Origin of the sequence: Umezawaea tangerina, assembly GCF_003002815.1 — a bacterium.
Lineage (GTDB): Bacteria > Actinomycetota > Actinomycetes > Mycobacteriales > Pseudonocardiaceae > Umezawaea > Umezawaea tangerina.
The window spans coordinates 1-56711 of record NZ_PVTF01000012.1 but is presented as its reverse complement, the minus strand read 5'-3'; the positions used below and the strand labels follow the sequence as shown (position 1 = coordinate 56711).

53 protein-coding genes and 2 tRNA genes (1 of these 55 running past the window's edge) are annotated in these 56711 nt (G+C 72.1%); 31 read left to right on the top strand and 24 right to left on the bottom strand.

Annotation, left to right across the window (positions count from 1 at the left end; all coding sequences use genetic code 11):
• Positions 1-982: the start of an alpha-L-rhamnosidase-related protein gene (locus tag CLV43_RS34265; RefSeq protein ID WP_106192611.1), read on the bottom strand. 1796 nt of this gene lie to the left of the window's left edge; the window shows 982 of its 2778 coding nt (coding positions 1-982); its start codon is at positions 980-982; its stop codon lies off the left edge, out of view.
• 251 nt (positions 983-1233) lie between these two features.
• Between CLV43_RS34265 and CLV43_RS34260 the strand changes: the two genes are divergently transcribed.
• Positions 1234-2247: a permease gene (locus tag CLV43_RS34260; RefSeq protein ID WP_106192609.1), complete on the top strand. Its 1014-nt coding sequence runs from the start codon at positions 1234-1236 to the stop codon at positions 2245-2247.
• Entirely contained in the window at positions 2244-2987 is a 744-nt protein-coding gene (locus CLV43_RS34255) for a TIGR03943 family putative permease subunit (protein ID WP_106192607.1), read from the top strand. Before CLV43_RS34260 ends, CLV43_RS34255 begins: the two co-directional genes overlap by 4 nt.
• A gap of 31 nt (positions 2988-3018) precedes the next feature.
• Here CLV43_RS34255 and CLV43_RS34250 read toward each other — a convergent pair whose 3' ends face one another.
• Genes CLV43_RS34250 through CLV43_RS34240 form a run of 3 tightly spaced genes read right to left on the bottom strand, consistent with a single transcriptional unit; the run spans position 3019 to position 4193 of the window.
• Entirely contained in the window at positions 3019-3438 is a 420-nt protein-coding gene (locus CLV43_RS34250; RefSeq protein WP_106192606.1) for a Fur family transcriptional regulator, read from the bottom strand.
• Positions 3435-3863: an ArsR/SmtB family transcription factor gene (locus tag CLV43_RS34245; RefSeq protein ID WP_106192604.1), complete on the bottom strand. Its 429-nt coding sequence runs from the start codon at positions 3861-3863 to the stop codon at positions 3435-3437. The genes CLV43_RS34250 and CLV43_RS34245 overlap by 4 nt, the downstream gene beginning before the upstream one ends.
• A 57-nt stretch (positions 3864-3920) precedes the next feature.
• On the bottom strand, positions 3921-4193 hold the full coding sequence (locus CLV43_RS34240) for a hypothetical protein (protein ID WP_245887175.1): 273 nt from the start codon (positions 4191-4193) through the stop codon (positions 3921-3923).
• Between the two features lie 17 nt (positions 4194-4210).
• Here CLV43_RS34240 and CLV43_RS34235 point away from each other — a divergent pair, with 17 nt between their 5' ends.
• On the top strand, positions 4211-4594 hold the full coding sequence (locus tag CLV43_RS34235; protein WP_106192603.1) for an antibiotic biosynthesis monooxygenase family protein: 384 nt from the start codon (positions 4211-4213) through the stop codon (positions 4592-4594).
• Here CLV43_RS34235 and CLV43_RS34230 read toward each other — a convergent pair.
• Positions 4591-5178 carry a TetR/AcrR family transcriptional regulator gene (locus CLV43_RS34230; protein WP_106192601.1) on the bottom strand — a complete coding sequence of 196 codons (588 nt, stop codon included), beginning with the start codon at positions 5176-5178 and terminating at the stop codon, positions 4591-4593. The two genes, CLV43_RS34235 and CLV43_RS34230, sit on opposite strands and share 4 nt — an antisense overlap.
• 63 nt (positions 5179-5241) lie before the next feature.
• On the opposite strand from CLV43_RS34230, the gene CLV43_RS34225 reads away from it, so the two are divergent.
• Positions 5242-6453: an FAD-dependent monooxygenase gene (locus CLV43_RS34225; protein ID WP_106192599.1), complete on the top strand. Its 1212-nt coding sequence runs from the start codon at positions 5242-5244 to the stop codon at positions 6451-6453.
• A gap of 356 nt (positions 6454-6809) precedes the next feature.
• Here the strand turns inward: CLV43_RS34225 and CLV43_RS50175 are convergent, their stop codons facing one another.
• Positions 6810-7643 carry a tetratricopeptide repeat protein gene (locus CLV43_RS50175; RefSeq protein ID WP_106192598.1) on the bottom strand — a complete coding sequence of 278 codons (834 nt, stop codon included), beginning with the start codon at positions 7641-7643 and terminating at the stop codon, positions 6810-6812.
• Between the two features lie 99 nt (positions 7644-7742).
• Between CLV43_RS50175 and CLV43_RS34215 the strand changes: the two genes are divergently transcribed.
• Positions 7743-9128, top strand: a complete 1386-nt coding sequence (locus tag CLV43_RS34215; RefSeq protein WP_106192596.1) for a glycine--tRNA ligase — start codon at positions 7743-7745, stop codon at positions 9126-9128.
• 313 nt (positions 9129-9441) lie between these two features.
• Positions 9442-10896 (top strand): DUF1996 domain-containing protein, encoded by a 1455-nt coding sequence (locus CLV43_RS34210; protein WP_106192594.1) that lies wholly within the window; start codon positions 9442-9444, stop codon positions 10894-10896.
• Positions 10897-10981: 85 nt separating this feature from the next.
• On the opposite strand, the gene CLV43_RS34205 is transcribed toward CLV43_RS34210, so the two are convergent.
• Both CLV43_RS34205 and CLV43_RS34200 read right to left on the bottom strand, forming a co-directional pair.
• Positions 10982-11893 (bottom strand): serine hydrolase, encoded by a 912-nt coding sequence (locus CLV43_RS34205; protein WP_106192593.1) that lies wholly within the window; start codon positions 11891-11893, stop codon positions 10982-10984.
• A gap of 66 nt (positions 11894-11959) precedes the next feature.
• Positions 11960-12691: a Type 1 glutamine amidotransferase-like domain-containing protein gene (locus CLV43_RS34200; RefSeq protein ID WP_106192591.1), complete on the bottom strand. Its 732-nt coding sequence runs from the start codon at positions 12689-12691 to the stop codon at positions 11960-11962.
• A gap of 90 nt (positions 12692-12781) precedes the next feature.
• On the opposite strand from CLV43_RS34200, the gene CLV43_RS34195 reads away from it, so the two are divergent.
• The 9 genes from CLV43_RS34195 (at position 12782) to CLV43_RS34155 (ending at position 20280) form a co-directional block, all read left to right on the top strand.
• A complete protein-coding gene (locus CLV43_RS34195; RefSeq protein ID WP_106192589.1) occupies positions 12782-13696 on the top strand; it encodes an ABC transporter ATP-binding protein in 915 nt (304 codons plus the stop codon).
• Entirely contained in the window at positions 13693-14433 is a 741-nt protein-coding gene (locus CLV43_RS34190; protein WP_106192588.1) for an ABC transporter permease, read from the top strand. The genes CLV43_RS34195 and CLV43_RS34190 overlap by 4 nt, the downstream gene beginning before the upstream one ends.
• Before the next feature lie 17 nt (positions 14434-14450).
• Entirely contained in the window at positions 14451-15545 is a 1095-nt protein-coding gene (locus tag CLV43_RS34185; protein WP_146175009.1) for a sensor histidine kinase, read from the top strand.
• The gene (locus CLV43_RS34180; RefSeq protein WP_106192584.1) at positions 15542-16147 is read left to right on the top strand and encodes a response regulator transcription factor; all 606 of its coding nucleotides are present in this window, start codon (positions 15542-15544) and stop codon (positions 16145-16147) included. The genes CLV43_RS34185 and CLV43_RS34180 overlap by 4 nt, the downstream gene beginning before the upstream one ends.
• A 45-nt stretch (positions 16148-16192) precedes the next feature.
• Positions 16193-16810: a YdcF family protein gene (locus tag CLV43_RS34175; protein WP_106192583.1), complete on the top strand. Its 618-nt coding sequence runs from the start codon at positions 16193-16195 to the stop codon at positions 16808-16810.
• A gap of 13 nt (positions 16811-16823) precedes the next feature.
• Complete coding sequence (locus CLV43_RS34170; RefSeq protein ID WP_106192581.1) at positions 16824-18062, top strand: deoxyguanosinetriphosphate triphosphohydrolase; 1239 nt, start codon at positions 16824-16826, stop codon at positions 18060-18062.
• A 17-nt stretch (positions 18063-18079) separates the two neighbouring features.
• A complete protein-coding gene (locus tag CLV43_RS34165; RefSeq protein ID WP_106192580.1) occupies positions 18080-19162 on the top strand; it encodes a serpin family protein in 1083 nt (360 codons plus the stop codon).
• A gap of 82 nt (positions 19163-19244) precedes the next feature.
• A complete protein-coding gene (locus tag CLV43_RS34160) occupies positions 19245-20126 on the top strand; it encodes a helix-turn-helix domain-containing protein (RefSeq protein WP_106192578.1) in 882 nt (293 codons plus the stop codon).
• The gene (locus tag CLV43_RS34155; RefSeq protein WP_106192577.1) at positions 20107-20280 is read left to right on the top strand and encodes a DUF397 domain-containing protein; all 174 of its coding nucleotides are present in this window, start codon (positions 20107-20109) and stop codon (positions 20278-20280) included. Before CLV43_RS34160 ends, CLV43_RS34155 begins: the two co-directional genes overlap by 20 nt.
• On the opposite strand, the gene CLV43_RS34150 is transcribed toward CLV43_RS34155, so the two are convergent.
• Together CLV43_RS34150 and CLV43_RS34145 are read right to left on the bottom strand one after the other, a co-directional pair.
• On the bottom strand, positions 20270-20470 hold the full coding sequence (locus CLV43_RS34150) for a hypothetical protein (protein ID WP_106192575.1): 201 nt from the start codon (positions 20468-20470) through the stop codon (positions 20270-20272). The two genes, CLV43_RS34155 and CLV43_RS34150, sit on opposite strands and share 11 nt — an antisense overlap.
• Positions 20471-20506: 36 nt before the next feature.
• On the bottom strand, positions 20507-21478 hold the full coding sequence (locus CLV43_RS34145; RefSeq protein WP_106193009.1) for a sigma-70 family RNA polymerase sigma factor: 972 nt from the start codon (positions 21476-21478) through the stop codon (positions 20507-20509).
• Between the two features lie 51 nt (positions 21479-21529).
• Here CLV43_RS34145 and dnaG point away from each other — a divergent pair, with 51 nt between their 5' ends.
• Genes dnaG through CLV43_RS34130 form a run of 3 tightly spaced genes read left to right on the top strand, consistent with a single transcriptional unit; the run spans position 21530 to position 24749 of the window.
• Entirely contained in the window at positions 21530-23437 is a 1908-nt protein-coding gene (gene dnaG, locus CLV43_RS34140; protein WP_106192573.1) for a DNA primase, read from the top strand.
• A 1-nt stretch (position 23438) separates the two neighbouring features.
• The gene (locus CLV43_RS34135) at positions 23439-23948 is read left to right on the top strand and encodes a hypothetical protein (RefSeq protein WP_106192572.1); all 510 of its coding nucleotides are present in this window, start codon (positions 23439-23441) and stop codon (positions 23946-23948) included.
• 48 nt (positions 23949-23996) lie between these two features.
• Positions 23997-24749 (top strand): trans-aconitate 2-methyltransferase, encoded by a 753-nt coding sequence (locus CLV43_RS34130; RefSeq protein WP_106192570.1) that lies wholly within the window; start codon positions 23997-23999, stop codon positions 24747-24749.
• A gap of 58 nt (positions 24750-24807) precedes the next feature.
• On the opposite strand, the gene CLV43_RS34125 is transcribed toward CLV43_RS34130, so the two are convergent.
• Positions 24808-25047, bottom strand: coding sequence for a hypothetical protein (locus CLV43_RS34125; RefSeq protein ID WP_106192568.1), 240 nt, complete (start codon positions 25045-25047; stop codon positions 24808-24810).
• Between the two features lie 137 nt (positions 25048-25184).
• Between CLV43_RS34125 and CLV43_RS34120 the strand changes: the two genes are divergently transcribed.
• Both CLV43_RS34120 and CLV43_RS34115 read left to right on the top strand, forming a co-directional pair.
• A tRNA-Asn gene (locus CLV43_RS34120) sits at positions 25185-25256 on the top strand.
• 217 nt (positions 25257-25473) lie between these two features.
• Positions 25474-25548 (top strand) — tRNA-Ile (locus CLV43_RS34115).
• 195 nt (positions 25549-25743) lie between these two features.
• Here the strand turns inward: CLV43_RS34115 and CLV43_RS34110 are convergent.
• Positions 25744-26718, bottom strand: a complete 975-nt coding sequence (locus CLV43_RS34110) for an alpha/beta hydrolase fold domain-containing protein (RefSeq protein ID WP_106192566.1) — start codon at positions 26716-26718, stop codon at positions 25744-25746.
• A 23-nt stretch (positions 26719-26741) separates the two neighbouring features.
• Positions 26742-27503 carry a meso-2,3-butanediol dehydrogenase gene (gene budC / locus CLV43_RS34105; RefSeq protein ID WP_106192564.1) on the bottom strand — a complete coding sequence of 254 codons (762 nt, stop codon included), beginning with the start codon at positions 27501-27503 and terminating at the stop codon, positions 26742-26744.
• Positions 27504-27619: 116 nt separating this feature from the next.
• Between budC and CLV43_RS34100 the strand changes: the two genes are divergently transcribed.
• Entirely contained in the window at positions 27620-28186 is a 567-nt protein-coding gene (locus CLV43_RS34100) for a TetR/AcrR family transcriptional regulator (RefSeq protein ID WP_170156142.1), read from the top strand.
• Between the two features lie 106 nt (positions 28187-28292).
• On the opposite strand, the gene CLV43_RS34095 is transcribed toward CLV43_RS34100, so the two are convergent.
• Complete coding sequence (locus CLV43_RS34095) at positions 28293-29147, bottom strand: SDR family oxidoreductase (RefSeq protein WP_106192563.1); 855 nt, start codon at positions 29145-29147, stop codon at positions 28293-28295.
• A 126-nt stretch (positions 29148-29273) separates the two neighbouring features.
• Between CLV43_RS34095 and CLV43_RS34090 the strand changes: the two genes are divergently transcribed.
• Positions 29274-29675: a winged helix-turn-helix transcriptional regulator gene (locus CLV43_RS34090; protein ID WP_106192561.1), complete on the top strand. Its 402-nt coding sequence runs from the start codon at positions 29274-29276 to the stop codon at positions 29673-29675.
• A gap of 4 nt (positions 29676-29679) precedes the next feature.
• Here CLV43_RS34090 and CLV43_RS34085 read toward each other — a convergent pair whose 3' ends face one another.
• Complete coding sequence (locus tag CLV43_RS34085; RefSeq protein WP_106192560.1) at positions 29680-30381, bottom strand: nucleotidyl cyclase domain-containing protein; 702 nt, start codon at positions 30379-30381, stop codon at positions 29680-29682.
• A gap of 67 nt (positions 30382-30448) precedes the next feature.
• Positions 30449-31114 (bottom strand): Crp/Fnr family transcriptional regulator, encoded by a 666-nt coding sequence (locus CLV43_RS34080; RefSeq protein ID WP_170156141.1) that lies wholly within the window; start codon positions 31112-31114, stop codon positions 30449-30451.
• Positions 31115-31510: 396 nt separating this feature from the next.
• Here CLV43_RS34080 and CLV43_RS34075 point away from each other — a divergent pair, with 396 nt between their 5' ends.
• Positions 31511-32581, top strand: a complete 1071-nt coding sequence (locus CLV43_RS34075) for a glycoside hydrolase family 19 protein (RefSeq protein ID WP_106192556.1) — start codon at positions 31511-31513, stop codon at positions 32579-32581.
• A gap of 54 nt (positions 32582-32635) precedes the next feature.
• Here CLV43_RS34075 and CLV43_RS34070 read toward each other — a convergent pair whose 3' ends face one another.
• Positions 32636-33202, bottom strand: a complete 567-nt coding sequence (locus CLV43_RS34070) for a TetR/AcrR family transcriptional regulator (RefSeq protein WP_106192555.1) — start codon at positions 33200-33202, stop codon at positions 32636-32638.
• A gap of 97 nt (positions 33203-33299) precedes the next feature.
• On the opposite strand from CLV43_RS34070, the gene CLV43_RS34065 reads away from it, so the two are divergent.
• Positions 33300-34493 (top strand): FAD-dependent monooxygenase, encoded by a 1194-nt coding sequence (locus tag CLV43_RS34065; protein ID WP_211304692.1) that lies wholly within the window; start codon positions 33300-33302, stop codon positions 34491-34493.
• On the top strand, positions 34480-34941 hold the full coding sequence (locus CLV43_RS34060; protein ID WP_106192551.1) for an HIT family protein: 462 nt from the start codon (positions 34480-34482) through the stop codon (positions 34939-34941). The genes CLV43_RS34065 and CLV43_RS34060 overlap by 14 nt, the downstream gene beginning before the upstream one ends.
• On the opposite strand, the gene CLV43_RS34055 is transcribed toward CLV43_RS34060, so the two are convergent.
• Entirely contained in the window at positions 34923-35663 is a 741-nt protein-coding gene (locus CLV43_RS34055; protein WP_106192550.1) for an STAS domain-containing protein, read from the bottom strand. The genes CLV43_RS34060 and CLV43_RS34055 overlap by 19 nt on opposite strands.
• A 124-nt stretch (positions 35664-35787) precedes the next feature.
• Here CLV43_RS34055 and CLV43_RS34050 point away from each other — a divergent pair, with 124 nt between their 5' ends.
• Positions 35788-38064, top strand: a complete 2277-nt coding sequence (locus CLV43_RS34050) for an ATP-binding protein (RefSeq protein ID WP_106192548.1) — start codon at positions 35788-35790, stop codon at positions 38062-38064.
• Between the two features lie 12 nt (positions 38065-38076).
• On the opposite strand, the gene CLV43_RS34045 is transcribed toward CLV43_RS34050, so the two are convergent.
• A complete protein-coding gene (locus CLV43_RS34045; protein WP_106192547.1) occupies positions 38077-38979 on the bottom strand; it encodes an SDR family oxidoreductase in 903 nt (300 codons plus the stop codon).
• Positions 38980-39099: 120 nt separating this feature from the next.
• Here CLV43_RS34045 and CLV43_RS34040 point away from each other — a divergent pair, with 120 nt between their 5' ends.
• Positions 39100-39987 (top strand): LysR family transcriptional regulator, encoded by an 888-nt coding sequence (locus tag CLV43_RS34040; protein ID WP_106192545.1) that lies wholly within the window; start codon positions 39100-39102, stop codon positions 39985-39987.
• Here CLV43_RS34040 and CLV43_RS34035 read toward each other — a convergent pair.
• Entirely contained in the window at positions 39980-40699 is a 720-nt protein-coding gene (locus CLV43_RS34035) for a bleomycin resistance protein (protein ID WP_245887174.1), read from the bottom strand. The genes CLV43_RS34040 and CLV43_RS34035 overlap by 8 nt on opposite strands.
• Before the next feature lie 23 nt (positions 40700-40722).
• Positions 40723-41400: a DUF2306 domain-containing protein gene (locus CLV43_RS34030; RefSeq protein ID WP_245887173.1), complete on the bottom strand. Its 678-nt coding sequence runs from the start codon at positions 41398-41400 to the stop codon at positions 40723-40725.
• A 174-nt stretch (positions 41401-41574) separates the two neighbouring features.
• Here CLV43_RS34030 and CLV43_RS50170 point away from each other — a divergent pair, with 174 nt between their 5' ends.
• Entirely contained in the window at positions 41575-44220 is a 2646-nt protein-coding gene (locus CLV43_RS50170) for an ATP-binding protein (RefSeq protein ID WP_106192542.1), read from the top strand.
• Positions 44221-44391: 171 nt separating this feature from the next.
• Entirely contained in the window at positions 44392-44589 is a 198-nt protein-coding gene (locus tag CLV43_RS47295; protein ID WP_146175007.1) for a hypothetical protein, read from the top strand.
• A gap of 45 nt (positions 44590-44634) precedes the next feature.
• On the opposite strand, the gene CLV43_RS34020 is transcribed toward CLV43_RS47295, so the two are convergent.
• Positions 44635-45237 carry a response regulator transcription factor gene (locus CLV43_RS34020; RefSeq protein WP_106192540.1) on the bottom strand — a complete coding sequence of 201 codons (603 nt, stop codon included), beginning with the start codon at positions 45235-45237 and terminating at the stop codon, positions 44635-44637.
• A complete protein-coding gene (locus tag CLV43_RS48705) occupies positions 45234-46361 on the bottom strand; it encodes a sensor histidine kinase (RefSeq protein WP_245887172.1) in 1128 nt (375 codons plus the stop codon). Before CLV43_RS48705 ends, CLV43_RS34020 begins: the two co-directional genes overlap by 4 nt.
• Positions 46362-46469: 108 nt before the next feature.
• On the opposite strand from CLV43_RS48705, the gene CLV43_RS34010 reads away from it, so the two are divergent.
• Positions 46470-47387, top strand: coding sequence for an ABC transporter ATP-binding protein (locus CLV43_RS34010; protein ID WP_106193002.1), 918 nt, complete (start codon positions 46470-46472; stop codon positions 47385-47387).
• A complete protein-coding gene (locus CLV43_RS34005; protein WP_106192538.1) occupies positions 47384-48082 on the top strand; it encodes an ABC transporter permease in 699 nt (232 codons plus the stop codon). Before CLV43_RS34010 ends, CLV43_RS34005 begins: the two co-directional genes overlap by 4 nt.
• 161 nt (positions 48083-48243) lie before the next feature.
• Here CLV43_RS34005 and CLV43_RS34000 read toward each other — a convergent pair whose 3' ends face one another.
• Positions 48244-56709, bottom strand: coding sequence for a type I polyketide synthase (locus CLV43_RS34000; RefSeq protein ID WP_106192536.1), 8466 nt, complete (start codon positions 56707-56709; stop codon positions 48244-48246).
• Between the last annotated feature and the right edge of the window lie 2 nt (positions 56710-56711).

The window sequence follows — 56711 nt, the reverse complement described above, 5'->3', positions numbered from 1 at the left end:
CGGTGCCGACCAGCGTCCACAGGTGGTAGGTGTCCGAGGAGTAGAAGTTGACCTGCGGTCCCGCGAACGGCAGCTCACCGGCCGCGGTCTGGTGCTGGTAGAGCGTGGTCAGCGCGTTGCGCGTCGGCGTGAGGTCGCCGAGGGAGGCGAACTCCGTCGGCACGGAGACGCCGAGGTCGCCGGGCCACACCGTGCGGTCGCGCTTGGCGCCGTCGACCAGGACCGCGTCGCCGACGCCCACCACGCCGCCGTTGTCCCAGCCCGAGCCGGGCGGGCCCCAGACGCGGCCGGTGTCGGGCGCGATGACGTTGGTCTGCACCGTGTACGCCCCGGCGTACCAGATCCGGTTGAGCAGCGGGTCGCTGGAGTGGAAGTGGTTCTCGTAGGCGCGCAGGTCGGTCATCGTCGGGGTGAAGGTGATCTCGACGGACACCCGGTCGATCGCGATCGAGCCCGCGGAGTCCACGAACAGGGTCAGGTAGCGGAAACCGCCGCGCTGCTCGGCTCGCGGCACCGTCCAGGTCGACCCCGGCACGACGTCGGCGGTCAGCGCGCCGTCAGGGCCGGGGCCGCCGTTGCTCGCGTCGCTGGTGGTGCCGATGTAGAGCGACGACTCGGTGAACGCGAGCCCCAGCCGCTCGCCCGACGTGCCCGAGCCGGGGAAGCGCACACCGGTGATCCCGCCGACCTCCTTGCCGAAGTCGAGGGTCACCGAGGAGCCGTGGCCGCTCAGGGTGGTCGTGCGGCCGCGCAGGACGTTGCCGGACTCCGCCACGGTGCCGGTGGTCCGCGTGACCTCGACCGGGGTGACGGTGCGGCTCGCGGGAGCGAGGTTGTCCCCACCGCCGTGCCCCCGGTCCGCAGGATCGGCGACCGAGGCGGGCGAGGTGCACAGCGCGGCCGCGACGGCGACCGCGAGGCAGGCCCCGAGACCGCGGAGGAGGGGTCTGACGGCACCGTTGCCGTCGCGCGTTCGGCTCACGTCAGGGCTCCTCTGCAGGGGATTGAAACGTTACAACCGCGTGCACTGTGACCTGTGACCCACGTCTCTGTCAACGGTTCGCCCGGACGTCCCGGCGGTGGCGCGCGGTCCGCCGGTGCCACGGGCGGGTGGTCGTGCGGTCCGACTTTCGCGGTGAATGTGCCGTTCACCGCCCCGCTTTCCGGTTTTCGCCGGGAACCCGACCTCGGGCGGGTGGAGCGGCGGCCGGATCGCCTGGCATCATCCCGGAAGTGACAATCACTTCCGAGATCAGGAGCTCGCGGCCGTCCGGCCGAGGGCCCCTGCGCGGGAAGGTCACCTCGCTGGAGGTGCTCTGCCTGCTGCTGGTGCTGGCGCTGGTCCTGCAGGACTGGCTGGTCGGTGTGCTCAACGTGCCGCAGCTGCGCACGGCGTCCACCGTCTTCGTCGCGGTGTGCGTGCAGGCCATGCCGTTCCTGGTGTTCGGCGTGCTGATCAGCGGTGCCATCGCGGCGTTCGTGCCCGCCGGCGCGCTGCGCAGGCTGCTGCCGAACCGGACCGCGCTCGCCGTGCCCGTCGCGGGACTGGCCGGGGTCGCGCTGCCCGGCTGCGAGTGCGCGTCCGTGCCGGTCGCCCGCCGCCTCATGCAGCAGGGCGTGCCCCCGGCGGTGGCGCTGTCGTTCCTGCTCGCCGCCCCCGCCGTGAACCCGATCGTCCTCGTCGCCACGGCCGTCGCGTTCCGCGACGCCCCGATGATGGTGCCCGCCCGCTTCGTCGGCTCCTTGCTCACCGCCGTGGTCATGGGCTGGTTGTGGACGCGCTTCGGCAAGGCCGAGTGGATCGCCGAACGCGCGCTGCGCAAGCTCGAGGAGAAGGAGGGCACCTCGCGCTGGCTGGTCTTCGCCGAGACCGCCCGCCACGACCTCGTGGAGGCGGGCGGTTTCCTGGTGCTGGGCGGGGTCTTCGCCGCCGCGTTCAACGTCCTGGTGCCGACCGCGTGGCTGGAGGCGCTCGGCACGCAGGTGGTGTTCGGTGTCATCGTCATGGCCCTGCTGGCCGTGATCCTCGCCCTCTGCAGCGAGGCGGACGCCTTCGTCGCCGTCTCCATGAGCGCGCTGCCCTTGTTGCCCCGCTTGGTCTTCCTGGTCGTCGGCCCCGCCGTCGACGTCAAGCTCTTCGCCCTCCAGGCGGGCACCTTCGGCCGCCGCTTCGCCTCCCGCTTCGCCCCCGCCACGTTCTTCGTGGCCATCGCGAGCGCACTGGCCGCCGGGGCGGTGTTCCTGTGAGGCGCGAGACGCAGAACATCCTGCTGATCCTGCTCGGCGGCGCACTGCTCAAGCTGAGCTTCACCGACATGTACCTGCGCTACGTCAAGGCGGGGTTGCAGCCGCTGCTGATCGCCGCGGGCGCCGTCATGATCCTGTTGGCGGTCATCGCGATCGCGCGGGACCTCAAGGGCGCCAAGGACACCGAGGACACCGCGCACGCCGGTGGCCACGCCGCCGACAGCCACGACGCCCACGGCCACAAGGCATCCCGCAGCCCGTGGATGCTGCTGCTGCCGGTGCTCGCGGTGTTCCTGATCAGCCCGCCCGCGCTGGGCGCGGACACGGTCAACCGCTCGGACCGCAACGCGGCCCAGGAGACCAAGAAGGGCAACGGTTTCGCCGCCCTGCCCGCGGGCGACGTGCTTCCGATGAGCCTCACCGAGTTCGTCACCCGCACCGCGTGGGACGACTCCGGCTCGCTCGACGACCGCACGGTGAAGCTGACCGGGTTCGTGGTGCGCAAGAACGACGCGACCTACGTGGCCCGCCTGGCCATCTCCTGCTGCGCGGCCGACGCGTCCCCGATCAAGGTCCGGATGACCGGCTCCGGCTTCGAGGCCATGCCGACCGACCAGTGGGTCGAGGTCACCGGCAAGGTCGTCCCCGGTTCGGCCACGAAGGACACGGCGTACGTGCCGACCTTCACCGTCTCCGACATCGCCCCGATCGCGACGCCCACCGACACCTACGAGAGCTGAGGGACGGGCGCCCGCACCGGGCGCCCGATCCTCATCCCTTCGTGCAGGACGCGCAGGTTCCGAAGATCTCCACGGTGTGGCTGACCTCGGAGAACCCGTTCTCGGCCGCGATCCGGTCCGCCCACTTCTCCACGGCGGGCCCCTCCACCTCCACGGTGCGCCCGCAGGTGCGGCACACCAGGTGGTGATGGTGGTGCGCCGAGCAGCGGCGGTAGATCGCCTCGCCGGAGTCCGTCCGCAGCACGTCGACCTCGCCCGCGTCCGCGAGCGACTGCAGGGTGCGGTACACCGTCGTCAAGCCGATGCCCTCGCCACGCTTGCGCAGCTCCTCGTGCAGCTCCTGCGCCGAGCGGAACTCGTCGAGCTGGTCAAGCAGCTTGGACACCGCCGTGCGCTGCCTGGTCGAGCGCAGCCCTGGAACAGCGGTGTTCGGGCGCTCGCTTGTCGTCACAGATCCTCCGTCCGGTCGGTCTCGTCGACGCCTGCGACCACCGGACGGGTCGCGGCACCACCCTCTTCGACGTGGATGACCGCGTCGACCACGATGTGCGCGAGGTGTTCGTCCACCAGGCGGTACACGACCTCGCGCCCGTGCCGCTCACCCCGCACCACGCCCGCGGCCTTGAGGACGCGCAGGTGCTGGCTGATCAGCGGCTGCGCCACCCCCAGCGCCTCGACCAGCTCGTGCACGCACCGCTCCGCCTCCTGCAGCTGCAGGACGATCGCGATCCGCACCGGCGCCGCCAGCGCGCGCAGCAGCTCTCCCGCCGCCGCCAGCGTCCGCCCCGACCTCGGTGGCGCCGGTTCCGGGACGTGCCGTCCGGGGGTGTGCGTGTGCTCGCCGCGCACGGGGACCGTCGTCGCGTCCTGGGTCAAGCGCACGCACCTTCTCCGGCCCTAGGTGGAATGGATTATCAGCACCAATCCTAGGCGCTATCCGGGCAGGACCGAGATGGCGACGGCCACCAGGACCAGCACGACCAGCACCCGCAGCACCCGCGCGGCCGGTGGCAGCGTCCGCCAGGTCGCCGCCAGCAGGGCGAGCACGCCCAGCAGCAGCACCCCCAGCAGGCTCGCGCCGAGCACGCCGCGCAGCAGCACCCCACCCGCGAACAAGCCTGCCACCAGCAGGAACGCCAACAGGGGAGGCACCTTCGCCAGCGGTCCGCTGCCGGGGATCAGGGTGCGCTTGGGGTCGTAGGGCACCGTGGCATCCTTGCACTGTGCTGCTCGTGTGCCGGTTCACCGTGCCCCAACCCGACGTCGCCGACTTCACCGCACGCGCGGGCCGGGCCCTGGAGCTGCTGATCGCCCACCCCGGCTGCCGCCGGGGCCTGCTCAGCCGGTCGACCGACGAACCCGACCGCTGGGTCCTCACCGTCGAGTTCGACTCCGTCGTCGCCTACCGCCGCGCCCTCTCCCCGTTCGACGTCCGCGAACACGTCATCCCCCTCCTCTCCGAGGCCCTGGTCGACGAACCGGCCGCCTACGAACCCGTGCTGATCGCCTCCGACAGCTCAGTCACCCGCCAAACCAGCCTCCTCGCCCAGGACGCGGGCACCGTCCGCCTGGGCGAAGCCTCCGGCCCCACCGCAACGCCCCGCTAGGGCTTGAGGACGAGCGGTAGGAAGACCTCGTCCACGATCGACGCGATCGTCTCGTCCGACGCGGGCGCCAGCGTCATCAGCACCTCGTCGCGCAGCAGGTCGCCGGGCAGGTTCCGCACCCGCTCGGGCACGTCCGCCGACGGGATCTCGCCACGCCCGACCGCGCGCCGGAGGATCTCCTCCAGGTGGCCCGCGTCCTCCCCGGTGACCGACTGCCGCAGGTCCGCCGGCGTCGTCCCGGTCTCCAGGTAGTACGTCCCCAGGTGCACGCTCAGCATCGCCGTGACCCGTGACCGGTCCTCGTTGGCCCTGGTCATCAACGCGATCACGTCCCCGCGCAGCGACCCGGTGTCCGGGGGGAGCGCGGTGTGCTCCGCCGAGCCGTGCCGGATCGCCGCCAGCGCCAGGTCGCCGCGGGTGGGCCACCGCCGGTACAGCACGTGCCTGCTCGTCCTCGCCCGCTCCGCCACCGCCTCGATCGTGAACGCCCCGTAGCCGCTGTCCACCAGCAGTCCCCACGCCGCGTCGAGGATCGCGGTCTCCAGTTCGCTGCCACGTCGACGTCTTCCCGCTTCAAGGCTCACTTGCGTACCTTATCGCGCCTGGCTACCTTCGATAGGGAACATGTGTGTACCTAAGGAGTCGTCATGTCCCGCACCCGCAGCGTCCTGATCTCCGGCGCGAGCGTCGCCGGTCCCACGCTCGCCTTCTGGTTGCACCGGTACGGCTTCCGCGTGACGGTCGTGGAGACCGCCGCCGGGGTCCGCGGCGGCGGCTACCCGATCGACCTGCGCGGCGTCGCCGTCGACGTCGTCCGCCGCACGGGTCTGCTCGACCGGCTGACCGCCACCCGGACGCGCACCCGCCGCATCACCTTCGTCGACGCCGACGGCGAACCGGTCGGCTCCCTGTCACCCGCGGCCCTCACCGGCGGCGCCGCCGAGGACATCGAGCTTCCCCGCGGCTCCCTGACCTCAGCCCTCCACGACATCACCCGCGACGACGTCGAGTACCTGTTCGACGACTCCGTCACCGCCCTGGACGACCGCGTCGACGGCGTCGACGTCACGTTCCGCGGCGGCACCCACCGCACCTTCGACCTCGTCATCGGTGCCGACGGCCTGCACTCCACCGTCCGCGCCCTCGCCTTCGGCCCGGAGGAGCGGTACCTGCACCACCTCGGCTACCGCTTCACCGGTTTCACCGCCCCCAACCGCACCGACCTCGACCACGAGGCCGTCATCTGGAACGTCCCCGGCCGCATGACCACCCGCTACGCCGTCGGCCACTCCGACCACGTCCACGCCTTCTTCGCCTTCACCAGCCCGCCACCCACGGCAGGCGAACCGCACGACCGCGACGCCACCCTCCGCCTCACCGAACGGACCTTCGCCACCGACGGCTGGCAGACACCCCAGCTCCTCGCCGACCTGCGCACCGCCACCGACGTCTTCTCCGACACCGTCAGCCAGATCCGCATGCCCACCTGGAGCACCGGCCGTGTCGCCCTCACCGGCGACGCCGCCCACGCCACCTCATTCCTCGCCGGCCAAGGCACCAGCCTCGCCGTGGTGGGCGCCTACGTCCTAGCGGGCGAACTGGCCACCCACGACAACCACACCGACGCTTTCACGTCCTACCGGCGGACCCTCGTCGACTTCGTCGAACGCAACCAGTCACTGGCACTGGGCCCCAACACCCTCATCCCCAAAACCCGCACCGCCCTCTGGCTGCGCAACCAGACGACCCGCCTACTCCCACTACTCACCAAGACGAACCTCTTCGGCCACAACGTCACCCGCGCCGCAACCTCCCTGTCCCTACCGGACTACACCCCCAAGACGGCAGAACACAGGTAGCGCCAACACAACGGACAACAGCAACAGCCCAACAACGCTGGAAGCAGCCAACAAGCGCCAACAAGCGCCAACAAGCGCCTAACGACGCTGGAAGCGAGCGGTGCTCGTCCGCTAGTGCGGTCGGCTTGACTTGGGGTTTTTGGGCTTAAAATCGGTCGGCGGGCAGGCTCTACCACCTGCCCTTTTTCGCCCGACGAAGCCCAAAAAAGGGGCCCCAAGTCAAGCCGACCGCACCCGGAGACAGCTGTAGCGACACCCCCGGAAACCACCGCAGCGACACCCCCGAAGTCCATGCCACCGACACCGAGCGCCCACACCCGCGAGAACACCGAGCCACACCGCAAGACCAAACCCCCTCACCCCAACCCCGCCAACTCCCTCAACCTCCCCACCCTCCCCGGCGCCTGGTTCGCGTCCAACAACCCCAACGCCACCCTCGCCTGCTCCGCCGCCTCCACCCTCCACCCCAGCGCCGCGTAGTCCTCAGCCAGCTCCTCGTGGAACCACCCGTCCGCCACCCCCGCTCCCCGTGCCCATTCCACCGCCCTCCCCATCAGCTCCGCCGCCTCGGCCGCCCTCCCCAGTTCCCGCATCACCTTCGCCACCGCGTACCGCGCGATCTCCACCTCGTAGGGCTGACCCGGTACCTGCTCCCGTGCTTCCAGCGCCTGTTCGAAGGCCCTCAGCGCCTCTTCCGGCCGTCCTGCCTCGTGCAGCGCCCACCCCAGGTTGTTCATCAGCGCGCCGATCCACCCCCGCACCTCCGGGTCGTCGGACCGGCGGGCGAGTTCGACTCCGCGCTGGGTCCACTCCTCGGAGCTGTCGACCAGTGCCGCCATGTGCGCCGCGTCCACCGCGAGGTAGTCGTCGCCGCGGTGCCCGGCCAGCACGAACGCGGCGGTGAACAGCGGCAGCGCTTCCTGTTCCGCCCCGGACGACCGCAGCAGTCGCCCGCGTTCGAGGAACACCCGCACCCGCCCGGCGGAGTCCGGCTCGGCCAGCGCCTCGGCGTCGGCCAGCATCTGGTGCCCCACGGCGAAGTCGCCGCGCAGCCCTTCGACCCGCGCGAGCTGGGTCAGCACCTCCGCCCGGTGGGCGTCGGTGATCGGTTCCGCCAGCCTGGCGCGGAACCGCTCCTCGGTCGCCGTCAGATCGGCGAAGTCCCACATGCCGCGCAACTCGTCCGCCATCCCCGCAGGGTAGGCACAGATGAGCCACGGTCGCCCATTAGAGGCGCGGGCACCCGCGTTACGCTTGGTTCTTTCTCTTTCCGACCCCCTGGAGTGGCAGTGCCAGCCGATCGCGTCGAAACCGTTGTCAGCCTGTGCAAGCGCCGTGGCTTCGTGTACCCGTGCGGTGAGATCTACGGCGGTACCAGGTCGGCTTGGGACTACGGGCCGCTCGGCGTCGAGCTCAAGGACAACATCAAGCGGCAGTGGTGGAAGTTCATGGTGCAGGGCCGCGACGACGTCGTCGGCCTCGACTCCTCGGTCATCCTGCCGCGCGAGGTGTGGTCGGCCTCCGGCCACATCGAGGCGTTCGTCGACCCGCTGGTGGAGTGCAACTCCTGCCACAAGCGCTTCCGCGCCGACACCCTGGTGGAGGAGTACGCCGAGCGCACGTCGAAGGAGGTCGCGGAGGGCGACCTGTCCGACGTGCCGTGCCCGAACTGCGGCACCCGCGGCGAGTACACCGAGCCGAAGATGTTCAACGGCCTGCTCAAGACCCACCTCGGTCCGGTCGAGACCGACGAGGGCCTGCACTACCTGCGCCCGGAGACCGCGCAGGGCATCTTCACGAACTTCCTGAACGTGCAGACGACCTCGCGCCGCAAGCCGCCGTTCGGCATCGGCCAGATCGGCAAGTCGTTCCGCAACGAGATCACGCCCGGCAACTTCATCTTCCGCACGCGGGAGTTCGAGCAGATGGAGATGGAGTTCTTCGTCGAGCCGGGCACCGACGAGGAATGGCATCAGTACTGGATCGACGAGCGGTCGCGCTGGTACACGGACCTGGGGCTGTCCAAGGAGAACCTGCGCCAGTACGAACACCCGAAGGAGAAGCTGTCCCACTACTCGAAGCGGACGGTGGACATCGAGTACCGGTTCCGGTTCGGCGGGCAGGAGTGGGGTGAGCTGGAGGGCATCGCCAACCGCGGCGACTTCGACCTCACCACGCACTCCAACCACTCCGGCGTGGACCTCTCCTACTTCGACCAGGCCACGAACTCGCGCTACCGGCCGTTCGTCATCGAACCGGCGGCGGGCGTGGGCCGTCCGATGATGGCGTTCCTGCTGGAGGCCTACCACGAGGACGAGGCCCCCAACGCCAAGGGCGGTGTCGACCGCCGGGTGGTGCTCAAGCTGGACCGCCGGTTGGCCCCGGTGAAGGTCGCCGTGCTCCCGCTCTCGCGCAACGCCGACCTCTCGCCGAAGGCGCGGGACCTGGCGGCCTCGTTGCGCCGCAACTGGAACGTGGACTTCGACGACGCCGGGGCGATCGGCCGCCGGTACCGGCGGCAGGACGAGATCGGCACCCCGTTCTGCGTGACGGTCGACTTCGACACCCTCACCGACCTCGCCGTGACCGTCCGGGAGCGCGACACCATGTCGCAGGAGCGGGTGGCCATGGACCAGCTGGAGGGCTACCTGGCGGCCCGCCTGGTCGGCTGCTAGACCGTTCTCCCCGAGCAGGGCCGTCTCCTTTGGAGGCGGCCCTGTTTCGCGTTCAAGGCCGAACACCCGGTCACAGGCAGTCTCCGAACGGCCGTGAACCGGCCTCGGATTCACCCGTTCGCGCACCTCAGGTGTCGTGAATGCGAACTTTGCGCACCCGTGCGTGCACTGCGGGTGGGATCAACCGCCTATGTAACGGATTGATAACGAGGCAAACACGGTTGAGGAGCGCCACGTCGACCGTGCGTATGCCCCAGTGAGGCGACCTCCAAACGCCGTCCTCGAACACCCCGACGACAGAGGTGAGCATCGAATGACCCGGACCGGTGGACGACACCAGATCTCCAGCAGAACGAAGATCGCCTCGATCGGCGCTGCCGTGGCGATCGCGGCCGGAGCCGTGGTCGTGGTGACGACCACCGGTAACGACCAGGCTTCCGCTGACGGTGTCGACATCTCGCAGTTCGTCGACATCACCACGGTGCAGCCGAACGTCAAGCAGGTGAAGAAGCAGCAGAACGCGTCGAAGGGCACCTTCACCGTCAACTGCGGCCTCAACGAGAACGGCCACTTCAACGGCGACAACTTCATCGCCGCCCCCGGTGTCGAGAACGGTGCCGAGCACCTCCACGACTACGTCGGCAACCTGTCGACGAACGCGAACTCGACCAACGAGAGCCTCCAGGCCGCCGGGACCACCTGCAAGAACGGTGACAAGTCGACCTACTTCTGGCCCGTCATCCGCATCGACACCGCGGACGAGGAGGAGGAGAACAAGGTCGACGCCGCCGCGAAGCAGGCGCAGGACCAGCAGAAGGCCGCCGACGCGGACGCGAAGTCCAAGAAGAAGCCGCAGCTCGTGTGCCCGGACGTCGTGAGCAAGCTCGACGAGGTGCCCGAGGAGGCCCAGGCCGACGTCGACCAGGCCCTCGAGGAGGTCGACAAGGTCACCGACGAGGCCGAGCAGAAGCTCGAGGCCGAGGGCACCGCCCAGGTCGACGCCGCGATCATCAACCCGTTGCTGGAGAAGCGGAAGGCCATCCTCGACCGGATGACCCTCGCGCTGGGCCGTCCCGGCCGCCAGCCGATCGACTTCGGCGCCCTCTCGCGCTGCTCGGTGAAGAACCCCGGCCAGCCCTCGCCCATCGGTGACGGCTCCGAGAACGGCGACACCCCGCCGGTCGAGGCCCCCGGTGGCGAGCCCGACGACAACAACGAGCTGCCCGGCAACGACGGCGAGGTGCAGCGCCCGCTGAGCGCCGAGCTCACCTTCCGCGGCAGCCCGGTCGGCAAGGTCACCGCGATGCCGAAGTTCCTCCGCATCCTCTACGGCGACGCGAAGGTCTCCATCAACGGCACCAAGAACACCCGCGACTCGTGGACCTGCTCCGGCTTCGAGGACAAGGTCCAGATCGCCAAGTACGTGATCTGCCCCGAGGGCTCGAAGGTCAAGCGCATCCACGACTTCCCGAGCTGCTGGGACGGCAAGAACACCGACTCCGCGAACCACCGCACGCACATCGTGTTCCCGGACCCGGCGACCGGCAAGTGCGCCGACGGCTTCAAGGCCGTGCCGCAGCTGCGCACCACCCTCACCTACGACATCCCGAGGGACATCCAGCTCAAGGGCCAGTACAAGGTGGACTCGTTCCCGTTCGAGAGCCACAACCCGCTCAGCGACCACGACGACTTCGCGAACGTCATGTCCCAGCGGATCATGAGCCGCCTCGTGAACTGCGTCAACAAGGGCAAGACCTGCAAGGAGTGACACGGCTTCCGCGTACCCGTACGCGGTAGGAAGAAGGCCACCTCGGCGGCGGGGTGGCCTTTTTCTATGCGCTGGAAGGGTTTTCCTACGTGTTCGGCAGCGGTGTGAGGGTGGCGCCGACGATCTGCGCGACCTTGTCCTTGGCGGTGTCGGTGGACACTCCACTCTGGACGGTGAGCACGGCGACGGCGTAGCGGTTGTCCACGACGCCCGCGCTGTGCAGGTACACGTCGCTCGGCAGGTAGTACATCCAGCCCTGCTTGGCGTAGGCGGCACGGCTGCCGCGCGCGTTCTGGTCGAGCAGCCCGAAGAACTGGTCGAACCCGTCGGCGGCCTCCTCCTGCGCGCCCGACAGCGCGTCCACGACCAGGTCGCGGTCCGCCTCGGGCATCTTCAGCAGGACGTACTGGTAGAGGTGGACCATGTCGTCGGCGGTGACCACGACCTCGCCCCACTGCGACGGGTCGTCGGGCGCGTGCGTCCCGGTCAGCCCGAGCCGCGCCGCGACCCGGTCGATGGCGGCCATGCCGTCGAACCGCGTCCACATCACGTCCATGGCGCCGTCGTCGCTGTAGCTCAGCGCCCGGTCGACCAGGTCGAGGTCGTCGTCGGACAGCTCCAGGTCGCCCTCGGCGCGGCGGTCGAGCATGTCGACCACGAGCAGCAGCTTGCTCAGCGACGCCGAGTAGAACTGCTTGTCGCCGCCGCTGCCGACGAGGTCGCCGGTGCGCAGGTCGAGCACGGCGACGCCGAGGTCCACCGAGTCGCCCGCGACCTGCTCCGCCGAGGCCAGTCCCGCGCCGAGGTCGGGCTGGGGCGCGGGCGGGGCGGTCGTCGTGGTGGTCGGCGGGGCCGAGGACGTGGACGGGTCGGCGGACGGCGCCGCGGCGGCGAGCGGCGGCGCCGCGTGGACCCTGGCGTCGGCGGCCGCGGACTGCACGGCCGTCGGCGTCCCGGTGTCGTAGGCGACGAACGCCGAGGACGCGATCGCCACCATCGTTGCGATCACTCCGTAGAGCGCGACCCGTCGTTTGCGTTCACCCACAGTTATTAACTGAACGCTCTACAGCCTCCTGATGTCGAGCTTTTCCTCCTGTGCGGTTCCTGAAGACTCGTCCCGTTGCACTACGTAACCACCGCCGCGGCCGTTCTCCGACACCACTTGGACTAGTTCGGTACCCCGGTAGAGCAGTCCCGCGCCGTCGTCGGTGCAGTACGTGAGCGGCAGCTCGCCCGCCGCCACGGCGGCGTGGACGGCCGGTCGGCGGGTCTTCTCGGAGTCGTAGTGCACGCCGTTGCCGTAGGGGAGCAGCCCCAGCCCGTTCCTGACGACCCGCAGCTCCGGTCCGAACGAGTCGGTCGTGCCGCCCACGTGCCAGCAGATCGACCCGGCGGACACGCCGCTGAGCACCACACCGGCCCGCCACGCCTGCCGCAGCACGTCGCCCAGCCCGTGCACCTCCCACACGGCCAGCAGGTTCGCCACCGACCCGCCGCCGACCCACAGCACGTCCTGGGAGAGCACGAAGCCCAGCAGGTCGTCGGTGTGCGGCATGGTGAACAGGTTGAGGTGCGAGACGTCCCAGCCGACCAGCCTGCCCGCCTCGGACACGCGGGCGTTGTCCGAGCGCTGGTCACCGCCCGCGGTGCCGACGTGGCAGACGGCCGGTCGCCGTCCGTCCACCCCGGACAGCTCGACGGCGAAGTGGACCAGCTTGCCGAACTCCAGGTCGGTGCGGTGGCCGGACCGGTAACCGCCGGACGTGGCCAGGATGGTGGGCTCAGATGCGGGCATGGGGGGATTTTGCCGGCCGTGACACCTGTCATGGTCAGGTCGTGACGGTCGACCCCTCGGTCGGAGCAACCCCGGCGCCACGATCGTCCCATGACGCGAACAACCGCACTCCGCACCGCGGTGACCCTGACCGGGCTGCACAAGAGCTACGGCGAGGTCCACGCGGTCGACGGCGTCGACCTGGACATCGCACCAGGCGAGGTCGTCGCCCTGCTCGGCCCCAACGGCGCGGGCAAGTCCACGACCGTCGACATGCTGCTGGGGCTGACCGCCCCCGACCGCGGCGACATCTCGGTGTTCGGCCAGTCGCCGCGCGACGCGGTGGTGTCCGGCACGATCGGCGCGATGCTGCAGAGCGGCTCGCTGCTCGACGACGCCACCGTCGCCGAGACCGTCGGTCTGGTCGCCGCGCTGCACCGCGAGCCGCTGCCGGTCGCCGAGGCACTGGCCAAAGCGGACATCGCGGACCTCGCGAACCGCAGGTGCACCAAGCTCTCCGGCGGCCAGAAGCAGCGCGTCCGGTTCGCGCTGGCGCTGGTGTGCGACCCGGACCTGCTCGTGCTGGACGAGCCGACCGTCGCCATGGACGTGGAGACCCGCCGCCAGTTCTGGCGCGGGATGCGCGAGTACACCGACTCCGGCCGCACCGTCCTGTTCGCCACGCACTACCTGGAGGAGGCGCAGGAGTACGCCGACCGGGTGGTCCTGATGCGCTCGGGCCGGATCGTCGCGGACGGCTCCGTGGCCGAGGTGCGGGCGACCGTGTCCGGCCGCACGCTGCGCGCCGTCGTCCCCGGCGCCACCGCGGGCGCGCTGGGCGAGCTGCCCGGCGTGCAGGCGGTCGAGCTGCGCGGCGACAGCGCCGCGCTCGCCTGCTCCGACTCCGACGCGGCCCTGCGCGCCCTGCTGGTGCTCTGGCCCGCCGCCCACGACATCGAGATCGCCGCCGTCGGCCTCGAGGACGCCTTCCTCGCGCTGACCGCCTCCTCCGAGGAGACCAAGTGAACGCCCGGTTCCTGGCGCTGGAGGTCCGCCGCGCCGTCCGCAACACCCGGTACCTGATGTTCACCGTCATCATGCCGACGGTGATGTTCCTGCTGTTCGTCAACCTCTACGGCGCCAAGGGGCAGGTGTTCCCCAACGGGCTGCCGGTCACCACGTCGCTGATGCTCAACATGGCCGTGTTCGGCCTGATGTCCGCGCCGCTGGCCGCGGGGGCCCGGATCGCCGTCGAGCGGAGCTCAGGCTGGCAGCGCCAACTGCGGCTGACCCCGTTGAGCAGCCTGGGTTACGTGCTCACCAAGGGCGCGCTCGGCATGGTCGTCGCGCTGCCCGGCATCCTGCTGGTGATGGTCGTCGGCGCGCTGTTCGAGGACGTGCGGATGTCCGCCGTGCAGTGGGTGGAGGTCGCGGGCGGCCTGTGGCTGGCCACGCTCCCGTTCGTGCTGATCGGCATCGTCATCGGCCTGCTGGCCACCGCCGACGGCATGCAGGCGCTCACCGGCGTGCTGTCGATGGCGTTCGGCCTGCTCGGCGGCATCTGGATCCCCGCCGAGGTCGCGCCCGGCTGGCTCAGCGCGGTCATGCACGTCATGCCGACCTACTGGGTGAAGCTGGTCGGCCAGGCCCCGCTCGTGGGCGGCGCCGACCTGGGCACCGCGGTGCTGGTGCTGGGCGCCTGGGTCCTGGGGCTCGGGCTCGTCGCCGCCAAGCGGTTCCAGACGGACACCGCACGGGTCTGAGGCCTACGGTGACCGGTGTGGCTCGGGCGGCTGAGGGCATGTGGCGCGGGGGATCCCGCTGGGTACTGGTGGGGCTGCTGTTCCTGGGGCTCTACATCCCGTTCATCGTCTACGGGGTCGTGGTCGACGACCAGCCGCTGTGGCGGAAGGTCCTCCTGGTCACCGGTCTGGTGGTCTACTCGCTCGGCTGGCTCGCCATGCCGTTCCTGGTCTGGGTGGACAAGCCCGTCCGGACGCGGGTGGTGGGCAGCCTGGCCCTCACCGCGGTCGGCCTGGCGGTGGTCGCCGGTCTGGGGCTCGGCTCGTCCGGGCTGATGGTCTACGTGATGTCCGCGACCGCCATGATCCTGCCGTTCGTGCCCGCCGTGGTCATCGACGGCTCGGTGCTGGTCCTGCTGGTCGCCGCCTCGTTCCTGTTCGGCGAGGTCGGCTCGGACTTCGACCAGTTCGGCACGCTGCTCTCGGTCTCGTTCGGGATGACGTTCATGGGCCGGATGCTGCGGGCCAACGCCGAGCTGCGGAAGGCCCGCGACGAGATCGCCGCCCTCGCCGTCGCCGAGGAGCGCAACCGGCTCGGCCGCGACCTGCACGACATCCTGGGCCACAGCCTCACCACGATCACCGTGAAGGCCGGTCTCGCCCGGCGCGTGCTGGAGAGCTCGGGGGACGTCGGGCGGGCGCTGGAGGAGGTCCGCGAGGTGGAGGAGCTGGGCCGCCAGGCGCTGGGCGACGTGCGCGCGACGGTGTCCGGCTACCGGCAGGTGTCCCTGTCCACGGAGGTCGTCGGCGCGCGCGCCGCGCTGCGGGCGGCGGGTGTGGAACCCGACCTGCCGCACGCCGTCGACAACGTCCGCCCGGAGCTGCAGGAGGTGTTCGGGTACGTGGTGCGGGAAGGGGTCACCAACGTGCTGCGGCACTCCCGCGCGACGCGCTGCGAGGTGCGGCTGGGCGACACGTGGCTGGAGATGCGCGACGACGGCCGCGGGGAGGGGGACACCCCGAGCGGCTCCGGTCTCACCGGTCTGGCCGAACGGCTGCGCGGGGTCGGTGGGAGGCTGGCCGCGGGTCCGCTGCCCGACGGCGGGTACCTGCTGCGGGCGGAGGTCGCGTGATCAGGGTGCTGCTGGCCGACGACCAGGCGCTGGTGCGCGGCGCGCTCGCCGCGATGCTGGGCCTGGAGGCGGACATCGAGGTGGTGGCGCAGGTCGGCTCCGGCGACGAGGTCGTCGAGGCGGCCCGGCGGGTGCGGCCCGACGTGGCGCTGCTGGACGTGCAGATGCCCGGCAAGGACGGGCTCACCGCGGCCGCCGACCTGAAGGTCGCGCTGCCCGGCTGCCGGGTGATCGTGTGCACGACGTTCGGCCGCCCCGGCTACCTGTCCAGGGCGATGGCCGCGGGCGCGCTCGGCTTCGTGGTGAAGGACGCCCCGCCGGAGCAGCTGGTCGACGCCGTCCGCCGCGTGCACGCGGGGCTGCGGGTCGTGGACCCCGTGCTGGCGGCCGAGTCGCTGGCCAGCGGGGCCAGTCCGCTGACCGACCGCGAACGCGAGGTGCTGCTGCGCGCGCGGGACGGCGGCACGGTGTCCGACCTGGCCAAGGCGCTGCACCTGTCCGACGGGACGGTGCGCAACCACCTGTCCTCCGCCATCGGCAAGACCGGCTCCCGGACCAGGGCGGAGGCCGTGCGGCTGGCCGAGGAACACGGATGGCTCTGATTCTGGGAGCATGGGCGGGTGCCCCTCTCTCCTCTCGCCAGAATCATGCGGTTGTTGCTGCGCACGGTCCTCGGCGGGCTGGTGGTCAGCGCCCTCGTCGTCGGCGGTACCGCGTTCCGGGTGTGGCAGGTGGCCAGGGACGACGACCGCACGCACGCGGACATGGCGGTGGTCCTCGGCGCGGCCCAGTACAACGGCGTCCCCTCCGAGGTCCTGGAGGCCCGGCTGGAGCACGCGCGCAAGCTCTACGAGCAGGGCGTGGTCGGCTACATCGCCACCACCGGCGGCAGGCAGGCCGGTGACAACTTCACCGAGGGCCAGGCGGGCAAGCTCTGGCTGATCGACCACGAGGTGCCCGAGGACCGCATCCTCGAGGTGGGGGAGGGCAACGACACCCTCGGCAGCATCCGCGCCCTCGGCGTCGTGGCCCGCGAGCGCAAGCTCACCAGCGCCGTCATCGTCAGCGACCCGTGGCACTCCCTGCGCGCCCGCACCATGGCCGAGGACGAGGGCCTGGACGCGTGGCCGTCGCCGACCCGCAGCGGCCCGAACGTGCAGACCAGGCAGACCCAGATCTTCTACATCCGCCGCGAGACGGCCGGGCTGCTCTACTACCACCTGATGAAGGCGCCCGCGGGGGCGTTCGACGGCATCACGCTCTGACTACGCTGGATGGATGAGCCAGGGTTACACGGAACACGACGCGGCCAGGCTCCTCGACGAGGACCCCAAGACCGCGTCGCTGCCCGACGCCCACCGCGACCGCCGCACCCCGTACTCCAGGGACCGCGCCCGCGTGCTGCACTCCGCCGCGCTGCGCAGGCTCGCGGGCAAGACCCAGGTGGTGGGCCCCGGTGAGGACTCCGGCGTCCCGCGCACCCGGCTGACCCACTCCCTGGAGGTCGCCCAGATCGGCCGCGGCATCGCCGAGGAGCTGGGCTGCGACCCCGACGTCGTCGACACGGCCGGTCTGGCCCACGACATCGGGCACCCGCCGTTCGGCCACAACGGCGAACGCGCCCTCAACGCCCTCGCCTCCTCGTGCGGCGGCTTCGAGGGCAACGCGCAGACGCTGCGCATCCTCACCCGCCTGGAGCCCAAGACCGCGAGCGGCCTCAACCTCACCCGCGCCTGCCTCGACGCGGCCACGAAGTACCCCTGGCCGCGCACCCCCGGCACCCACAAGTTCGGCGTCTACCAGGACGACCTCGCCGTCTTCGGCTGGCTGCGCCAGGGCGCCCCGGAGGGCCGCAGACCGATCGAGACCCAGGTCATGGACTGGGCCGACGACGTCGCCTACTCCGTGCACGACGTGGAGGACGGCGTGCTGGCGCACCGGATCATCCTGCGCTCGCTGGCCGACGCCTCCGAGCGCGCGGCCGTCGCCGGCCTGGCTGCCAAGCACTTCTCCTCCGAACCCGTGTCCGCGCTGGAGGAGGCCGCCCGCGAGCTCCTGCGCCTCCCGGTGGTCGCCGAGCTGGCCCGCACCGAGTACGACGGCTCCCTGCGCGCCCAGGTGGCCCTCAAGCGCCTGACCAGCGAGCTGGTCGGCCGGTTCGCCTCGGCGGCCGTGACGGGCACCCGCGCCGAGCACGGCGACGGCCCGCTGACCCGGTACGCCGCGAGCCTGTCCGTCCCGCCGCTGGTGGCCGCGGAGGTGGCGCTGCTCAAGGCGGTGGCGGTCCGCTACGTCATGTCGGACCCGGTCCGCCTCGGCATGCAGGTCCGCCAGCGCGAGGTGATCACCGAGCTGGTCGCGGCCCTGCTCGACCGGGCCCCCGACGACCTCGACCCGTCGTTCCTCCCGGCCTGGGGCTCCGCCTCCGACGACGCCGCCCGACTGCGGGTCGTCGTCGACCAGGTGGCCCAGCTGACCGACGCCCAGGCCGTCTCGTGGCACGCCGCGGTCGTCTAGCCGGTGGCACACTCGGGATGTCCCCTGCCTTGAGGAGTCCCGTGTCCGACCACCTGGCGTTCACCCTCGCCCTGCACGACGTCGTCGCGGCCGACCGGCGGCGCAACGCCTGCTGGTCGCCGTACTCGGTGGCCAGCGCCCTCGGCCTGGCCGCGCTCGCCGCCAGGGGGAAGACCCGCGACGAGCTCGTCGCGCTGGTCGGCGAGGACAACCAGGCCCTCCTGGACGAGGGGCGACCCGACGACGAGGCCGCGTTCGCGGTGGCCAACACGCTGTGGGCGTCCGACGAGCTGGAGACCAACCCGGGCTTCGCCGACGCGCTGGCCGCGTGGCCCGGCGCGAAGACCCGGTCGGCCCCCTTCGGCGCGGACCCCGACGGCGCCCGGAAGCTGATCAACGCCGACGTCGCCGAGACCACCAACGACCTCATCCCCGACCTGCTCGCGCCCGGCTCGGTCGGCCCGGACACCGTGGCCGCCCTCGTCAACGCCCTCTACCTCAAGACCGCCTGGCTCGGCACGTTCCCCGAGGAGGCGACCGCAGCGCTGCCGTTCGCCGCCCCCGGTGGCGCCGTGGACGTCCCGACCATGCGCCGCGAGGCCAAGTTCCGCTACGCCGCCCGCGACGGCTGGCAGGCGGTCTCGCTCCCGGCGCGCGGCGGCGTCGAGGCGCTCGTGCTGCTCCCGGACGGCGACCTCGGACCGCTGGACGAGGCCACGTTCGCCGCGCTCACCGGCGCGCTCGACTTCCGGCAGCTGGAGCTGTTCCTGCCGAAGCTGGACGTGTCGGTCAACCTCACCCTCAAGTCGGCGCTGACCGGGCTGGGCGTGCGGTCGCTGTTCGAGCGCGACGGCGACCTCACCGGCCTGAGCGCGGACCCGCGGCTGTTCGTGGACGAGGTGGTCCACGAGGCCGTGCTGCGCATCGACGAGGACGGGCTCGAAGGCGCCGCGGCGACGGCCGTGATGATGCGGATGACGTCCTTCGAGGGGTACGTGGAGCCCCTGACCGTCCGGGTGGACCGCCCGCACCTGCTGTTCGTCCGGCACGCGGGCACCGGGGCCGTCTACTTCCTCGCGCAGGTCGTAGATCCATCCTGACTGGTGATCAAGTCGTCCTTCGATCGAGCGGTTTCCGGGCCCAAACGGCGAAATAGCTGATCAGACGACCTAGCGTCGCAGCATGACGAGCACGGACTCCACGGCGTCCAGTCGGGAACTGGGCGACGAGCTGCGGCGGCTGCGCGACATGACCGGGCTGGACAGCGCCCTGATGGCCGACCGGCTCGGGTGGCACTCGACCACGCTCACCCAGTGGGAGCTCGGCCGGGCCCGCATCACCGAGCTGGACCTGCTGCGCTTCCTGGTCCACTGCGGGCTGGAGCCGCACGCGATCGACGGGTTCGTGGTGCGCCACCGGCTCGCGGTCGAGCCGTACCTGTCGCGGCCGGGGTGCGACCGGCTGCCGGAGAACCTGCGGACGCTCACGCTCGCCGAGGCGGCCGCGGAGTCGATCACGAGCTTCGACCTGGCGACGATCCCCGGCCTGCTGCAGACCGAGGACTACGCGCGGGCGCTGCTGGACCAGCTGGGGCTCACGCCGCCGGACGAGGTCGGTCCCGCCGTGCGCGCCAGGGTCGCCCGCCAGGCGATGCTGCGGCCGTACTCGGGGCCGTTCTGCACGTTCTTCATCCACGAGAACGCGCTGCGGATGAAGATCGGCGGCGACCGGGTGATGGAGGACCAGCTGCTGCGGCTGATCTTCCAGGCCACCAGCCCGCGGTGCGTGATCCGGATCGTGCCCGCCTCGGTCGGCGGCGCGGGCGCCCTGAGCGCCGGGTGCAAGCTGATCGAGTACCCCGATTCCGTGCCGCTGGTCTACACCGAGACCGAGATGACCCGGTCGTTCTCGACCGAGCCGCAGGCCATCGCCCGCAGCCAGCTGATCTTCGAACGGCTCGACCAGCTGGCCATCATGCGGCAGCCGTCGCGGACGCTGATGATGGAGTACATGGCCGAGTACGACCGGCCGCGGGAGGGCGAGGATGCCGAGGAGATGGCGTAAGAGCAGTCGCAGCGGCGGCATCGCGGACAGCGACTGCGTCGAGGTGTCCTTCGCGCACGACGTCGCCGTCCGCGACTCCAAGAACGCCTCCGGACCGGTGCTCGCGTTCGCGCCCGCGAGGTGGCGTGAGTTCCTCCGCCACGTCAGTCGGTAGGCGCGTCCGGCAGCCGCAGGTGCAGCCGCATGCCGTGGCCGCGTTCACCGGGCAGCGCGCACAGCAGCAGCGTCCCGGACTTCCCGTGGCGCACCTGCACCGCGCAGGAGTCACCCGCCAGCAGCGTGCCCGCCAGCAGTCCGGCGGCCTCGGGGTCTAGCTCGAGGGTGAACCCCTTCGACATGGTCATGGCTGGACCGTAGGGGGTGACCACCCGTCCCCGTTGTCACCCGGAGGTGTCGCTTTCGGCGTGGCGGGCCCTTTCCGGGTGTGCCGTACCTCTCGGTCGGCCCGTGAACGGCACGTGGGCGATCTTGTCGGGGTTCGCCACGTCGTAGAGCGCGACGACGAGGCCGTCGCGGACGACCAGCCCGTCCACCCGGCGCGGGACGCCCTGGGTGGTGCCGTCGCCGGGGTGCTCGGGGATGACCAGGCCCAGGTCGCCGTTCACCAGTGCCACCACCCCGACCGCGCCGGGGTCGAGCCGGTACTTGGCGACCAGGCCGAGCAGGAAGCGCGCCACCTTGTCCGCGCCCACGACCCGGTGGACCGCCGTGCGGACCTTGCCGCCGCCGTCGCCGACCGCCACGGCGTCCGGGTGCAGCAGGGCGACCACGGCCCGGAGGTCACCGGAGGCCAGCGCCGCCAGGAACCGCTCCAGCACGACCCGCTGCTCCTCCAGCGCCACCCTCGGCGGCGGGTCGGCGTCGGCCAGCGCCTTGCGGCCGCGCGACGCGTGCTGCCGGGCGCTCGGCACCGTGCAGCCCAGCGCGGCGGCGATCTCGTCGAACGGCACCGAGAACGCGTCGTGAAGCACGAACGCGACCCGCTGCTCGGGGGTGAGGTGGTCGAGCACCACCAGCGCGGCCAGCCGGACGCCGTCGTCGCGCACGACCCGGTCCAGCGGGTCCTCGCCGGTCGAGGTGAGCGACGTCACGACGGGCTCCGGCAGCCACGAGCCGACGTAGGACTCCCGCCGCACGGCCGCCGAACGCAGCCGGTCGAGGCAGATCCGGCCCACCACCGTCGTCAGCCAGCCGCGCAGGTCCCGGATGTCGGCGCGGGCGGCGTCGGTCAGCCCGGCCAGCCGCAGCCACGACTCCTGCACCGCGTCCTCGGCGTCGGCCACGCTGCTGGTCAACCGGTACGCGACGCCGACCAGGTGCGCGCGGTGCTCGGTGAACGTCCTGGCCAGCATCTGGTCGGCAGCGGTCACGGGCACCAGTGTGCCAGCACTAGACTCGCCGACGTGGCAGGACGCATCCGTGAAAGCGACATCGCGCTGGTGCGTGACCGCAGCCGAATCGACGAGGTCGTGGGGGACCACGTCTCGCTGCGCAACGCGGGCGGCGGCTCGCTGAAGGGCCTGTGCCCGTTCCACGACGAGAAGTCGCCGTCGTTCAACGTCCGTCCGTCGCACGGCACCTACCACTGCTTCGGCTGTGGCGAGGGCGGCGACGTGATCAAGTTCGTGATGAAGGTCGAGCACCTGGGCTTCATCGAGGCGGTCGAGCGGCTCGCCGACCGGACCGGCGTCCAGCTGACCTACGAGGGCGGCGGCGCCAGCGTCCAGCGCGACCGCGGCACGCGCACCCGGATGATCGAGGCCCACCGGGTGGCCTCCGAGTACTACACCGAGCAGCTGCGCTCGCCGGAAGCCGTGAAGGCGCGGGAGTTCCTGGCCGAGCGCGGGTTCGACGAGGCCGCTGCCGGGATGTTCGGCTGCGGGTTCGCCCCCGCGGGCTGGGACAAGCTGACCAAGCACCTGCTGGGCCGCGGCTTCGAGCTGGAGGAGCTGATCAAGGCGCAGCTCACCAAGGAGGGCCGCCAGGGGCCGATCGACCGGTTCCACCGCAGGCTGCTCTGGCCGATCCGCGACCTCGGCGGCGACGTGGTCGGGTTCGGCGCGCGCCGGATCTTCGACGACGACCCGATCCAGGCGAAGTACCTGAACACCAGCGAGAGCGTGATCTACAAGAAGTCGCACGTCCTCTTCGGCCTCGACCTGGCGAAGAAGGAGATCGCGCGGCGGCACCAGGTCGTGGTCGTCGAGGGCTACACCGACGTGATGGCCATGCACCTCGCGGGCGTGCCGACGGCGGTCGCGTCGTGCGGCACCGCGTTCGGCACCGACCACATGAACCTGTTGCGGCGCCTGCTGATCGACGACGACATGAACGGCGAGGTGATCTTCACCTTCGACGGCGACGCGGCGGGCCAGAAGGCCGCCATGAAGGCGTTCGAGGGCGAGCAGAACTTCTCCGCGCAGACCTACATCGCGATCGCGCCCGACGGCATGGACCCGTGCGAGCTGAGGCAGGACAAGGGGGACGTGGCCGTGCGCGACCTCGTCGCCCGGCGCACCCCGCTGATCGAGTTCGCGGTCCGCACGCAGCTCAAGGAGTTCGACCTCGACTCCGTCGACGGCCAGGTCGAGGCGCTGCGCAAGACGGTCCCGCTGGTCGCGCAGATCAAGGACCGGGCCAAGCGCGACGGGTACGCGACCAAGCTCGCCTGGTGGGTCGGCTGGAACGACGAGGCCGCGATCGTCCGCCGGGTCCGCGAGACCGCCGGTGGCGGCCCCGCGGCGCCGACCAAGCAGCGCCGGTCCGCCCCCGTCGTGGTCGACCCGTACCAGGGCGCGCTCGCCGTGGACGTGGAACGCCCGACCCGGCCCGACAAGCGCGACCCGCGGCTGTGGCACCAGCGCGAGGCCCTCAAGGCCGCGCTCCAGGTCCCGGAGCTGGCCGGTCCGTACTACGACGCGCTGCCCGACGAGGTGTTCCGGCACCCCGCCTACCTGGCGCTGCACCACGCCGTGCGCGACGCGGGCGGCGCCTCGTGCGGCCTGTCCGGGCCCGCGTGGCTGGAGGCGGTGAGCCAGGCGTGCGGGAACGAGTCCGGCCGGTCGGTGCTGACCGAGCTGGCCGTGGAACCGCTGACGTGCAAGCCGGACGACGAGTTCCGGCACGTGTCCGCGGTGCTGGCGCGGTTGCAGCAGATCCTGGTGTCCGGCCAGATCTCCGAGATCAAGTCCCGCCTGCACCGCATCTCGCCGGTGCAGGACCCGGACGAGTACCGGGCGCTGTTCGGCGACCTCGTGGCGCTCGAGGAGTACCACAAGGCGCTGGGCCAGCAGGCCCTGGGAGGGCTCTGAGATGACCGCTCTGTGGCGCAGGCTGTTCAAGCAGGGGCTGCCCGCCGACTTCACCGGTGAGCTGGTGGGGGACGAGTCCGTCCTCGCGCAGGCGCCGGTGCGCGGCGGCGGCCACCTCATCGCGACGACGCTGGGGCTCTGGCTGCCGGGACCGCGCCGGGTCGGCTGGCACCTGGTCAGCAAGGCCACGTGGGGCGGCAGCGCGCTGGTCGTCGTCGAGGCCGCGGAGGAGGGCACGGCGGGGGACGCGGTCGTGCTGGCCGACCTGCCGCCGCAGCGGTTCGTGCTGGAGGAGCCGGGCAAGGTGCCCGAGGTCGTGCACGCCAGGGTGACGGCGTCGTTCAAGAGCAAGCACCACGTCGGCGAGGCCTGGTACCTGCAGCGCAAGGTGCCCGGCAAGGGCGGCGTCGTGCTCCAGGTGCGCCCGGACCCCGGTGCCGACGTGGAGGCCGTGCGGGTGATCGCGGCGGACGTGGCGGCGAAGATCGGGGACCTCAAGCCCGCTGAGTAGTACGCGCGTACTGTTACAGTACAACCGTACTGCTTTGGAGGCGCGCCCATGTGGGATCCCGCGAAGTACCTGACCTTCGCCGACCACCGGTCCAGGCCGTTCCACGAGCTCGTCGCCCGGATCGGCGCGACCGACCCGCGCCGCGTCGTCGACCTCGGCTGCGGCCCCGGCAACCTGACCGAGACCCTGCCGGCCCGGTGGCCCGAGGCGGTTCTGGAGGCGTTCGACTCCTCGCCCGAGATGGTCGCCGCCGCCCGTGCCCGCGGTCTCGACGCCCACGTCGCCGACGCCGCCACGTGGACACCGGCGCCGGACACCGACGTCGTGGTCACCAACGCCGTGCTCCAGTGGCTGCCCACCCACCCCGACCTGCTGCGCCGCTGGGTGACCGAGCTGCCCGCGGGCGCGTGGCTGGCCATGCAGGTCCCCGGCAACTTCGACGGCCCGTCCCACAGCCTCGTGCGCGAGCTCGTCCGGTCGGGCTGGAACGACACCCTGGGCCACGTCCTGCGCGACCAGCGCCCCGTCCTCGACCCCGCGGGCTACGCCGACCTGTTGGCGGACTGCGAGGTGGACGCCTGGGAGACGACCTACCTCCAGCGCCTGGAAGGCCCTGACGCCGTCCTGGAGTGGATCACCGGCACCGCCCTGCGCCCCATCCGTGCCACCCTCGACGACCAGTCCTGGGAGGCCTTCCGCGCCGAGCTCGCCCCCCGGCTCCGCGCCGCCTACCCCCAGCGCTCGGACGGCACCACCTGGTTCCCGTTCCGCCGCGTCTTCGCCGTGGCCAGGGTGGCCTAGCACGAGGCAGGGCCCCGACTGGCTCGCCGGGGCCCTGCGCACAGTCCGAGGAGCGCGCCTACGCGCGCGGGATCACCGACTCCCGCCGCTGCGCGGTCCCGTTCTGCCCGTGCGCGTGCGCCCGATTCCCGAACCCCGTCTTCTCACCGACCTTCGCCCGCACGATCCCGGCCGCGCCCTGCACAGCCGGGTGGTCCGCGAGCCTGCGGTACGTCCGAACGATCTGGTCGTACCGCCCCCGCCCCGCCCGTGCGCCCAACACGTAACCGACAGCGGCGCCCAGCAGGATGCCCTTCATCGAGGTCTCCTCTCGTGTCGTGCCTGGTCGCACCCATCCTCCCGCATTGGAGGGGGGTGTGTGCGAGCACGGTTGCGGATGCGCTAGAGTTCTCACCTGTCAGGCCAACAAGGCTGGCGGGCAGAACAACAGAACATTCCCCCTTAGCTCAATGGCAGAGCATTCGACTGTTAATCGAAGGGTTACTGGTTCGAATCCAGTAGGGGGAGCAGGATGGCAACCCCAGGTCCCCGGACCTGGGGTTTTGTCGTCTCATGGCCCACGGGTACCCACAACCGACCAATGTCACACGATCGGGCGCAATACCCACCCAACAACATCGCCCACCGAAGAACCCGAGGTTCTTGAGACGCACGGATCCGCGATCGGTACTCTCCACAGCGCGGCAGCGCAACCCACACCCCAGGTGGGCTGCGACACGTGCACGGGGCGGTAGCTCAGCTGGTCAGAGCAGCGGACTCATAATCCGTCAGGTCGTGGGTTCGAGCCCCACTCGCCCCACTGTTTTTGCAGGTCAGAGGGTTGCGAAGATCATCTTACATGATCACGTCCATGGAAAACCCACGACTTACCCGTCGAACCCACTAAGCGACTCCAGGGCGTCGGCGGCCTTGCGGTGCTTCACCCGGTGCCCCATGTGCACATCCTGCGTGGTTCACGCGTTCGAGTGACCGGTTCCGCAGTATGCCTGCGTTGTCAGCCGTGTAGGCGGCGGCGGAGGAAGGTGTGCCAGGTTTGTTCGAAGGAGTGGGTGAGGGTTGAGGTGGGGGCGAAGCGGTCCCAGGCGTGGAAGGCGCGGGCGTAGAGGTGGAGGTCGACTGGAATGCCTGCGGTGGTGAGGTGGTGGGCGAAGGTGATGCCTTCGTCGCGTAGTTGGTCGAACTGGGCGACTGCGATGAAGGTGTCCGGTAGGTCGGTGAAGTTGGTGGCGCGGGCGGGGGCGCAGTAGGGGTGAACGTCCTGGGTGCCGGCGCGGTTGCCTAGGACTGCGGTCCAGGCGAGTTGGAGGTCTTTGCGGGTGGAGACGAGGTGCTCGGCGGTGCTGTCGAAGGTGGAGGGCTCGGTCATGCGGTCGTCGAGCATGGGGTAGAGGAGGGACAGGAGGCATGGTGGTGGGGACTGGCGGTCGCGTGCCATGAGGGCGGTGGCCGCGGCGGGTGAGCCGCCGCCGCTGGCACCTGCGAGGCCGATCCGGCTCGGGGTGATCCGGTGGTCGTCCGCGTGCCGGACGAGGTGGGTGTAGGCGAGGTAGCCGTCCTCGGCGGCACCGGGAGCGGGGGTTTCCGGGGCGAGTCGGTAGACGACGGCGGCGAGGACGCAGTCCAGCGCCAGGGCCAGACCGGTGTGGTAGGCGTCGTCGACGTGGGCGTCGTCGCCGAGGACCTGGGCGCCCGCGTGGAACCAGAGCAGGGCGGGAAGGGTGTGCTCGGCGCCCGCCGGGCGGTACAGGACGACCTCGAGCTCGCTCTTGTCGTCCCGCGGAATCAGCAGCGTCTCGATCGTGATCCGGGGGTCCGGCGGGCTCGCGGGCAGCTGGGCGTGGGCCGCGCGGAGCTGTGCGCGCAGCGCGGGGATGTCGGAGAGGTCGAGCAGGGTGCCGTTCGCGGCCTTGGGCATGGCGGCGAAGGCGGTCGCGAGCTCGGGGTCGAGGGCGTCGGTCGTGGTGGGCATGCGCTTTCCTTTCGGGTTCGGGGTCAGAAGAGGGAGGGTTGGCCGCTGCCGGCGGTGATGCCGCCGTCCACGGGCAGGATCACGCCGGTGACGAAGCGGGCGTCGTCCGAGGCCAGGAAGCTGACCGCGCCGGCGATGTCGGCGGGTGTGCTGAAGCCGGTGAGCGCGCGCCGCTGGTCGAAGCGCTCGACCAGGTCCGCGTGGCTCGACGCCAGGTCCGCCGGTCCGGTCAGCGACGGGGCGACCGCGTTGACCCGGATCCCGAACCGGCCGAGGTCGAACGCGAGTCCGCGGGTGAGGTTCACGACCGCGCCCTTGGCGGCGTTGTAGGCGGTGAGCCTGCGGTCGCCACCGAGTCCGGACGCGGAGGCGATCTGCACGATGCTGCCGCGGCTCGCCTTCAGGTGCTCCAACGCCGCCTGCGCGCCGAAATAGCAGCTGTCGACGTCAGTGCTCATCACCAGTCGCCAGTCCGCAAGGGTCGTGTCCTCGAACTCCTTCGCGACGCCGAGACCGGCGTTGGAGACCAGGACGTCGATGCCGCCGAACCGGGCGGCACCCGCCTCGACCATCGCCCGCACCGCGTCCTGGCTGGTGACGTCGGTGACCACCGCCAAGGCCCGGTCCGGGCCGAGTTCGACGGCGAGGGCGTCCAGGCGGTCCTTGCGTCGCGCCGCGAGCACGACGTTCGCCCCCTCGGCGGCGAACCGCCGGGCGATACCGGCGCCGATGCCGGAGCCGGCACCGGTGACGACGACCGTCCTGCCGGTGAAACGTTGGTCCATCGTGAGTTCCCAATCGTCAGTTACTGACGTAAATCGTGTCAGGAACTGACGCTACAACGGGTCAGTCGCTGACGCAATCATCGTCAGTGACTGACGCGCGTGTTAGGGTTGGACCCGTGTCACGGAACTCTGAGGAGCTGCGGTCGCGGCTGCAGGAAGCGGCGCTGGAGCTGTACCTGGAGCGGGGCTACGACAAGACCACGACGGGGGACATCGCCGCGCGCGCGGGCGTCACCGAGCGCACCTTCTTCCGGCACTTCGCCGACAAGCGCGAGGTCTTCTTCGACGGCGAGGCCCAGCTGCGCGAGCTGCTGACCGAGGCGGTCGCGGCGGTGCCCGCGGGGACGAAACCGCTGCCCACCCTGCGGGCCGCGTTCCACCAGGCCGTCCCGCTCATCGAGCACAACCTCCCCGTCACCGAGCGGCGGTACCCGGTCATCGCCGCGACGCCCGCGTTGCAGGAGCGCGCGCTGGCCAAGAGCGCGGCACTGGCGGGCGCGGTCGCCGACGCCCTGAGGGCCCGCGGCGTGGCCGACCAGCTCGCGGCGCTGTGCGCCCAGGTCGGCATGGACACCTACGCGATCGCCATCCGCCGCTGGGGCGCCGACCGCACGGAGGACCTGCACGCGCACCTCGACCGGGCCTTCACCGACCTGAGACTCGCGGCGAACGCGCTGAAGTGAGCACCACGACGTCCGGCGGAAGGTCGTGAACGGGGTCTGAACCGCTTGGCGGCACACGGAAAAGCGGTGCCCCGAAGACGGGGCACCGCTGGGTGGGACGACTTGTTCAGCCCTTGAGGATCTCGGCCACGGACTCGGTGAGCGGGGTGGTCGGCCTGCCCGCGAGGCGGCTGAGGTCGCCCGAGGTGGAGGCGAGCTCGCCCGCGGTGATGCCGCGGTCGGAGTCGACGAGGATGGCGGCGAAGGGGGCGGGGACGCCCGCGGACTCCAGGATGGACTGGTGCTGGGCGGCGGGCACGTCCTGGTAGGTGATGGGCTTGCCGGTGGCCCTGGTGAGCTCGTCGGCCAGCTCCTGGTAGCTCCACGGGACGTCGGCGGCGAGCTCGTAGGCGTTGCCCTGGTGGCCGTCGGTGGTGAGGACGGTGACGGCGGCGTCGGCGTAGTCGGCTCGCGGGGCGGCGCCGACCTTGCCGTCGGCCGCGCTGCCGGCGAACTCGCCGGTCTGCACGGCCTGCGCGACGGTCTGGGCGTAGTTCTCGGTGTACCAGCCGTTGCGGAGGAACGTGAACGGGATGCCGGAGGCGCGGATGACCTCTTCGGTGGCCTTGTGGTCGGCGGCGAGGAGCATCGTGGTGGTGTCGGCGTTCAGGATGCTGGTGTAGACGAGGTGGGTCACGCCCGCCTCCTTGGCGGCCTCGACGACGGCGGTGTGCTGCTCGACGCGCTGGCCGACCTCGCTGCTGGAGACGAGCAGGACCTTGTCCGCGCCCTGGAACGCCGCGACCAGGCTGGCGGGGTCGGAGTAGTCGGCCGCCTTGACCTGGACGCCGCGTTCGGTGAGGTCGGCGGCCTTCGACGGGGTGCGGACGGCGGCGACGACCGCGGTGGCAGGGACCTTGCGCAGCAGGCCCTCCACGACCAGTTTGCCCAGGTGGCCGGTGGCGCCGGTGACGACGATCATGTGCTTGCTCCTCGGATCGGCCGGACTTCAGTGCTTACCCATAGATTGCACTAACTTCTAGAAAGTGCCAACCCGAGGTGAGTGCCATCACTGTAGTTAGTGCTGTGTCGGAGGTACCGTGAAGCCATGAGCGAACGGCCCGCGTGGGTGGACGAACACGGACAGATGGTGTTCGACGTGTTCGCCAAGGCCTGCACGTCCAGGGGGACGCTCGAGCACGTCACCGGCCGGTGGGGGATCCTGGCGATGGTGGCGCTGCGCGACGGCACGTTCCGCTTCAACGCGCTGCGCCGCCGGGTCCACGGGGTGAGCGAGAAGATGCTCGCGCAGACCCTGCAGGCGTTGGAGCGCGACGGTTTCGTGATCCGCGACGCGCAGCCGACCATCCCGCCGAAGGTCGAGTACAGCCTGACGCCCGCTGGTGCGCGGATCGCCGACCTGCTGGCCACCCTGGTCGAGTTCGTCGAGTCCGGGATGCCCGACGTGATGGCCGCCAACGCGCGCTACGACGAGGCCAAGGGGCTGTAGCCGGTCAGCCGAACGTGATGCCGCCGTGCACCGTGCCCGCCTGAACGCCGTGCATGGTGCCGTGCACCTGGTTCACCACCCGCCCCTGGTGCTCGGAGGCCGTCTCCTCCGACGTGTCCCGCGCGACGTAGCCGGGGATGCGGATCCAGGCGGTGTTGTCGAACTCCTTGTCGCGCACGGGGATCCGGGTGAACTGGGTGCGGTGGACCAGGGTCGTGTGGTCGCCGCCGAAGGTGGTGCGCAGGGCGTGGTCGGACAGGATGAGGGCCGTACTCGCGCTTTCGTGCCGCCGTTCGTCGATGCAGCGCTGGAAGGCCCTCTTGAACGCCTCGGCGCCCAGCATCCGGGCCAGCGAGATCTTCGCGGGGTAGAAGCCCGGTCGGTCGCCGACCGGGCCGACCTCCACGGCGATCCGCATCCGCACATCCGGTCTGCGCCACTTGTTGTGCTCGGTCAGGGCGATCTCCAGGTGCTGCGCCATGTCGACCAGCGCGCCGAGCCTGCCGCTGGGCAGGGTCAGCAGGGCGCCGTCGCCGGTCGACTCCTGTTCGAGCACCTCGGACGGCGTGATGCCTGCGGCCCACAGGGCCTGGTCGAGGGACTCGTCCACGGTCGTCCGGATCGCGTTCAGCAGGTGGCCGGGGTTGCGCGCCGACCCGACGACGTCCACACCGAACAGGGCCCGGTGCTGCGGGACCTTCTCCATCTGGGTACCTCCTCGCGGCTGGTGTCCGCCGAGTCTGGAGGTGGTCGGTCCGCGCTTCTCCCGGAAATCAGGGAGAACGGCGATGTCGGGGCGTGGACACCAGCCGGGCCAGCTCGTCGGGGCCGGTGATCCGGATGGCGAGCCTGCTGGTGGTGAGCACACCCGCCGCGCGCAGTGCGCCCAGCGCGGCTTCGACGCTCTTCTCGGACGCGACGACGGCCTGCGCGATGTCGCGTTGGCTCAACCCGTGCACCAGCACGCCCGACGCGGTGGGCACGCCCACGGTCCGCGCCCACGACAGCAGCACCGTGCCGACCCTGGTGAGCACGTCGTGGGTCTGGCGGAGCTGGCGGTCGTCGGCGACCTGCCGCCGGTCGTCCGCGGTCCGGTCGACCAGGTGCCGCACGGCGGCGTTCTCGTCGACCAGGCGGCGGAAGGTGCTGCCGGCGACGTGGACGGCCCGCCCGGCGGTCAGCGCGACGACGTGCGCGCTGCGCGGCCGTCCGCGCATGACACCGCTCTCGCCCACGAGCGCGCCCGGCCCGTAGACGCCCGCCAGGGTCTCCGCGCCGTCGGGGTCGGCGAGGACGATCTTGATCGCGCCGCCCTCGACCAGCAGGACCTCGTCGCTGACCGAGCCCGCCGTGATCAGGCGCGCTCCCGCGGCGAACGGGCGCGGTCGTCCGGCCGCGCGCAGGGCGTCGCGGGCCGCCTCGACGAGCTGATCGGTCACCAGGTCATGGTGCCGACTCGGGGCGCGCTGCCGCACCCCTCCAGGCCGGTTCACCCCATCAGCTCAAGGGTGGGCTACCGTTCGTGCCGCGGTGGTGGTCGGACCAGTGGTCGGCGTGGTGTGGGCGACGCCACGTGGACCGCCCGGACGTAGGCCGAAAACGTTTGCCTGCTGCCGTTTCCCGGTCCGGTGGGCGGTCCGCCCGCCTGAGGACCGTGGTCCGTTCAGGACGAAAAATGGTCTAAACCCTTGACTGGTCTATACCACCTGCGGTTCACTGTGTCACCGGTCACAGGAATATCACGGCGGATCGACACGTCGGTTTCGCCGTCATTTCCCGGAATCGGTCTTGCTGTCAATTTGTGCGGCCCTGCAACCGCACGGAGGAGTGATCAAGTGTCGAGGCTACGCATCATTGCCGCTCTGCTGGCGGCGGCGTGCGCGACTGTCCTGGCGGTCGTCCTGCCGACCTCGGCGACGGCCGCCAGCTGCGCGAGCGCGTGGAATTCCGGAACCGTCTACACCGGCGGCATGACGGCTTCCTACAACAGCCACAACTGGCTGGCGCAGTGGTGGACGCAGAGCGACGTGCCCGGTACCAACAGCGTCTGGGCCGACCAGGGCACCTGCGGCGGCGGCACCAACCCGCCCGCCGGCACCTGCGACTACCCGGCCTGGGCCGCTGGTCGGAACTACGTGACCGGCAACATCGTGCGCTACACCGACGGCAACCTGTACATCGCCGAGCACGACAACCCCGGTTACGACCCGATCATCAGCACGTGGTTCTGGGACCCGTACAACTGCAACGGCGGTACGACCCCGCCCACGAACCCGCCGGGCAACGGTGGATTCGTGGTGTCCCAGGCGCAGTTCAACCAGATGTTCCCCGGCAGGAACTCGTTCTACACCTACGAGGGCCTCACCGCGGCGCTGAGCGCCTACCCCGGATTCGCCACCACCGGTAGCGACACCGTGAAGAAGCAGGAAGCCGCGGCTTTCCTGGCGAACGTGAACCACGAGACCGGTGGTCTGGTCTACATCGTGGAGCAGAACACCGCGAACTACCCGCACTACTGCGACACCAGCCAGTCCTACGGCTGCCCCGCGGGCCAGTCCGCCTACTACGGGCGCGGTCCGATCCAGCTCAGCTGGAACTTCAACTACAAGGCGGCGGGTGACGCCCTCGGCATCAACCTGCTCGCCGACCCGTACCAGGTCGAGCGCAACTCCGCGGTCGCCTGGAAGACGGGCCTCTGGTACTGGAACACCCAGAGCGGTCCGGGCACGATGACCCCGCACAACGCGATGGTCAACGGCCGCGGCTTCGGCGAGACGATCCGCAGCATCAACGGCTCGATCGAGTGCAACGGCGGCAACCCCGCCCAGGTGCAGAGCCGGATCGACTCGTACAACCGCTTCGTGCAGATCCTCGGCACGACGGCCGGTGGCAACCTCGGTTGCTGATCCACCCTCGGTGAACGGGGCGCGACCACACCGGTCGCGCCCCGTTCTCCGTTGTCAGGAGCTGATGTAGCGCATCGACTCGGCCAGGTCGCGCGCCGACGGGGCGTTGTCGGGGTCGATGAGCAGCTGCGACATCAAACCGGTGAGCAGCGCCTGGTGGAACGCGCCGACCGCCCGCGCGCGCGGCCCGTCCGCCACCGGGTCGAGGTCGTGGAACAGGTGCGCGAGGCCGGTCTGCGCCTCCCGGAGCCCGACGGCGAGCTGCTCGCGGAGTTGTGGGACGTGCTCGACCTGGCCCAGCACCTCGAACGTCGCCGCCCACAGCCCCCGGTGGGCCTCGAAGGACTCGATCACCCCGGCCCAGATGGCCTCGAAGCGGTCGACCGGCGCCACGGCCGGGTCGACGCGGGTCGCCAGCGACTTGGCCAGCTCGCCGCCCCACTCCTCCGTCGCCTGTGCCAGCGCGGCGTTGAGCAGCACTTCCTTCGACCCGTAGTGGTAGCCGATCGCGGCCAGGCTGACCCCGGCCTCCGTCGCGATGTCACGGGCGGTCGTGCGCGCGTACCCCTTGTCCAGCAGGCAGCGCTTCGCCCCGGCCAGCAGGTCCTCCCGGTTTCCCACGTCCGCAATCTAGCACGACCGTCTTGGACGAGCGTATTGCACAAATGTCTAAGACGAGCGTACCGTCCGGTTGACGAGACCGAACGAGGGAGTGGACATGCGCAGGATCCTGATCTCCGGGGCGAGCGTGGCCGGGCCGGCACTGGCCCACTGGCTGCACCGGTACGGCTTCGAGGTGACCGTGGTGGAACGGGCGCCCGCACCGCGCGGCGGTGGTTACGCGGTCGACTTCCGCGGCGCGTCCCTGGAGGTGCTGCGGCGGATGGGGGTGCTCGACGAGCTGCGCGCGGTCGAGACCGGGATGGGGGAGACGCGGTACGTCGACGCGGCGGGCAGGCGGATCGCGAGCATGCCCGCGGTCGCGTTCAGCGGTGAGCTGGAGGTGCTGCGCGGGGACCTCGTCGAGGTCCTGCACCGGCGCACCGCGGGCGTCGTCGAGCACCTGTTCGGCGACTCGGTCACCGGTCTCACCGAGGACGCCGACGGCGTGCGCGTGACCTTCGAGAACGCGGCGCCGCGCACGTTCGACCTGGTGGTGGGGGCGGACGGGCTGCACTCGAACGTCCGGGGGCTGGTGTTCGGGCCGGAGCGCGAGCACGTCCACGAGCTGGGCTTCTACGCGTCGGTGTTCACCACGGCGAACCACCTCGGCCTGGACCGCACCGGGGTGTTCCACAACTCGCCCGGCCGGATCGCGGGCCTCTACAGCGCGCGGCACAACACCGAGGCCAAGGCGGTGTTCTACTTCGCCGCCGACCCGCTCACCTACGACCGCGGGGACGTCGCGCGGCAGCGGGAGCTCGTCGCGGAGGCGTTCGCGGGCCAGGGGTGGGAGGTGCCGCGGCTGCTCGCCGCGATGGCGGACGCGCCGGACTTCTACTTCGACTCGGTCAGCCAGGTCCGGATGGCCTCGTCCACCAGGGGGCGGGTCGCCCTGGTCGGCGACGCGGGCTACTGCGCGTCGCCGCTGTCCGGGATGGGCACGAGCCTGGCGCTGGTCGGCGCGTACGTGCTGGAGGGGGAGCTGGCCGCGGCCGGCGGCGACCACCGCGTCGCGTTCCCGGAGTACGAGCGGCGGCTGCGGGACTTCGCGCTGCGGTGCCGGCGGCAGGCCGTGGACAGCGCGCGGTGGTTCGTGCCCCGGACGCGGGCGGGCCTGTGGCTGCGCGACCTCAACTACCGGATGATGACCGTGCTGCCCACCGGCGGGCTCGTCGCGAGGATGGCGCTCAAGGTCGCGAACGCGATCACGCTGGAGGACTACCGGGGGGCCGCCGTTGTTCAACCATGAGCCCGAGGGCTACCAGTGCCCGTTCTGCTTCCTGCTCGACGGCGGCGACACCGAGCTGGACGACCAGCGGGACGTGGTGCTGCGCACCGACCGGGCGACGGCGCTGGTGGCGTCGACCTGGTGGCGGGGCAACGAGGGGCACGTGCTGGTGATCCCGAACGCCCACCACGAGAACGTCTACGACCTGCCCGCCGAGTACGGGCACGCGGTGCACGACGTGGTCCGCCTGGTCGCGGTCGCGCTGCGCACGGCCTACCCGCGGTGCGCGGGGATCTCGACCCGCCAGCACAACGAGCCCGCCGGGACGCAGCACGTCTGGCACCACCACGTGCACGTGGTCCCGCGGTACGAGGGCGACGACTTCCCCGGCGCCGAGCACCGGACGTCGACGATCGAGGAGCGCCTGCCCTACGTCGGGCTGCTGCGCCGTCAGATCGCGGCGGGCTGATCCTCGGGGATGTCGAGGACCGTCCAGATCACCATCCGGTCCGACCCGATCCTGGTCTCGCCCATCCGGAAGTCGCACACGGCGATGGACGCGATGTTGTGCCGCAACGCGAGCCGCTCGTCGCCGCGGAGCCGGGTCGACGTGCGGACGGCGATCGACAGCTCCCGCGCGCGGTGCCGCAGGACAAGGGACGCGGTGCCGTTGTCGTCGGTGTGGCTGACCATCTCCACGGCGATCTGCGGGGCGATCTCCAGCAGCGACGACACACCCCACCGGCGGCACGCGCGCTCGGTGATCTCCTCGGCGACGTGCGGCTGGCACCGGCACGCGGGAAGGGGAGCGTCGACCTGGTCGCCGTGCCGCAGGACGGACACGGCCGCCAGCGCCTCTGCGGTGGTGCCGAACCGGGGCATGTGCCGGGGCAGGCCCCGGTCGTCGAGCAGGGCGGTGAGCCGCGGGTCGGCGACGACCAGCATCATCGGGGTGCCCGGCCAGCGGGCCGCGGACAGCCACACGATGTCGAACACGACCAGCAGCACGGGCGACCTGACGACCAGCCCGTCGATCTCCACGACGACGCCGATCGGCTCGCGGCCGGAGTGGTCCAGCAGCCGGTCCTGCATGCGCAGGTAGCTCGACCAGTCGAGGGTGCCCGCGACGGTCACCACCAGCACGCCGTCCTGCTCCCGCGTGGAGACGCGCACCTTCTCCTCATCGCCCATCACAGGAGGATCCGGCGGGGTCGGGGGAGCGGATAGGGGGTAACTACCCGTGTTGCCGAGCCCTACCCCAACACCGGATTGACCGGTGCGGGTGGCGACCATATGGTGCCGGCGTGGGTGCCTCGTGACGTCCGACCAGGTCGGCAACCTCCCCGCGAGCACGACGGTCCTCCTCGGGCGGAAAGCGGACCTGGCCGAGGTGAGGCGGTTGCTGGCGAAGGCCCGCCTGGTCACGCTGACGGGTGTCGGAGGGGTCGGCAAGACCCGGCTCGCGCTGCACACGGCCGCGGATCTGCGCCGCGCGTTCGGTGACGGTGTGTGGTTCGTGGAGCTGGCCCCCATCGTGGACGGCGGCCTGCTCGTGCACACCGTGCTGGAGGCGCTCGGCGTGCACGACGACACCGGTCGCGACCAGTCGGCCGTGCTGGTCGAGCACCTGCGGGACCGGCGGGTGCTCGTCGTGCTCGACGGGTGCGAGCACGTGCTGGACGCCGCCGCCGAGCTGGCCGACCGGCTGCTGCGGGTGGCGCCGGGGCTGCGGCTGCTGGTGACCAGCCGGGAGCGCCTGGACGTGGAGGGCGAGCACCTCTGGCAGGTGGCACCGCTCGCGCTGCCCGACCCGGACCGGCCGGTGCGGCGCACCGCGGCGCTGGAGCTGTTCGCCGACCGCGCCGCCGCCGTGGTGCCCGGCTTCGCGCTGACCGGCGACAACCAGCAGGTGGTGGCCGAGATCTGCCGGTTGCTCGGCGGCATCCCGTTGGCCATCGAGCTGGCCGCGGTCCGGTTGCGGCTGCTGCCGTTGGAGCACCTGCGGGCGGGCCTGGACGACACCTACCGGTTGCTGGCGGCGGGTCGACGGGGCGGGCTGCCCCGCCACCAGACGCTGCGCGCCGCCGTGGAGTGGAGCTTCGCCCTGTGCACCGAGGAGGAGCAGGACCTGTGGCGGCGGGTGTCGGTGTTCGCGGGCAGCTTCGGGCTCGACGCTGCGCAGGACGTGTGCGGCGGGGCGCTGGAGGTGCTCGGCGGGCTGGTCGACAAGTCCGTGCTGATCGGGGAGCGGGGCGTCGACGGGGTGCGGTTCCGGTTGCTGGAACCGCTGCGCCAGTTCGGCCGCGACCGGTTGCGGGCCTTGGGCGAGGAGGAGTCGTTGCGCCGCAAGCACCGCGACCACTTCGTGGCGCTGGCCGAACGCGGCGAACGGGAGTGGTTCGGGCCCGAGCAGGGGCGGGTGCAGGAGCGGACCCGGCAGGACCACGCGAACCTGAGGGCCGCGGTGGACCACTGCCTTGCCGACCCGGACGGGTACGACGTCGGTCTGCACCTGGTGGGGACGTTGTGGTTCTACTGGATCGGGTGCGGGGCGCTGGGCGAGGGCAGGCGGTGGGTCGACCGCGTGCTGGCGCTCGGCACCGGGCCGGGTCCGTTGCGCGCCAAGGTGTTGTGGGTCGGCGGGTACCTGGCGACGGTGCAGGGCGACCTGACCGCGGCGGTGGGGATGCTGGAGGAGTGTCGCGGGTACGCGCGGAAGGCGGGGGACCGGGGCGCGCTGGCCTACGCCACGCACCGGTTGGCGTGCACGATGCTCGTCGGGGACGACCTCGACCGGGCGGGGGAGCTCTTCGACGAGGCCTGGGGGCTGTACCGGGCGCTGGGGTTGTTGGACAGCAACGTGCTGATGGCACGGGTGGAGCTCGGGATCGTGGCGCTGTTCCGAGAGGACCTCGACCTCGCGGGCGAGCTGTGCGCGGGGGCGAAGGCGGAGGGCGAGCAGCACGGGGAGCAGTGGTCCAGCGCCTACGCCACGTGGGTGTTGGCGATGTGCGCGTTCGCGCGGGGCGAGTGGGACGAGTCCGAGGCGTTGGCGCGGGAGAGCCTGGGGGTGAAGCGGGCGTTCGACGACCTCCTGGGGGTGGTGCTGGGGATCGAGGTGCTGGCGTGGAACGCGGCCGCGCGGGGGTGCGCGGACAGGGCGGCGACGTTGTTGGGCGCCGCGCACCGGTTGTGGCAGTCGGTGGGGTACCCGCTGTTCGGGTCGAGGTACTTCGGGGCGCCGCACGGGGAGTGCGAGCGGGCGGTGATCGGGGTGTTGGGGGAGAAGGCCTTCGGGGTGGCGTTGAGGCGGGGGATGGCCTTCGGGTTGGCCGAGGCCGTGGGGTTCGCGCTGGGGGAGGCGGCGGTCGTCGCGGCGGTGGCGGAGGTGCCGTCGCCGTTGACGCGGCGAGAGGGGGAGGTGGCGGACCTGGTGGCCGGAGGGCTGTCGAACAAGGACATCGCGGTGAGATTGGTGATCGCGGTGCGCACGGCCGAGGGGCACGTGGAGAGGATCCTGCAGAAGCTGGGGTTCAGCTCCCGGACGCAGATCGCCGCCTGGGTGGCGGAGCGGCAGCGGGCCGCCGGCTGACCGGGGCCGCGGTCAGGCGGAGTAGTGGCCCGCGTCGATGTCGGCGATCAGGTCGGGCCCCGTCGGTCGCCAGCCGAAGCGGGCCCTGGTGAGCGCGCTCGACGTCGGGTTGTCCAGTGCGACCAGCGGGGCGAGGAACCCGAAGTGCGAGGTCGCCTCCTCGGTCGTGAGGCTCGCCGTCGGGAGGTCGAGGTCGCGGGCGATGGCTTCCGCGATGTCCTTCAGCGGCACGCCTTCCTCCGCGACGGCGTGCAGGCGGGTGCCCGCCGGGGCGGACTCGAGGGCCAAGCGGAACAGGACGGCGGCGTCGTCGCGGTGCACGGCGGACCAGCGGTTGGCGCCGTCGCCGACGAAGGCGGACACCCCGGTCCTGCGGGCGGTGGCGCTCAGCAACGAGATGAAGCCGCGGGAGTCGCCCTCGCCGTGCACGGTCGGTGCCAGGCACAGCGAGGACGCGCGGACGTCGTGGTCGGCCATGGCCAGGACGGACCGCTCGACGGGGAGCCGCAGGGCGGTCAGCGGGGTGGGGGCGGCGGGGACGTCCTCGGTGAGCAGCTGTCCCGGCGTGCGGCCGATCACCCCCGAGGTGACCACGAAGGGCTTTCCGGTGCCCGCCAGTTCGGCGCCGATGGTGTCGACGGCGGTCAGTTCCACTTTCGCCCGTTGTGCCGAGTCCGTGGTTTCGGAGATGTGCTTGTTGGCGGTGTAGACGACGCCGTCGGCGGCCGCGGTGCCCGCGCGGAGGCTGTCCAGGTCTTCGACGTCGCCGCGGTGCACGTCGGCCCCCGCCCTGGTCAGGGCCGCGGCGGAGGCGTCCGAACGGGCGAGGCCGAGAACCCGGTGGCCTGCGGTGAGGAGCTCGCGGACCACCGCGGAGCCGATGTAGCCGGTCGCACCAGGGACGAACACGCGCATGGGGGAATTCCTTTGCCGGTCGGGGTTTGTGCTTCCACCGTAGGAACTGGGAATGCGGTTCGTCCAAGACCCGTTTCCGCTTCGGTGATGCCGAATGGGCATCGCGCGTACGATTCGGGGATGCCCGGATTCCCGGCGGCACCGGTGGACCTCGACCTCCGGCTGGTGCGGTACTTCACGGTCGTGGCGGAGCAGGGGACCTTCCACCGGGCGGCCGCCGTGCTGGGGGTGGCGCAGCCCGCGTTGAGCAGGCAGGTGCACCGGCTGGAGGAGCGGTTGGGCGTGCGGCTGCTGGAGCGCACGACGCGGGGCAGCGGGCTCACGGCGGCGGGGGTGGCGTTCCTGCCGCAGGCGAAGGCGCTGCTGCGGGCGGCGGAGGTGGCGGCGGCGAAGGCGCGGGCCGCGGCGGTGCCGAGCGCGGTCGCGGTGGGGTACGCGGGCGGGCTCGTCGTGACGGCGGCGGTGCGGGAGCTGAGGGCACGCCGTCCCGACGCGGAGGTGCGCACGTCGCACCTGGACTGGAGCGAGGTGCGCCCGGCGCTGCTGGAGCACCGGGTCGACGTGGCCGTGGCGCGGGCGCCGTTCCCGACGGACGGGCTGGACGTGGTGGTGCTGCGCGAGGAGCAGCGGGTGCTGCTGGTGCCGGCCGACCACCGGTTGGCGGGCAAGGAGTCGGTGCGGCTCGACGACTTCGCGGACGAGCCGCTGGTCCGGTACGCCGACGCGGCCTACGACGCGTTCTGGCGGGTGGACCCGAGGCCGGACGGGCGGGCGGCGCCGGACGGGCTGCTGGTCGACGCGCACGCGGACAAGCTGGAGGCGGTCGCGGCGGGGCAGGCGCTGGCGCTCGCCCCCGGACGCCCGCTGACCAGGGACGACGTCGTGGCCGTCCCGGTGGAGGGGATCGAGCCGTGTCGGGTGCTGGTCGCCACGCGGGAGGGCGAGCGGAGCCTGCTGGTCGCCGCGTTCCGCGAGGCGGCCCGGTCGCACCTCGCCGACCTCAGGTGACGGCGAGGTCGGTGCGCAGGTCCCGTGCGCGGGTGAGGTCGTCGACGAGGGTCGCCCGGTCGGTGTCGGTGAGGGGGACGGCGTCGGCGCGGCTCAGCACGGTGGCGGCGAGCGGGCGGTCGTCCAGCCGCAGGGCCAGGTCGGCGCGGAAGACCAGGGCGCGGAACAAGGTCGTGGGTGAGGTGGGCTCGGCGGCGTCGAGGGCCCGGTCGAGCGTGCGGGCCGCCGCGAGCGGGTCCTCCTTCGAGTCGCCGAGCAGGATCGCGGTGCGCAGGGCGCGGTCGAGGCGGTCCACGGGCGCGTCGGCGGCGGGGGCGTCGAGCGGCTGGCCGATGCGGATCATGTTGCCGCCGGGGTCGGTCATCACGAACTGGCGGACCCCGTAGGACATGTCCTTGAGCGCGCCGATCCGCGGCACGCCCCGCAGCGGCACCCGTCCGGTGGCGGCGCGAATGCCGTCGCGGAACGACCGGTAGAGGTCGTCGACGTCCGAGGTCAGGACGTAGCAGGTGCTGTAGGAGTTGGCCGGGTCGACGGCCTTGAGCACGAAGAACTGGAGCTCGATCCCACCCCGCCGGACGATCGCGTAGGTGTTCGGGACCTTCTGCCGGTAGGTCACCTCGAAGCCGATGGCCTGGTAGAAGTCCAGGACCTCGTCGATCGACCGGCAGGGCAGGATCGGGATGGTGCGTTCCGCCACGTCGTCCCCCATTCAAGTTTGAATGGGACACGGTACTACGAAACGCCCACCGGTTGGCGCTTCTTCTTCCGGCTCCGGGCGATCCACCACTCGGCGACGAGCAGGTTGACGACCCAGCTCGCCCAGATGGAGACGACGGCCGCCTGCTGCGTCGCCGCGGCCATCTCCGCCTCGCCCGCCCCCGCGGGCAGGAACGCGATCATCAGCACCACGAGCCACACCCGGTTGGCCACGATGGACATGCCGAGCGCGAAGCTGCGGATCATCCACCGGCGGTGCTCCGCGAACCGCCGCTCGCGGGCCATCCGGAACCCCACGGCCGTGGTGGCCAGCCACAGCACGGCCAGCAGCACGTTGCCGGTGGCTCCGACCGGTCCGGTGTGGCCGTAGACCGACGTCGGGATCGCCAGCACGGCCGACGGCAGCACCCCGGCGAACACGTAGGCCCGGCCGATCCGGCGGTGCGCCACCCGGAAGCGGGCGCGGAACCACGGCCACACCTGCAGGCAGCTCGCGACCAGCGCGACCGACCCGAACAGGATGTGCAGCACCAGCAACGGGTACTGGCCGGGCGCGTCCGGGCTGATCGGCAGTCGGGCCTTGGCGGGATCCAGCGTCAGGTAGGGCGGCAGCGAGAACGCCAGGAACGCCACCGTCACCACCGCCAGCGGCACCACCCACGGCCGCCGCCACCACGTCACTGCGGTACTCACGATCGATCATCTCCCCCTTGTGGCAACCGGAGGTCAGCGTCGCCGGTGCACCGCCGCCCGCGCTTCGGTCAAACCGACTGCAGTCGCGCTAGGGCGTGTGTCGAAGTCTCGTTCGATGGGAGTCGGCCCGGCTACCGCGAACACGGACCTCGATACACGCCCTAGAGTCGGTGCGTGATCCACGGGCGTCGGGCGGAGCGGGACGCGATCGCGGTCCTGCTGGCGGACGCGCTGGCCGGTGACAGCGGGGTGCTGGTGCTGCGCGGCGAGGCCGGGATCGGCAAGAGCACGTTGTTGCGGGACGCGGTCGCCGGGGCGGCCGGGATGCTCGTGCTGGGGTGCGCGGGGGTGGAGTCGGAGGTGGCGCAGGCGTTCAGCGGGCTGCACCAGCTGCTCCGCCCGGTCCTGCGGCACGTGGACGCGCTGCCCGCCGCGCAGGCCGACGCGCTGCGCGGGGCGCTCGGCGTCACCGACGCCCCGGCGTCGGACTTCGTCGTGTCGGCGGCACTGGTCACGCTGCTCGGCCTGGCGGCGGCGGAACGGCCGCTGCTCGTCGTGGTGGACGACCTCCAGTGGGTGGACCGGGCGTCGGCCGCGGCGCTGCTGTTCGCCTGCCGCAGGCTGGTGACCGATCCGGTGGTCGTGCTGCTGGCGGTCCGGGACTCCACAGTGGACACCTCCGACCTGCCGCGGCTGGAGCTGGCCGGGCTGCCCAAGCCGGACGCGGCGCGGCTGCTGGCCGACCACGGCTGGGAGTGGCCGAGCGACGCGCTGCTCGCCGCCACGGGCGGGAATCCCCTTGCCCTGGTGGAGCTCGCGGCCCACGACGACCCGAGCCTGCTCGTGGCGGACTTCGCGCTGACCGGCACCGTGCCGCTGGGTGCCCGCGTGCGCAAGGCTTTCCTGCGCCGGGCCGACGCGCTGCCCGCCGCGGCCCGCGAGCTGCTGCTGGTCGCCGCGGCCGAGGACACCGGGCAGCTGGACACCGTGCTCGGCGCGGCCGCGCGGCTCGGCCTGCCCGACGACGCGCTGGGCGCCGCGGAGGACTCCGGGCTGCTCGCCGTGGTGGGCGCGGAGCTGCGGTTCCGGCACCCGCTGGTCCGGTCCGCGGTCTACGCCGAAGCCACGTTCCACCGCCGCCGAGCCGCGCACCTGGCCGTCGCCGAACAGCTCGGCGTGCACACCGACCGGGCGACCTGGCACCGCGCGGTCGCCGCGACGGCACCGGACGAGGAGCTGGCCGACGCCGTGGAGCGCAGTGCGGACGCGGCCCGCCGCCGGGGCGGGGAGGCCGCGGCGGTGTCGGTGCTGCGCCGGGCAGCGCACCTGAGCGAGACCGCCGACGGCCGCCGCCGCAGGCTGGTCACCGCCGCGTTCGTCGCGCTGAACTCGGGGCAGCCGGAGGTGGCCAGGACGCTGGTGGACGAGGTGATGGCCGACCCCGTCCCGGCGGTCACCCTGGCCCAGCTCAACGGGACGATCGAGCTGTACAGCGGGGATCCGGCCGTGGCGCACAGCCACCTCGTGCGGTGCGCCGAGCTGATGGCGGAGACCGACCCCGAGGAAGCCGCGTGGACGTTCACGCTCGCCTCCGGTGCGGCGTTCATCGCGGGCGACATGGGCGCGGCGCTCGACGCCACCGAGCGGATCGCCGGGCTCGCCTGCTCACCGGCGACGCTGCGGGCGGCGAAGGCGTTGGGGAACGGCGAGATCACGCCGCGCGAGCTGTGGGCGCTGCCGGAGGAGCTCGCCGCGAGCCATCCGGAGAGCGGCGGCCGCACGTGGATGTGGGCGGCCGTGATCGGCTGGCTCGGCCCCGACCAGCGGCAGGCGCGCAAGCTCGCGGAGGTCGCGGGCACCCGGCTGCGGGCGGTCGGCGCGAGCGGCGCGCTGCCGGAGCTCCTGTACTACCAGGCCGACATCGACTACCGGCTCGGGCTGTGGACCGAAGGCGTCGCGCACGCCGAGGAAGGGGTCGCGTTCTCCTACGAGACCGGGCAACGCGGGTGGACGGCCACCCTGCTGGCGCTGCTCGCCAGGTTCGCCGCCGGACGCGGTGACGCCGCCGAGTGCACGCGGCTGGCCGAGCGCGCGTTGGCCATCGCGGGCCCGTTGCGCCAACGCCTGGCCACGACCATCGCGCAGACTGCGCTGGGCTCGCTCGCCCTGGGCGAAGGCGACGCCGTCGAGGCGTTCGCCCGGCTGTCCCGGCTGGGCGACCAGCCGCTCATCACGCTCGGCGCGCTCACCGACGTGGTCGAGGCGGCGGTGCGGGTCGGCAGGCCCGAGATCGGGGAGAAGCACCTCGACCTGTTCGCGCGGTGGGCGGGCGGCGGGGCGATGACGCTGGAGCGGCTGCACCACTGCCGCGCGCTGCTGGGCGACGACCCCGAACCGCACTTCCGCCGCGCGCTGTCCATTGAGGACGGCCAGGACCGGCCGTCGATCCGCGCCAGGACGTGCCTGCTCTACGGCGAGTGGCTGCGGCGCGCCAAGCGGACCGTCGAGGCCCGCGTCCAGCTGGAGACCGCCGTCGAGCTGTACCGCGGAATCGGTGCGGCGGCGTGGGTCCGGCGTGCCGGGAACGAGCTGCGGGCCGCGGGTGGATCGGTTCAGCGGACCGGTGACGAGGCCGGATCCCTTACCCCGCAGGAGTTGCAGGTCGCGCAGCTGGCCGCGGTCGGCTTCAGCAACCGGGAGATCGGCGTGCGGCTGCACCTGAGCCCGCGCACCGTCGGCTCGCACCTGTACCGGATGTTCCCGAAGCTCGGCGTCACCTCGCGCGGCCAGCTGCGGGACCTCGATCTGCACGCTGAGTGATCGGTCCGACGTTACCCGCAGGTATCGATCCGGCCAGATGTTTCCCCATCGCAACCTCGACGGCGTAGTCTCGGTGGGTACCGGCCAACACCTTGACCTGGTGTTGGGCGGGCGCCAAACCGGAGTCGCGTTCTCCCCCGCGGCGATTCCGGAACCGGATGAGGAGCACCTTTGATCACGGAACGACGAATCGGACCTGTGCGTGAGCGCGACCGGTTGGCCGAGGCACGCGCCGACGAGAAGATCCAGACGGTGATCCAGAACGGCAAGGCCGCCCGCACGGTGGCCGATCACGCCGACAACGCCGACGACTGCCAGCGACTGCTGGAGATGCTCGGGTTGGAAGCCTTGGAAGGCAAGCGTTCTTAGCTGCTAGTGGAGCTGGCGGGGTCCCGCTCCTCGAGCGGGACCCCGTCAGATCCAGCCCTCTTCCCACGCCAGGCGGGCGGCTTCGTGCCTGGTGCTCACGTCGAGTTTGATCATGGCCGACGAGAGGTAGTTCCGCACCGTTCCGGCGGCCAGGTTCGACTCGCGCGCGATGCCCGCGACCGGCCCGCCGGGCAGCGCGTACCGCAGCACCTCGAGCTCGCGCGCGGTGAGCGGGCAGGCACCCTCCGTCAACGCGGCCGCCGCGATCTCCGAGTCCACGTACCTGCTCCCGGCCCGCACGTCCCTCAGGATCGTCGCCAACCGGGACGCAGGTGTGGTCTTCGGCACGAATCCGCGCACCCCGGCGGCCAGCGCGCGCTTCAACACGCCCGGCCGCGCGTGCCGGGTGACGAGCACCACCACGAGGTCGGGGACGTCCCGCACGGCCTCCGCGGCGCGCACCCCGTCGCGCCCCGGCATCTCCAGGTCGAACACCGCGATGTCCGGCCGGTGCGCCCGCACCGCGGCCACCGCCGCGTCCCCGTCGCTCACCTGCGCGACGACCGTGATGTCGTCCTCCAGTTCCAGCAGCGCCGCCAGCGCACCCCGGATCAGGTCCTCGTCGTCGGCCAGCACCACCCGGATCACCGGCCCACCCCTGCCCGTCCGGCGAGCTCGAACCCGTCCGGGGTCGCCCCCGCCTCGACCCGGCCGCCGACCGCGGCGAACCGCTCCCGCAGACCGGCCAGTCCCGCCCCCGGCTCCGCCGTCGACCGGCCCGCCCCGCCGTCGTTGTGCAACCGCACGTGGACTTCCCGTTCCCGCACCGAGATCGCCACGGTGCACCGTTGTGCGCTGCTGTGCCGCAGCACGTTCGTCGTCCCCTCCCGCACCAGCGCGCCGAACAGCGGCTGCAGCGGTGCGGGCACGTCACCCGCGTCGCCCTCGACGCTGGTCGTGATCCCCGCCGCGGCCAGGATCCCGACCGCGTTGGTGATCTCGGTGCCCAGGCTCGCCCGCCGGTACCCCTGCACGACGCCGCGCGTCTCCTCCAGCGCCGTGCGCGCCAGGTCGGCTATCTCGCCCGCGTGCTTGCGGGCCGTCTCGTCGTCGCGGCCGATGAGCCGTTCGGTGAGCTCGCCCTTCAGCGCGATGACCTGGAGGTGGTGGCCCTGGATGTCGTGCAGGTCCGCGGCGAATCGCAGCCGCTCCTCGGCCACGGCGAGCGCCCTTGCCGTGTCGTGCGCCCGGTCGAGGTCCTGGACCAGCAGCCAGAACCACAGCGACAGCACGTCGGTGAACACCAGCGTCAGCACCGGGATGAGGGTCATGAGCAGGCCGGGGAGCCCGAAGTCCCCGCGGCACGCGGCCGCCACGGCGATCGTCGCCGCGGTTCCCACGACCACGACGTACCAGCGGGTGGGGCGCGGGGTGAGCAGCACCACGTGACCGATCACGGCGGCGGGCACCAGGCACCACAGCCCGCTGCCCGACGCGGAGGCCGACACCACTCCCCACGACGCCAGCGCGACCGCGAACGTCGCGAGGTGCTCCGGCCACCGGCCGTCCGGACCCGTGCCGCGGACCACCAGCCGCAGGTACCTCGTGTGCTGCGCGAAGACCACGACGAGCGCGAGTGCGAGCCCGACCGTCGTGAGGAGCCCGTGCCGGACCAGGCCGAGGTCCACCACCCCGGCGCACAGCACCATGACCGGACCCATGCCCAACGAGGCCCAGGTGTACTGGCGCAGCCGGTGCATCGGGTTGCTCACGTGTCGAACCTACGGACCGGGCCCGTCCGGCGTCTGCTGACATTTGTCACCGGAACCGGTGTTCTCCGGCACTACGCGTCCGAGTGGGCGGTGACCACCATGGTGGACATGGCGAATCCGGTGATCCAGGTCGAGGGGCTGCGGTGCTCCTACGGTGACTTCGAAGCCGTGCGAGGGGTCGACTTCGAGGTGGCGCGCGGCGAGCTGTTCGGTCTGCTCGGCACCAACGGCGCGGGCAAGACGACCACCATGGAAGCGGTGGAGGGGCTGCGGGCGACCACCGGCGGCACCATCAGGGTGCTCGGCGCGGACCCGCTCGCCGACCGCCGCGCCATCCGGCCGAAGGTCGGGATCATGTTGCAGGACAGCGGTTTCCCCGGTGACCTGACGGTCGGCGAGATGGTCGCGTTCTGGCGGTCCACCAGCAGCCGCGCGTCGGACGCCGCCGAGGCGGTCGAGGCGCTGGACCTCGTCCACCGCGTGGACGTCCGCATCAAGCAGCTCTCCGGCGGCGAGCGGCGCAGGCTCGACCTGCTGCTGGCCACGCTCGGGCGGCCGGAGGTGCTGTTCCTCGACGAGCCGACCACCGGGCTCGACCCGGAGTCGCGGCAACGGGTCTGGGAGGTCGTGCGCGGACTGCTCGACGGGGGCACGACGATCGTGCTGACCACGCACTACCTGGAGGAGGCCGAGTCGCTCGCGCACCGGATCGCCATCATGAGCGAGGGCCGGATCGCGGTGTCCGGCCGGGTGGCCGACGTGCTGGCGCGGCAGCCCGCCCGGATCTCGTTCGACGTGCCCGCCGGGTTCGACGTCTGCGCGCTCCCGATCCTGGCGGGCGACGTCGTGCACCACCCCGCAGGCCGGGTCGAGGTGCGCACCGGCGAGCTGCAGCGCGACCTCGGCGACCTGCTCGACTGGGCCCGCCGCGACGGCCGCGCGCTGACCGGCCTGCGCGCCAACCACGCCTCCCTTGAGGACGTGTTCCACGCCGTCCGCACCGACGAGAAGGCGATGTCCCGATGATCCTCGCCCTGGGCCGCACCGAGCTGAAGCTGTTGCTGCGCAACAAGACCGCCGCCGGGATCGCCGTGGTGACCCCGCTGCTGATCGGCGCGCTGCTGCTGACGAACGAGGTGCTGGAGTGGACGTTCACCATCACGGTGCAGCTCGTGCTGATGCTCGGGTTCACCGTCTACATGACCGTCACGACGTCGCTGGTGGCCCGCCGCCAGGACCTCTACCTCAAGCGGCTGCGCACCGGCGAGGCCTCGGACGCCACGGTGGTCGTCGGCCTGCTGGTGCCCATCGCGCTGCTCGGCCTCGTGCAGACCGCGCTGCTGCTGGGGATGAGCACGGCGGCGGGCGCGCCGCTGCCGGACCGCCCGCTGCTGCTGGTGCTCGCGGTGGTGGGCGGCGTGGCGATGTGCTGCGCCGCGGGGGTCGCCACGACCGCCATCACGTCCACCGCGGAGCTGGGGCAGATCACGACGGCGCCGTTCTTCTTCACGCTGTTCGGCGGCGCGGCCTGGACGATGGTGTCCGACCCGGTGGACCTGCGCATGCTCGCGCTGCCCGGCGGCCAGATCGCCGAGCTGGTGAAGGCGGCCTGGGGCGGGTCGACCGAGCACGTGCCGGTGGCGGTCGCCGCGCTGGCCGCCTGGACCGCCGTCGGGTACTTCGCGGCCACCAGGGTCTTCCGCTGGGAACCCCGCGGCTAGGGCGTGTATCGAAGTCCGTGTTCACGGTAGCCGGGCCTGAGGTGGTTCCTGGGGGCACGGCCGACTGGCCCGCATACAACAGCGGTATGCGGGCCAGTCGGCCGCACCGCCAGGAACCACCTCAGGCGCGACTCCCATCGAACGAGACTTCGACACACGCCCTAGGCACCGAACTCCTGGTCGATGAGGGCGAACATCTCGTCGTCGTCGGCGGCGTCGAGCTTGTCGGTGATGCTGACCGACCCGTCACCGGTGGGGGTGCAGCGGGAGAGCAGCGCCTGCAGCCTGGCCACCACGGTCGCCCGCGCCTCCGGGTCCAGCTCGGTCGTGGCGACGGCGTTCTCCAGCAGGTCCAGCTCGTCCAGGACCGGCGTGAGCACCTTGTCGTCGAGCTCCAGCTGGGCGCGCAGGTACTCGACCAGCGCGGTCGAGGTGGGGTAGTCGTAGGTCAGCGTGGCGGGCAGCGGCAGTCCGGTGGAGGAACCGAGGGAGTCGCGGAGCTCCACGGCGCTGAGCGAGTCGAAGCCGAGCTCGCTGAACGCCCGGTCCGGCTGCACGGCGTCGATCCCGCTGTGGCCGAGCACCGCCGCGACCCGCGACCGGACCAGGTCCATCAGCATCCGGTCCTGCTCCATCGGGTTCAGCGCGGCCAGCTCGCCCAGCAGGTCCGCCCGGTCGGGGCCCGCGACCCGCGGGGCCTGGTGCACCTCGGGGAGGTCCTGGAGCAGCGGGCTCGGCCTGGCCGCGGTGAACACGGCGGCGAACCGCTCCCAGTCGACGTCGGCCACGGTGACCGTGACGTCCTTCTGCGCCAACGACTCCCGCAACGCCGCCACCGCGCGTTCGGCGGGAAGCGCCGCCACACCGCGGAGCCGGAGCTGCTCGGTGGCCTCGGCGTCGGCCATGCCGCCACCGGCCCACGGGCCCCAGGCCACCGACAGCGCGGCGGCACCGCGGGCCGAGCGGGCCTCGGCGAGGCCGTCCAGCGCGGCGTTGGCCGCGGAGTAGGCGGCCTGCGCGCCGCTGCCCCAGGTGGCCGAGATCGAGGAGAACAGCACGAACGCGGCCACGTCGCCGACCAGCTCGTCCAGGTGCCGGGCGCCGGTGATCTTGGCCGCCAGCACCGCGTCGAACTCGGCGGGGTCGTGCTCGTCGATCATGCGGACCAGTTCGGTCCCGGCGGCGTGGAACACCGCCGTGGGCGGGTGTTCCGCCACGACGGCGGCCACGGCGGCGCGGTCGGTCATGTCGCACGCGGCGACCGTGACCCGTGCGCCCAGTGCCTCCAGCTCGGCGGTCAGCTCGGTCGCGCCGGGTGCGTCCGCGCCGCGGCGGGAGGTGAGCACGAGGTGGTCGACGCCCGCGCCCGCGAGCCAGCGGGCGACGTGCCCGCCGAGCGCGCCGGTGCCACCGGTGATCAGGACGGTGCCGCCGGGTGTCCACTCCGCCGCGTTGTCGCGGGCGGGCGCGTGGGCCAGGCGGCGGGCGAACACGCCGGTGGGTCGGATGGCCACCTGGTCCTCGGTGCCCGCGAGCACGGCGATGAGCCGGTCCAGCGCGTCGGAGTCCACCGAGGCGGGCAGGTCGACCAGGCCGCCCCAGCGTTCCGGGTGCTCCAGCGCGACGACCCGGCCGAGGCCCCACAGCGCGGCGCGCACGGGGTCGACGTGGTCGTTGCCGGTCGACACGGCACCGCGGGTCAGGCACCACAGCGGCGCGTCGACGCCGGCGTCGCCCAGTGCCTGGACCAGCACGAGGGTGGCGACCGAGTCGTGCGAAGGGGACAGCACGCCGTCCACCGGACCTGCGTCCGACAGGGCTTTCGCCAGCGCGGCCCGTTCGGTGCCCGCGTCGAGCGGGACGACGTCGAGGCCGTGGGCGGCGAGGCCGGACAGCAGCGCGGAGTCGTGCGGGTCGGCGACGACCAGCCAACGGCCGAAGGCGGCGGCCGGGCCGGGGTCGACCGGCTGCCAGCGCACCCGGTAGCGCCAGCCGTCCACAGTGGACTGCTCGCGACGGCCGCGCCGCCAGGCCGACAGGGCGGGCAGCACGTCGCGCAGCGGCAGGTCGGCCGACAGGTCGAGACCCGCCAGCGAGGCCAGGTCCTGCTGTTCGACGGCGGCCCAGAACTTCGCGTCCACCTCCGACTCCGCGGTCGCGGTCGGGGTGGCGTCGAGCCAGAAGCGCTCGTGCTGGAACGGATAGGTGGGCAGGTCGACGCGGCCGGCGCCGGAGCCGTCGAACAGCGACGACCAGTCGACGGCCACGCCGTGGGCGTGCACCTCGCCGACCGCCTCCAGCAGCGTGCGCGGTTCCGGCCGGTCGCCGCGCAGCGCGGCCACGACCACGGCGCCGCGCACGCTCTCGGCGGCCATCGCGGTGAGCACGGCGTCGGGCCCCAGCTCCAGGAACGCGGTCGCGCCCCCGTCCTCCAGCGCGGTGACCGCGTCGGCGAACCGGACGGTCTCGCGGACGTGCCGGACCCAGTACTCCGGCGAGGTGATCTCCTCGGTCGTAGCGACGCGTCCGGTCAGCGTCGAGACCACCGGGATGCGCGGCGGTCGGTACTCGACGCCCTTCGCGGCGACCAGGAACTCGGCCAGCATGTCGTCCATGCGGGGGGAGTGGAACGCGTGGGACACGCTGAGCCGCTTGGACTTCCGGTCGCCGAACGCGGCGGCGACCCGCTCCACCGCGTCCTCGTCGCCGGACACGACGACCGAGCCGGGGCCGTTGACGGCGGCGATGGCGCACCGGTCGGTGAGGTGGGGGAGCACCTCGTCCTCGGCCGCCTGGAGGGAGATCATCGCGCCACCGGTCGGCAGCGCCTGCATCAGCCTGCCGCGGGCGGTCACCAGCTCGGCGGCGTCCTCCAGCGAGAGCACCCCGGCGACGTGGGCGGCGGCCAGCTCGCCGATGGAGTGGCCCGCCACGAAGTCCGGCACGACACCCCAGGACTCGACCAGCCGGTAGAGGGCGACCTCGACGGCGAACAGCGCGGGCTGGGTGAACTCGGTGCGGTCGAGCAGGTCCGGGTCGGTCAGCGCCTCGCGCAGGCCGGGGCCGAACCGCTCGCACACCGCGTCGAACGCCCGCGCGTAGGCGGGGTAGGTGGAGTGGAGCTGGTGTCCCATCCCGATCCGCTGGCTGCCCTGGCCGGTGAACAGCACGGCCAGCAGGGCACCCGGCGCGGCCTCGGCGGCCTTGAGGGAGTCCAGTCGGGCGACCAGGTCGTCCTGGTCCTCGGCGACCACGACCGCGCGGTGCTCGAACCGCGCCCTGGTGGTGGCCAGCGACAGGCCCAGGTCCGCCAGGTCGGTCGACGGCGCCAGCGCGGCGACCTGGTCGGCCTGGGCGCGCAGCGCCTCCGGTGACCTGCCGGACAGCACCACCGGCACCAGCACCACCGGCACCAGCGGCACCGGCGTGCGGGTGGCACCTGCGGACCGGGAAGGACTTCCGAAGCGGCTGTTCGCGGCCTCGGGAGCCTGTTCGAGGATGAGGTGGGCGTTCGTGCCGCCGATGCCGAACGCGGACACCCCCGCGCGGCGCGGGCGGTCGTGCTCGGGCCACGCCCGCGCGTCGGTGAGCAGCTCGACCGCGCCGGACGTCCAGTCCACGTGCGGGGACGGCTCGTTGACGTGCAGGGTCTTGGGCGCGATGCCGTGCCGGATCGCCTGGACCATCTTGATGACCCCGGCGACGCCCGCGGCGGACTGGGCGTGGCCGATGTTGGACTTGAGGGAGCCGAGCAGGACGGGGTGTTCGCGGTCCTGGCCGTAGGTGGCGAGGACGGCCTGGGCCTCGATGGGGTCGCCGAGCTTGGTGCCGGTGCCGTGCGCTTCGACGACGTCGATGTCCGTTGTGGACAGTCCGGAGTTGGCGAGTGCCTGGCGGATCACGCGTTGCTGCGACGGGCCGTTGGGCGCGGTCAGGGTGCTGGAGGCACCGTCCTGGTTGACGGCGGAGCCGCGGACGACGGCGAGGACGTCGTGGCCGTTGCGCTGGGCGTCGGACAGGCGTTCGACGAGCAGCACGCCGACGCCCTCGGCCCAGCCGGTGCCGTCGGCCTCGGCCGAGAACGCCTTGCAGCGCCCGTCCACGGACAGGCCGCTCTGCTTGGCGAACTCGGCGAACAGGGCCGGGGTGGCGAGGACCATCACGCCGCCCGCCAGCGCGAGGTCGCACTCGCCGTTGCGCAGGGCCTGCGCCGCCAGGTGCAGCGCGACCAGCGAGGACGAGCAGGCGGTGTCGACGGTGAGGGCGGGGCCTTCGAGGCCGAACGTGTAGGCGATGCGGCCGGACATGACGCTCGGCGTGCTGCCGGTGAGCAGCATCCCGGCCAGTTCCTCGGGGATCTGCGCGCTGTCGCCGTAGTCGGTCGCGCTGCCGCCGATGAAGACACCGGCGTTGCTGCCGCGCACGGTCGTCGGGTCGAGCCCGGCGCGTTCGAACGCCTCCCAGGTGGTCTCCAGCAGCAGCCGCTGCTGGGGGTCCATCGCCAGGGCCTCGCGGGGCGAGATGCCGAAGAACGCCGGGTCGAAGTCCGTGGCGTGGTCGACGAAACCGCCGCCCGCGACGTCGAAGTCGAAGTCCTGCAACGCCCAGCCGCGGTCCACCGGTAGCGGCGTGATCGCGTCGCGGCCGGTGGAGACGAGGTCCCAGAGGTCTTCGGGGGAGCGGACGCCGCCGGGGAGGCGGCAGGCCATCGAGACGATCGCGATCGGCTCGTCCGACCCGACGCTCGCGGCCACGACCTGCGTCGCCGGGCTCTCGGCGGTGTCGGCCAGCTCGACGCGAAGGTGACCGGCAAGCGCTTGCGGGGTGGGGTAGTCGAAGACGACGGTGGCGGGCAGTCGGAGTCCGGTGGCGGCGCTGAGGGTGTTGCGCAGCTCGACGGCGGACAGGGAGTCCAGACCCATGTCCACCAGGCCGCGGCCCGCTTGGACCTGTTGGGCCGACGAGAAGCCAAGCACGACGGCGACCTGGCCGCGGACCACGTCCAGCAGCAGGTCGTCCTGCTCGGCCGGGCTCAACGACGCCAGCCGCCGCGTCCACTGCGAGGTCTCCGCGCCACCACCGGCGGCCGCCCGGCGGACCGGGACGCGGACCAGGCCGCGCAGCACCGGGTGCAGGTCGCCCTTGGCCGAGCGCAGCGAACCCAGGTCCAGCTTGATCGGGACGGTCACCGGTTCGTCGAGCACCAGCGCGGAGTCGAACAGGCCGAGGCCTTCCGGTACGGACAGGGCGGGCATCCCGGCGCGGGCCATGCGGGCGAGGTCCACCTTGGACAGCCCCGCGCCCATCCCCGCGCTCTGGTCCCACAACCCCCAGTCCAACGCGATACCCGGCAACCCCGCGGCACGACGATGAGCCGCCAACCCGTTGAGGTAGGTGTTGGCCGCCGCGTAGTTCGCCTGCCCCGGCGACCCCAACAACCCCGCCGAGGAGGAGAACAGCACGAACATCGCCAGATCACGGTCACGGGTCAGCTCGTGCAGGTGCCAGGCCGCGTCCACCTTCGGCCCGAACACCGCATCGATCCGCTCCGGGGTCAAGGATTCCAGGATGCCGTCGGCCAGCACACCCGCGGTGTGCACGACCCCGTGCAAATCCGGAATCCCGGCGACCACGGCCTCCAACGCGTCCCGGTCGGACACGTCACACGCCACCACATCGACCCGGGCGTCCAACTCCTCCACCAACTCGACCGCGCCGGGGGCGTCCAGACCACGGCGGGAGGTGAGCACGAGGTGTTTGATGCCATGTCGGGTGACCAGGTGGCGGGCGAGTTCGGCGCCCAGGCCACCGGTGCCGCCGGTGATCAGGACCGTGCCCTCCACCTTGGCCGGGATCGTGAGCACGACCTTGCCGATGTGCTTGGCCTGCCCCAGGTAGCGGAACGCCTCGGGAGCCCGGTGCAGGTCCCAGGTGGTGACCGGCAGTGGTGTGAGGTGTCCGGCGCTGAACCAGTCGTGGAGCTGGTAGAGCATCTCCCGGATCCGGTCCGGACCGGCCTCGATCAGGTCGAAGGCCCGGTAGCGCACACCGGGGTACTGGGTGGCGACCTCGTCGATGTCGCGCACGTCCGTCTTGCCCATCTCCACGAACCGACCGGCCCCGCCGAGGCCGACCAGGCGCAGGGAGGCATCCACGAACTCGCCGGACAACGCATCCAGCACCACGTCGACCCCGTGCCCGTTGGTGGCGGTGGTGAACTGCTGTTCGAACTCCGTGGTGCGGGAGGAGGCGATGTGGTCCTCGGGGATGCCCGCGGCGCGCAGGACGTGCCACTTGCCGGTGGAGGCGGTGCCGTAGACCTCGGCACCCAACTGGCGGGCGACCTGGGTGGCGGCCATGCCCACCCCGCCCGCGGCGGCGTGGATCAGCACCGACTCCCCCGCCGACAACCCGGCCAGGTCACCCAACCCGTACAGGGCGGTGAGGAAGACGAGGGGCACGCCGGCGGCTTCGGTGAAGGTCCAGCCGGCGGGCATGGGGCAGACCATGCGGTGGTCGGCCACGGCGACGGGGCCGAACGCGGCGTCCATCATGCCCATCACCCGATCACCCGGCGCCAACCCCACCACCGCGGACCCGACACCCAACACGACGCCGGCGGCTTCCAGGCCCATCAGGCCGGCGTCGCCGGGGTACATGCCCAGGGCGTTCATCACGTCGCGGAAGTTGACCCCGGCCGCCCGCACCGCGATCCGCACCTCGTGCGGCTCCAACTCACGTTCGGCGTCGGGCCAGGGGATCGTGATCAGGTTGTCGACCGTGCCCTGCTCGGTGAAGTCCATCCGCCACGCGCCGTCACCGTCGAACGCCGGAACCGTCCCGGCGAACGCACGGGTGAGCCTGGGCGCGAACGCCTTCCCACCGCGGAACGCGATCTCGCTCTCCCCGCACCCGACCACGGCGGCCGCGTCGACCTCGTCCGGCACGTCGGCGTCCACGAGCACGATCCGGTTCAGGTGCTCGGACTGCGCCGCCCGCACCAGACCGGACACGGCGGCGTGCGCCAGGTTCGGCACGTCCTCACCGGGCAGCACGGCCACGGCGCCGCTGGTGACCACGACGACCACCGCCTCGCCTGCGAGGTGGGTCTGGAGGTCGGCCAGCACGCGGGCGGTCACCTCGCGGGCGTCGCCGTCGGGAACGCGCAGGGTGGCGGTCGCCGCGGTGCTGCCCGCGTTCTCCGACGGCAGCGCGGTCCAGTCGACGCGGAACAGCGCGTCGGCCTTGCCACCGACGGACTTCAGGCTGCCGCCGATGGGGCGCAGCACCAGCGAGTCGATCCGCGCGACCGGGGCGCCCCCGCCGTCGGCGACGCTGATCGAGACCGCGCCTCCCTGTCCGGTGGGGGAGATCCTGGCGCGCAACGTCGTGGCGCCCGCGGCGTAGAGGCTGACGCCGTTCCAGGAGAACGGCAGCGAGCCCTCGCCCTTGTCGGCGTCCAGGCCGAGCGCGTGCAGCACGGAGTCCAGCAGGGCCGGGTGCACGCCGAACTGGCCCGCGGCGCGGTGTTCGGCGTCCGGCAGCCCGACCTCGGCGTACAGGTCGTCGCCGGAGCGCCAGGCCGCCTTCAGGCCGCGGAACACCGGCCCGTAGGACAGCCCGGCCTCGGCGAGGTCGGCGTAGATGGTGCCCAGCTCAAGGGGTTCGGCGTCCTCGGGCGGCCAGGTGGACAGCGCGAAGCCCGCGGCGACGTGCTCGTCGGTCAGCGCGCCGACCGCGTGCGTCGTCCACTCGCCCGCGTCCTGCCGGGAGTACACCGTGACCGCGCGGCGGGCGGCGGCGTCCGGCTCGGTGACCGAGACGCACAGCGTGAGCGCGCCCTGCGGGGGCAGCACGAGCGGCGCCTGCAGCAGCAGCTCCTCCAGGTGCCCGCAGCCGAGCTCGTCGCCCGCGCGGATCGCCAGCTCCACGAGCGCGGTGCCCGGCACCACGACGGATCCGGCGACGACGTGGTCGCCGAGCCAGGCGTGGCCCGCCAGCGAGAGGCGGGCGGTGAACAGCACTCCGCCGCCGGGCGCGGACAGCACGGCGGCGAGCAGCGGGTGGTCCGCCGAGCCGAGCCCGGCCGAGGTCACGTCCTGCGTGGCCGGGCCGCCGTCGACCCAGTAGCGCTCGCGCTGGAAGGCGTAGGTGGGCAACGGGATCCGGCTCGCGCCGGACCCGGCGAAGAACGCGGCCCAGTCGACCGGCACGCCGCTGGTGTGCACCGCGCCGAGCGCGCCGACGACCGCCCGCACCTCGTCGCGGTCCTTGCGCAGCGACGGGACCAGCCGCGCCCGGCCCGCGGTCTCCGCGGCCATCGCGGTCAGCACGCCGTCCGGCCCCAGCTCCAGGAACGTCGACACGCCCTCGGACTCCAGCGTCCGCACCGCGTCCGCGAACCGCACGGCCTCGCGGACATGCCGCACCCAGTAGTCCGGCGAGGTGATCTCGTCGGCCGTGACGAGGGTGCCGGTCAGCGTGGAGACGATGGAGACCTCCGGCGCGTGGAAGGTCAGACCCGCCGCCACCGCGCGGAACTCGGCGAGCATGCCGTCCATCCGCGGCGAGTGGAACGCGTGCGACACCGCGAGCCGCTTGGACTTCCGGTCCTCGAAACGAGCCACGA

Coding starts and splice junctions, on each gene's coding strand:
- CLV43_RS50175 (WP_106192598.1), bottom strand. CDS start 7,643: ATGGCGGACGAGTTGCGCGGCATGTGGGACTTCGCCGATCTGACGGCG.
- CLV43_RS34110 (WP_106192566.1), bottom strand. CDS start 26,718: ATGCCCACCACGACCGACGCCCTCGACCCCGAGCTCGCGACCGCCTTC.
- CLV43_RS34205 (WP_106192593.1), bottom strand. CDS start 11,893: ATGGTGGCGATCGCGTCCTCGGCGTTCGTCGCCTACGACACCGGGACG.
- CLV43_RS34090 (WP_106192561.1), top strand. CDS start 29,274: ATGAGCGAACGGCCCGCGTGGGTGGACGAACACGGACAGATGGTGTTC.
- CLV43_RS34095 (WP_106192563.1), bottom strand. CDS start 29,147: ATGATCGTCGTCACCGGCGCCACCGGCCACCTGGGCAAACTGGTCGTG.
- budC (WP_106192564.1), bottom strand. CDS start 27,503: ATGGACCAACGTTTCACCGGCAGGACGGTCGTCGTCACCGGTGCCGGC.
- CLV43_RS34085 (WP_106192560.1), bottom strand. CDS start 30,381: ATGGAGAAGGTCCCGCAGCACCGGGCCCTGTTCGGTGTGGACGTCGTC.
- CLV43_RS34055 (WP_106192550.1), bottom strand. CDS start 35,663: ATGGGCGATGAGGAGAAGGTGCGCGTCTCCACGCGGGAGCAGGACGGC.
- CLV43_RS34170 (WP_106192581.1), top strand. CDS start 16,824: ATGAGCCAGGGTTACACGGAACACGACGCGGCCAGGCTCCTCGACGAG.
- CLV43_RS34160 (WP_106192578.1), top strand. CDS start 19,245: ATGACGAGCACGGACTCCACGGCGTCCAGTCGGGAACTGGGCGACGAG.
- CLV43_RS34210 (WP_106192594.1), top strand. CDS start 9,442: ATGACCCGGACCGGTGGACGACACCAGATCTCCAGCAGAACGAAGATC.
- CLV43_RS34130 (WP_106192570.1), top strand. CDS start 23,997: ATGTGGGATCCCGCGAAGTACCTGACCTTCGCCGACCACCGGTCCAGG.
- CLV43_RS34145 (WP_106193009.1), bottom strand. CDS start 21,478: ATGCTGGCCAGGACGTTCACCGAGCACCGCGCGCACCTGGTCGGCGTC.
- CLV43_RS34150 (WP_106192575.1), bottom strand. CDS start 20,470: ATGACCATGTCGAAGGGGTTCACCCTCGAGCTAGACCCCGAGGCCGCC.
- CLV43_RS34175 (WP_106192583.1), top strand. CDS start 16,193: ATGCGGTTGTTGCTGCGCACGGTCCTCGGCGGGCTGGTGGTCAGCGCC.
- CLV43_RS34200 (WP_106192591.1), bottom strand. CDS start 12,691: ATGCCCGCATCTGAGCCCACCATCCTGGCCACGTCCGGCGGTTACCGG.
- CLV43_RS34225 (WP_106192599.1), top strand. CDS start 5,242: ATGTCCCGCACCCGCAGCGTCCTGATCTCCGGCGCGAGCGTCGCCGGT.
- CLV43_RS34165 (WP_106192580.1), top strand. CDS start 18,080: ATGTCCCCTGCCTTGAGGAGTCCCGTGTCCGACCACCTGGCGTTCACC.
- CLV43_RS34195 (WP_106192589.1), top strand. CDS start 12,782: ATGACGCGAACAACCGCACTCCGCACCGCGGTGACCCTGACCGGGCTG.
- CLV43_RS34125 (WP_106192568.1), bottom strand. CDS start 25,047: ATGAAGGGCATCCTGCTGGGCGCCGCTGTCGGTTACGTGTTGGGCGCA.
- CLV43_RS34045 (WP_106192547.1), bottom strand. CDS start 38,979: ATGCGCGTGTTCGTCCCTGGTGCGACCGGCTACATCGGCTCCGCGGTG.
- CLV43_RS34155 (WP_106192577.1), top strand. CDS start 20,107: ATGCCGAGGAGATGGCGTAAGAGCAGTCGCAGCGGCGGCATCGCGGAC.
- CLV43_RS34040 (WP_106192545.1), top strand. CDS start 39,100: ATGCCCGGATTCCCGGCGGCACCGGTGGACCTCGACCTCCGGCTGGTG.
- CLV43_RS34005 (WP_106192538.1), top strand. CDS start 47,384: ATGATCCTCGCCCTGGGCCGCACCGAGCTGAAGCTGTTGCTGCGCAAC.
- CLV43_RS34010 (WP_106193002.1), top strand. CDS start 46,470: ATGGCGAATCCGGTGATCCAGGTCGAGGGGCTGCGGTGCTCCTACGGT.
- CLV43_RS34135 (WP_106192572.1), top strand. CDS start 23,439: ATGACCGCTCTGTGGCGCAGGCTGTTCAAGCAGGGGCTGCCCGCCGAC.
- CLV43_RS34065 (WP_211304692.1), top strand. CDS start 33,300: ATGCGCAGGATCCTGATCTCCGGGGCGAGCGTGGCCGGGCCGGCACTG.
- CLV43_RS34035 (WP_245887174.1), bottom strand. CDS start 40,699: ATGGGGGACGACGTGGCGGAACGCACCATCCCGATCCTGCCCTGCCGG.